This window comes from Arthrobacter sp. K41 (assembly GCF_059089645.1).
This window is the reverse complement of the sequence record NZ_JBNHEW010000002.1, coordinates 57368-113147: the sequence shown is the minus strand read 5'-3', so window position 1 is coordinate 113147 and position 55780 is coordinate 57368. Positions and strand designations below refer to the sequence as shown.

The 55780-nt window shown below is 62.7% G+C and carries 56 protein-coding genes and 2 pseudogenes (1 of these 58 only partly in view); 30 read left to right on the top strand and 28 right to left on the bottom strand.

Annotated elements, in window-relative coordinates; translation table 11 throughout:
* On the top strand, positions 1-417 hold the end of the coding sequence (locus tag AC5RTE_RS04800; protein ID WP_494040264.1) for a glycosyltransferase 87 family protein. It extends 807 nt beyond the left edge of the window; the window shows 417 of its 1224 coding nt (coding positions 808-1224); its start codon lies off the left edge, out of view; it ends in the stop codon at positions 415-417.
* 13 nt (positions 418-430) lie between these two features.
* Here the strand turns inward: AC5RTE_RS04800 and mptB are convergent, their stop codons facing one another.
* A complete protein-coding gene (gene mptB / locus AC5RTE_RS04795; protein ID WP_494040263.1) occupies positions 431-2053 on the bottom strand; it encodes a polyprenol phosphomannose-dependent alpha 1,6 mannosyltransferase MptB in 1623 nt (540 codons plus the stop codon).
* Positions 2054-2372: 319 nt separating this feature from the next.
* Here mptB and AC5RTE_RS04790 point away from each other — a divergent pair, with 319 nt between their 5' ends.
* Entirely contained in the window at positions 2373-3905 is a 1533-nt protein-coding gene (locus AC5RTE_RS04790; RefSeq protein WP_494040262.1) for a SulP family inorganic anion transporter, read from the top strand.
* A gap of 23 nt (positions 3906-3928) precedes the next feature.
* On the opposite strand, the gene AC5RTE_RS04785 is transcribed toward AC5RTE_RS04790, so the two are convergent.
* Entirely contained in the window at positions 3929-5080 is a 1152-nt protein-coding gene (locus tag AC5RTE_RS04785) for a GGDEF domain-containing protein (protein WP_494040261.1), read from the bottom strand.
* Positions 5081-5223: 143 nt separating this feature from the next.
* Here AC5RTE_RS04785 and AC5RTE_RS04780 point away from each other — a divergent pair, with 143 nt between their 5' ends.
* Positions 5224-5460, top strand: coding sequence for a zinc-ribbon domain-containing protein (locus tag AC5RTE_RS04780; RefSeq protein ID WP_494040260.1), 237 nt, complete (start codon positions 5224-5226; stop codon positions 5458-5460).
* 364 nt (positions 5461-5824) lie between these two features.
* Positions 5825-6964, top strand: a complete 1140-nt coding sequence (gene rsgA, locus AC5RTE_RS04775) for a ribosome small subunit-dependent GTPase A (protein WP_494040259.1) — start codon at positions 5825-5827, stop codon at positions 6962-6964.
* A gap of 34 nt (positions 6965-6998) precedes the next feature.
* Here the strand turns inward: rsgA and AC5RTE_RS04770 are convergent, their stop codons facing one another.
* Entirely contained in the window at positions 6999-7136 is a 138-nt protein-coding gene (locus AC5RTE_RS04770) for a methionine/alanine import family NSS transporter small subunit (RefSeq protein WP_494040258.1), read from the bottom strand.
* Positions 7133-8701, bottom strand: a complete 1569-nt coding sequence (locus tag AC5RTE_RS04765) for a sodium-dependent transporter (RefSeq protein WP_494040257.1) — start codon at positions 8699-8701, stop codon at positions 7133-7135. Before AC5RTE_RS04765 ends, AC5RTE_RS04770 begins: the two co-directional genes overlap by 4 nt.
* Positions 8702-8861: 160 nt before the next feature.
* On the opposite strand from AC5RTE_RS04765, the gene AC5RTE_RS04760 reads away from it, so the two are divergent.
* From AC5RTE_RS04760 to AC5RTE_RS04750, 3 genes are all read left to right on the top strand, one after another.
* Positions 8862-9566, top strand: a complete 705-nt coding sequence (locus AC5RTE_RS04760; protein WP_494040256.1) for an alpha/beta fold hydrolase — start codon at positions 8862-8864, stop codon at positions 9564-9566.
* A gap of 73 nt (positions 9567-9639) precedes the next feature.
* Entirely contained in the window at positions 9640-10071 is a 432-nt protein-coding gene (locus AC5RTE_RS04755; protein ID WP_494040255.1) for a LexA family protein, read from the top strand.
* A 9-nt stretch (positions 10072-10080) separates the two neighbouring features.
* A complete protein-coding gene (locus tag AC5RTE_RS04750) occupies positions 10081-11379 on the top strand; it encodes a Y-family DNA polymerase (RefSeq protein WP_494040254.1) in 1299 nt (432 codons plus the stop codon).
* Positions 11380-11454: 75 nt separating this feature from the next.
* Here AC5RTE_RS04750 and treS read toward each other — a convergent pair whose 3' ends face one another.
* Positions 11455-13653 carry a maltose alpha-D-glucosyltransferase gene (gene treS, locus AC5RTE_RS04745; RefSeq protein ID WP_494040774.1) on the bottom strand — a complete coding sequence of 733 codons (2199 nt, stop codon included), beginning with the start codon at positions 13651-13653 and terminating at the stop codon, positions 11455-11457.
* Between the two features lie 373 nt (positions 13654-14026).
* Between treS and AC5RTE_RS04740 the strand changes: the two genes are divergently transcribed.
* Positions 14027-15283 (top strand): D-arabinono-1,4-lactone oxidase, encoded by a 1257-nt coding sequence (locus tag AC5RTE_RS04740; RefSeq protein ID WP_494040253.1) that lies wholly within the window; start codon positions 14027-14029, stop codon positions 15281-15283.
* A 49-nt stretch (positions 15284-15332) separates the two neighbouring features.
* On the opposite strand, the gene AC5RTE_RS04735 is transcribed toward AC5RTE_RS04740, so the two are convergent.
* Positions 15333-16169, bottom strand: coding sequence for an alpha/beta fold hydrolase (locus tag AC5RTE_RS04735; RefSeq protein ID WP_494040252.1), 837 nt, complete (start codon positions 16167-16169; stop codon positions 15333-15335).
* Positions 16170-16203: 34 nt separating this feature from the next.
* Positions 16204-17865, bottom strand: a complete 1662-nt coding sequence (locus tag AC5RTE_RS04730; RefSeq protein ID WP_494040251.1) for a 5-oxoprolinase subunit B/C family protein — start codon at positions 17863-17865, stop codon at positions 16204-16206.
* Positions 17866-17918: 53 nt separating this feature from the next.
* Between AC5RTE_RS04730 and AC5RTE_RS04725 the strand changes: the two genes are divergently transcribed.
* From AC5RTE_RS04725 to AC5RTE_RS04715, 3 genes are all read left to right on the top strand, one after another.
* Positions 17919-18254, top strand: coding sequence for a hypothetical protein (locus AC5RTE_RS04725; protein ID WP_494040250.1), 336 nt, complete (start codon positions 17919-17921; stop codon positions 18252-18254).
* Positions 18255-18441: 187 nt separating this feature from the next.
* Entirely contained in the window at positions 18442-19443 is a 1002-nt protein-coding gene (locus AC5RTE_RS04720; protein WP_494040249.1) for a baeRF2 domain-containing protein, read from the top strand.
* A 33-nt stretch (positions 19444-19476) separates the two neighbouring features.
* On the top strand, positions 19477-19779 hold the full coding sequence (locus AC5RTE_RS04715) for a hypothetical protein (RefSeq protein ID WP_494040248.1): 303 nt from the start codon (positions 19477-19479) through the stop codon (positions 19777-19779).
* A gap of 49 nt (positions 19780-19828) precedes the next feature.
* On the opposite strand, the gene AC5RTE_RS04710 is transcribed toward AC5RTE_RS04715, so the two are convergent.
* Positions 19829-20359, bottom strand: coding sequence for a MarR family winged helix-turn-helix transcriptional regulator (locus AC5RTE_RS04710; RefSeq protein ID WP_494040247.1), 531 nt, complete (start codon positions 20357-20359; stop codon positions 19829-19831).
* Positions 20360-20629: 270 nt separating this feature from the next.
* Between AC5RTE_RS04710 and AC5RTE_RS04705 the strand changes: the two genes are divergently transcribed.
* Genes AC5RTE_RS04705 through AC5RTE_RS04695 form a run of 3 tightly spaced genes read left to right on the top strand, consistent with a single transcriptional unit; the run spans position 20630 to position 22583 of the window.
* Complete coding sequence (locus AC5RTE_RS04705) at positions 20630-21451, top strand: hypothetical protein (protein ID WP_494040246.1); 822 nt, start codon at positions 20630-20632, stop codon at positions 21449-21451.
* Entirely contained in the window at positions 21448-21879 is a 432-nt protein-coding gene (locus AC5RTE_RS04700) for a phage holin family protein (protein WP_494040245.1), read from the top strand. Before AC5RTE_RS04705 ends, AC5RTE_RS04700 begins: the two co-directional genes overlap by 4 nt.
* Positions 21876-22583 carry a DUF3618 domain-containing protein gene (locus AC5RTE_RS04695; protein ID WP_494040244.1) on the top strand — a complete coding sequence of 236 codons (708 nt, stop codon included), beginning with the start codon at positions 21876-21878 and terminating at the stop codon, positions 22581-22583. The genes AC5RTE_RS04700 and AC5RTE_RS04695 overlap by 4 nt, the downstream gene beginning before the upstream one ends.
* Positions 22584-22650: 67 nt before the next feature.
* Here AC5RTE_RS04695 and AC5RTE_RS04690 read toward each other — a convergent pair whose 3' ends face one another.
* Entirely contained in the window at positions 22651-23487 is an 837-nt protein-coding gene (locus tag AC5RTE_RS04690; RefSeq protein ID WP_494040243.1) for a LysR substrate-binding domain-containing protein, read from the bottom strand.
* Between AC5RTE_RS04690 and AC5RTE_RS04685 the strand changes: the two genes are divergently transcribed.
* On the top strand, positions 23450-23854 hold the full coding sequence (locus AC5RTE_RS04685) for a DUF5997 family protein (RefSeq protein WP_494040242.1): 405 nt from the start codon (positions 23450-23452) through the stop codon (positions 23852-23854). The genes AC5RTE_RS04690 and AC5RTE_RS04685 overlap by 38 nt on opposite strands.
* A 12-nt stretch (positions 23855-23866) precedes the next feature.
* On the opposite strand, the gene AC5RTE_RS04680 is transcribed toward AC5RTE_RS04685, so the two are convergent.
* Positions 23867-24247: a VOC family protein gene (locus AC5RTE_RS04680; protein ID WP_494040241.1), complete on the bottom strand. Its 381-nt coding sequence runs from the start codon at positions 24245-24247 to the stop codon at positions 23867-23869.
* A 153-nt stretch (positions 24248-24400) separates the two neighbouring features.
* Between AC5RTE_RS04680 and AC5RTE_RS04675 the strand changes: the two genes are divergently transcribed.
* Together AC5RTE_RS04675 and AC5RTE_RS04670 are read left to right on the top strand one after the other, a co-directional pair.
* Complete coding sequence (locus tag AC5RTE_RS04675; protein ID WP_494040240.1) at positions 24401-25000, top strand: hypothetical protein; 600 nt, start codon at positions 24401-24403, stop codon at positions 24998-25000.
* 73 nt (positions 25001-25073) lie between these two features.
* Complete coding sequence (locus tag AC5RTE_RS04670; protein ID WP_494040239.1) at positions 25074-25673, top strand: DUF6919 domain-containing protein; 600 nt, start codon at positions 25074-25076, stop codon at positions 25671-25673.
* On the opposite strand, the gene AC5RTE_RS04665 is transcribed toward AC5RTE_RS04670, so the two are convergent.
* The gene (locus AC5RTE_RS04665; RefSeq protein ID WP_494040238.1) at positions 25674-26156 is read right to left on the bottom strand and encodes a pyridoxamine 5'-phosphate oxidase family protein; all 483 of its coding nucleotides are present in this window, start codon (positions 26154-26156) and stop codon (positions 25674-25676) included.
* A gap of 108 nt (positions 26157-26264) precedes the next feature.
* Positions 26265-27650, bottom strand: coding sequence for a flavin monoamine oxidase family protein (locus tag AC5RTE_RS04660; protein WP_494040237.1), 1386 nt, complete (start codon positions 27648-27650; stop codon positions 26265-26267).
* A 138-nt stretch (positions 27651-27788) separates the two neighbouring features.
* Here AC5RTE_RS04660 and AC5RTE_RS04655 point away from each other — a divergent pair, with 138 nt between their 5' ends.
* Together AC5RTE_RS04655 and AC5RTE_RS04650 are read left to right on the top strand one after the other, a co-directional pair.
* Positions 27789-28469 carry a TetR/AcrR family transcriptional regulator gene (locus AC5RTE_RS04655; protein WP_494040236.1) on the top strand — a complete coding sequence of 227 codons (681 nt, stop codon included), beginning with the start codon at positions 27789-27791 and terminating at the stop codon, positions 28467-28469.
* A gap of 210 nt (positions 28470-28679) precedes the next feature.
* On the top strand, positions 28680-29891 hold the full coding sequence (locus AC5RTE_RS04650) for an NAD-dependent epimerase/dehydratase family protein (RefSeq protein WP_494040235.1): 1212 nt from the start codon (positions 28680-28682) through the stop codon (positions 29889-29891).
* Between the two features lie 73 nt (positions 29892-29964).
* Here AC5RTE_RS04650 and AC5RTE_RS04645 read toward each other — a convergent pair whose 3' ends face one another.
* Complete coding sequence (locus tag AC5RTE_RS04645; RefSeq protein ID WP_494040234.1) at positions 29965-31140, bottom strand: aminotransferase class V-fold PLP-dependent enzyme; 1176 nt, start codon at positions 31138-31140, stop codon at positions 29965-29967.
* Between the two features lie 473 nt (positions 31141-31613).
* Between AC5RTE_RS04645 and AC5RTE_RS04640 the strand changes: the two genes are divergently transcribed.
* Positions 31614-33533, top strand: coding sequence for a fibronectin type III domain-containing protein (locus AC5RTE_RS04640; RefSeq protein WP_494040233.1), 1920 nt, complete (start codon positions 31614-31616; stop codon positions 33531-33533).
* Between the two features lie 170 nt (positions 33534-33703).
* Here AC5RTE_RS04640 and AC5RTE_RS04635 read toward each other — a convergent pair whose 3' ends face one another.
* Entirely contained in the window at positions 33704-34528 is an 825-nt protein-coding gene (locus tag AC5RTE_RS04635; protein ID WP_494040232.1) for an alpha/beta fold hydrolase, read from the bottom strand.
* Between the two features lie 186 nt (positions 34529-34714).
* Here AC5RTE_RS04635 and AC5RTE_RS04630 point away from each other — a divergent pair.
* Both AC5RTE_RS04630 and AC5RTE_RS04625 read left to right on the top strand, forming a co-directional pair.
* Positions 34715-34819: pseudogene (locus AC5RTE_RS04630) on the top strand (IS30 family transposase); the annotation flags it as partial.
* Positions 34820-36046: 1227 nt separating this feature from the next.
* On the top strand, positions 36047-37465 hold the full coding sequence (locus AC5RTE_RS04625; RefSeq protein WP_494040231.1) for an amino acid permease: 1419 nt from the start codon (positions 36047-36049) through the stop codon (positions 37463-37465).
* A 768-nt stretch (positions 37466-38233) separates the two neighbouring features.
* On the opposite strand, the gene AC5RTE_RS04620 is transcribed toward AC5RTE_RS04625, so the two are convergent.
* From AC5RTE_RS04620 to AC5RTE_RS04600, 5 genes are all read right to left on the bottom strand, one after another.
* Positions 38234-39004 carry an alpha/beta fold hydrolase gene (locus AC5RTE_RS04620; RefSeq protein WP_494040230.1) on the bottom strand — a complete coding sequence of 257 codons (771 nt, stop codon included), beginning with the start codon at positions 39002-39004 and terminating at the stop codon, positions 38234-38236.
* A 96-nt stretch (positions 39005-39100) separates the two neighbouring features.
* On the bottom strand, positions 39101-40000 hold the full coding sequence (locus AC5RTE_RS04615) for a diacylglycerol/lipid kinase family protein (RefSeq protein WP_494040229.1): 900 nt from the start codon (positions 39998-40000) through the stop codon (positions 39101-39103).
* Positions 40001-40091: 91 nt separating this feature from the next.
* Positions 40092-40304 (bottom strand): hypothetical protein, encoded by a 213-nt coding sequence (locus tag AC5RTE_RS04610; RefSeq protein WP_494040228.1) that lies wholly within the window; start codon positions 40302-40304, stop codon positions 40092-40094.
* A 4-nt stretch (positions 40305-40308) separates the two neighbouring features.
* Complete coding sequence (locus tag AC5RTE_RS04605) at positions 40309-40560, bottom strand: hypothetical protein (protein ID WP_494040227.1); 252 nt, start codon at positions 40558-40560, stop codon at positions 40309-40311.
* A gap of 228 nt (positions 40561-40788) precedes the next feature.
* Positions 40789-41064, bottom strand: coding sequence for a hypothetical protein (locus AC5RTE_RS04600; protein ID WP_494040226.1), 276 nt, complete (start codon positions 41062-41064; stop codon positions 40789-40791).
* A gap of 179 nt (positions 41065-41243) precedes the next feature.
* Between AC5RTE_RS04600 and AC5RTE_RS04595 the strand changes: the two genes are divergently transcribed.
* Positions 41244-41942 (top strand): TetR/AcrR family transcriptional regulator C-terminal domain-containing protein, encoded by a 699-nt coding sequence (locus AC5RTE_RS04595; protein ID WP_494040225.1) that lies wholly within the window; start codon positions 41244-41246, stop codon positions 41940-41942.
* 756 nt (positions 41943-42698) lie between these two features.
* Positions 42699-42842 (top strand): annotated as a pseudogene (locus AC5RTE_RS04590) (IS110 family transposase); the annotation flags it as partial.
* A 144-nt stretch (positions 42843-42986) separates the two neighbouring features.
* Here AC5RTE_RS04590 and AC5RTE_RS04585 read toward each other — a convergent pair.
* From AC5RTE_RS04585 to AC5RTE_RS04570, 4 genes are all read right to left on the bottom strand, one after another.
* Complete coding sequence (locus AC5RTE_RS04585; RefSeq protein WP_494040224.1) at positions 42987-44048, bottom strand: serine hydrolase domain-containing protein; 1062 nt, start codon at positions 44046-44048, stop codon at positions 42987-42989.
* 1048 nt (positions 44049-45096) lie between these two features.
* Positions 45097-45579, bottom strand: coding sequence for a hypothetical protein (locus AC5RTE_RS04580; protein ID WP_494040223.1), 483 nt, complete (start codon positions 45577-45579; stop codon positions 45097-45099).
* A gap of 590 nt (positions 45580-46169) precedes the next feature.
* A complete protein-coding gene (locus AC5RTE_RS04575; RefSeq protein ID WP_494040222.1) occupies positions 46170-46625 on the bottom strand; it encodes a hypothetical protein in 456 nt (151 codons plus the stop codon).
* A gap of 124 nt (positions 46626-46749) precedes the next feature.
* Positions 46750-47286 carry a hypothetical protein gene (locus AC5RTE_RS04570; protein WP_494040221.1) on the bottom strand — a complete coding sequence of 179 codons (537 nt, stop codon included), beginning with the start codon at positions 47284-47286 and terminating at the stop codon, positions 46750-46752.
* Between the two features lie 492 nt (positions 47287-47778).
* On the opposite strand from AC5RTE_RS04570, the gene AC5RTE_RS04565 reads away from it, so the two are divergent.
* On the top strand, positions 47779-47991 hold the full coding sequence (locus AC5RTE_RS04565) for an AsnC family protein (protein ID WP_494040220.1): 213 nt from the start codon (positions 47779-47781) through the stop codon (positions 47989-47991).
* A gap of 128 nt (positions 47992-48119) precedes the next feature.
* Here the strand turns inward: AC5RTE_RS04565 and AC5RTE_RS04560 are convergent, their stop codons facing one another.
* Complete coding sequence (locus tag AC5RTE_RS04560) at positions 48120-48482, bottom strand: VOC family protein (RefSeq protein WP_494040219.1); 363 nt, start codon at positions 48480-48482, stop codon at positions 48120-48122.
* A 302-nt stretch (positions 48483-48784) separates the two neighbouring features.
* On the opposite strand from AC5RTE_RS04560, the gene AC5RTE_RS04555 reads away from it, so the two are divergent.
* A complete protein-coding gene (locus AC5RTE_RS04555) occupies positions 48785-49129 on the top strand; it encodes a TfoX/Sxy family protein (protein WP_494040218.1) in 345 nt (114 codons plus the stop codon).
* A gap of 14 nt (positions 49130-49143) precedes the next feature.
* On the opposite strand, the gene AC5RTE_RS04550 is transcribed toward AC5RTE_RS04555, so the two are convergent.
* The gene (locus tag AC5RTE_RS04550; protein ID WP_494040217.1) at positions 49144-49566 is read right to left on the bottom strand and encodes a DUF1801 domain-containing protein; all 423 of its coding nucleotides are present in this window, start codon (positions 49564-49566) and stop codon (positions 49144-49146) included.
* Between the two features lie 245 nt (positions 49567-49811).
* Between AC5RTE_RS04550 and AC5RTE_RS04545 the strand changes: the two genes are divergently transcribed.
* Positions 49812-50726, top strand: coding sequence for a CPBP family intramembrane glutamic endopeptidase (locus AC5RTE_RS04545; RefSeq protein ID WP_494040216.1), 915 nt, complete (start codon positions 49812-49814; stop codon positions 50724-50726).
* Between the two features lie 95 nt (positions 50727-50821).
* Here AC5RTE_RS04545 and mscL read toward each other — a convergent pair whose 3' ends face one another.
* Both mscL and AC5RTE_RS04535 read right to left on the bottom strand, forming a co-directional pair.
* On the bottom strand, positions 50822-51295 hold the full coding sequence (gene mscL / locus AC5RTE_RS04540; RefSeq protein ID WP_494040215.1) for a large conductance mechanosensitive channel protein MscL: 474 nt from the start codon (positions 51293-51295) through the stop codon (positions 50822-50824).
* Positions 51296-51635: 340 nt separating this feature from the next.
* The gene (locus tag AC5RTE_RS04535; RefSeq protein WP_494040214.1) at positions 51636-52232 is read right to left on the bottom strand and encodes a TetR/AcrR family transcriptional regulator; all 597 of its coding nucleotides are present in this window, start codon (positions 52230-52232) and stop codon (positions 51636-51638) included.
* Between the two features lie 281 nt (positions 52233-52513).
* On the opposite strand from AC5RTE_RS04535, the gene AC5RTE_RS04530 reads away from it, so the two are divergent.
* From AC5RTE_RS04530 to AC5RTE_RS04520, 3 genes are all read left to right on the top strand, one after another.
* The gene (locus AC5RTE_RS04530) at positions 52514-53080 is read left to right on the top strand and encodes a recombinase family protein (protein ID WP_494040213.1); all 567 of its coding nucleotides are present in this window, start codon (positions 52514-52516) and stop codon (positions 53078-53080) included.
* Between the two features lie 116 nt (positions 53081-53196).
* Positions 53197-54060, top strand: a complete 864-nt coding sequence (locus tag AC5RTE_RS04525) for an ATP-binding protein (protein ID WP_494040212.1) — start codon at positions 53197-53199, stop codon at positions 54058-54060.
* Positions 54061-54325: 265 nt separating this feature from the next.
* A complete protein-coding gene (locus AC5RTE_RS04520) occupies positions 54326-54628 on the top strand; it encodes a DUF4193 domain-containing protein (protein ID WP_494040211.1) in 303 nt (100 codons plus the stop codon).
* Positions 54629-54803: 175 nt separating this feature from the next.
* Here AC5RTE_RS04520 and AC5RTE_RS04515 read toward each other — a convergent pair whose 3' ends face one another.
* Positions 54804-55193: a hypothetical protein gene (locus AC5RTE_RS04515; protein WP_494040210.1), complete on the bottom strand. Its 390-nt coding sequence runs from the start codon at positions 55191-55193 to the stop codon at positions 54804-54806.
* Positions 55194-55780: the final 587 nt, after the last annotated feature.

The following is a 55780-nucleotide window of genomic DNA, read 5'->3' as shown; positions in this document are numbered from 1 at the left end:
CCGCTGCTGATCCTGGCCGCGGTGGGCGCTGCAGCCCTGCTGGTGCGCGCGCTGAACCGCGGCGCGGAGCGGGAGGAACTATTCCTCGAGGGTGCCCTGATGATGACCACCGCCTTTATCGTGTTCAACAAGGTGGGTTCGCCGCAGTTCATCATCTGGCTGGCCCCGGTGATCATCGCCGGCCTCACGCACGACTGGAACCGGTGGAAGGTCCCGGCAGCACTGCTGATGGGGATCGCCATCACCACGTTCGTGATCTATCCGCTGTTCTACACGCCGCTGATCCATGCCCATCCGGTAATGGCGGCGATCCTCACCACCCGCAATGTGCTCCTGGTGGTGCTGCTCTGGTGGTCCGTGAAGCGGACGGCAGAACTGGGCCGGAAAGCCCCTGCTGCGGTACCGGCCGGCGCCTAGTCCGACAACTGCCTCAGCGGCTGCCCAGCTGCTGGCGGCCGGGTTCTTCCGCGCGAAGGCGGCGGGCTTTCCGCCGGGCGAGCACCCAGTTCCAACCCTGCTTAGCCAGGTCCACAGGCTTGCCTTCAAAGAGCAGCTTCCGTGTATGCACATCGAGGAATAAAAGGTAGAACGTAAACGCCAGTGCGGTCACGAACGCCAGGGAGGACGCATCGATGGGCAGCTCCACAAAGGACCATACCGAGAGCTGATCCTGCGCCCCGAACACCACAAAGAACGTCACGCCCACGTACAGTGACCGGATCTGCCAGTCGTCCCGGATGCCGGTGACGGCCAGGAACGGCAGGAACCACAGGATGTACCAGGGCTGGATGATGGGCGAGAGCATCACGACGGCGGTGAACGCCAGCGCCATCCGGCGCACCGCGCGGGAGTAATCGCCGCGGAACATCAGCAGCAGGACCAGTCCGATGGCGGCATATTTCATGCCGGCCCGAAGCCAGGTGGCGAGCGTCCCGCCCGGGAGTCCCAGCGCGTTGGCAAGCATCTCCACCTGCTGGCCCAGGAAGCCGGACGGCGAATAGCCTGTGTAACCGGGCGTGGGGTCCATGATGGCCCAGGTCCAGCCGATGCGGAGGTTGTACGGGATGCCGCTGAGGGCCAGCGTGGCGAAACTGATGCCCGCCGTCGCACCCCAGATCAGGAACCTGCGTGGCCAGGACGCCGAGGGGCCCGCCCACATGACACCGATGAACGGCAGCAGGAGCACGGTGATGGGTTTGATGCCGATGGACGCGGTGACCAGGAGGATCCCGAGGATGTAACGGCGGGTAGCGGCGAAATAGACGCCGGCGACGGCGAGCCCCACCATGAGGGCGTCATTGTGGGCGCTGGCGATGAAGCTGATCAGGAACAGGGGGTTGGCCACGGAGACCCAAAGCGCCCGTGCTCCGTTGATGCCGTGCAGCTCGGCCAGTTTTGGCACGTAGATGACGCAGAGCAGCACCCCGGCCCCGGCCAGGAGGCGGAAGAGCAGCACGGAGATGTCGGGCTGGGCCCCGGTTACGCCTACCACTGCCCGCGCCAGCCACAGAAAGTATGGGCCGTACGGGGTCCTGTTCTCCGCCCAGGCAGGGTCTGCGCCCAGGGAGAACCAGTTGCTGAGGGTGGAGATGCCCACCTCGTAGGGGTTCTGGCCCTCCTGGACCAGACGGCCCTGGCCGGTGTACGCATAGACGTCGCGGGAAAAGACCGGCACGCAGAAAAGCAGCGGCAGGGACCAGGCGGAGATCGCGATGACAACGGACCGAAGTGAGGATTTTCCCCAATCAGCCAGCCGCTGCCCCAAGCGCAGCCATGAACGCATCAGCACCATGGCGCCCACTGTCAGCAGCACCGTGGAAATGGCAACACCCCAGCCTTCGGTGCGGAGGGCGATGACCACTGGCTGGCGGATCATGGGCGAGCCATTGGCGATCCAGCCGGTGCCGATGGAGCCGACGAACATCATGAGGGCACCGACGAACCCCTCAACGATTGCTACATAGGCGCGGCGTTTTGCGGGTTCGGCGGCAGCGGCTACCTGCCGGCCAAGCCGGCTTTCCGACGTTCCAAGGTGTGCACCGCCTGCCGTCATGATTGTTGGTCCCCTACTTCGTTACGGCGCTGGTTGCACCAGCGAAAAGCCGCCCTGCAACCCGGCTATTTTACCAGCAGGCCTTCCTGCCACTCCCGGATGACGGACCACCGGAAGGCACGGTTTCGCAACAGGCGCCGGTGTGGATTCACGTGGGGCTGCGGGTAATGTTGGAGAATCCGCCCGCGGCAGTTCGCCCGCACCCGGCCGGCCTTTTACTCCGGCGCAAGGAAGCGCCCTTCTTCCTGACCACGCACTTTCCTGCGAAGGCGCGCACCTTCCTGCTGCCGCCCCTTCGACGCCCGATTGGAGCCGGACCATGGCTGTTTCCACCGCCGAAAACAAGGCGCCGTCACCCCTGCAACTGCAGTCCGTGCGGGCCACCCTGCGTTCCCCACGCAGGCTGAAGACGGAAGCCCTGGCCGGGCTGGTGGTGGCACTGGCCCTCATTCCCGAGGCCATCGCCTTCTCCGTCATAGCGGGCGTGGATCCGCGGATTGGCCTCTTTGCCTCGTTCACCATGGCGGTGACCATCTCCTTCGTGGGCGGCCGGCCCGCCATGATCTCCGCCGCCACGGGGGCCGTTGCGCTGGTCATTGCTCCCCTGATGCGCAGCCACGGGCTGGACCACCTGATTGCGGCCGTCATCCTTGCCGGCGTCTTCCAGATCCTCCTGGCCCTGGCCGGTGTCACCCGCCTGATGCGGTTCATCCCGCGGTCCGTCATGGTGGGCTTCGTCAACGCCCTGGCCATCCTGGTTTTTATGGCCCAGCTCCCGGAACTGATCGGCGTTCCCTGGCTGGTCTACCCCCTCGTGGTTGCCGGTCTGGTGATAGTGGTGGGACTGCCGAGGATTACGACGGCGGTGCCCTCGCCTCTGGTTGCCATCGTGGTCCTCACCGTGGTTGCCGTCCTGGCAGGACTGGACGTGCCCACCGTCAATGACAAGGGCCAGTTGCCGGAGAGCCTGCCGAACTTCTTCCTTCCCAATGTTCCCCTGACCTGGGAGACCTTTGAGGTCCTGGCCCCGTTTTCGCTCTCCATGGCGCTGGTGGGCCTGCTCGAATCCCTGATGACCGCCAAGCTGGTGGACGACATCACTGACACCCGTTCCAATAAAACCCGGGAATCATGGGGGCAGGGCGTTGCCAACATCGTCACCGGCTTTCTCGGCGGCATGGGTGGCTGCGCGGTGATCGGCCAGACCATGATCAACGTCAAGGGATCCGGGGCGCGCAGCCGCGTCTCCACCTTCCTGGCCGGCGTCTTCCTGCTGCTCCTCGTGGTGGTGCTCGGTGACGTGGTTGGCCTCATCCCCATGGCAGCGCTCGTCGCCGTCATGATTTTCGTCTCCGCCATCACCTTCGAATGGCACTCCATTGCCCCCCGGACGCTGCGGCGGATGCCCAAGTCTGAAACCGCCGTCATGCTGATCACGGTGGGCGTAGTGGTGGCGACGCACAACCTGGCCATCGGCGTCGGCGTCGGAGTACTGGCGGCGATGGCCATGTTTGCCCGGCGGGTGGCCCACTTCGTCACCGTTGAGAGGACGGTCCTCGAGGTCAATGGTAAAAACGTTGCCACGTACACCGTGGACGGCGAGCTGTTTTTTGCCTCGTCCAACGATCTGTACATGCAGTTCGAGTACGCCCTGGACGCCGAGCCCGGGATCAGCCGCGTGGTGGTGGACCTGCACGCCTCGCACCTGTGGGACGCCTCCACCATCGCCGTGCTGGACGCCGTGACGGAGAAGTACCGCCGGCACGGCCGCGAGGTGGAGCTGCTGGGCCTGAACTCGGCCAGCGTCCAGATGCGGGAACGGCTGGCCGGAAAGCTCACCGCCGGCAGCTGAAACCCTGCAGCCGGCCGGCAGTGCTAAAGCATCCGGTCGCTGCGGGCCACACGGTTCCGGCCCAACGACTTCGCTGTGTACAAAGCAGCGTCCGCCGCGGCGATGAGGCTGTCCACATCGGTTGTGCCGGTGTCGTACGTGGAGATCCCGTAACTGACTGTCGGCATTTCCATTGCCTCCCCCGCCGGCGCTGCCGCCAGCCGCCTGCTGATTTCTTCAGCGATCATCTCTGCCCGCTCAACACTGGTACCGGGCAAAAGCAGGACAAATTCCTCCCCGCCGTACCGTCCTACTAAATCGGTGGAGCGGACGGTACCGGTGCAGGCCTCGGCGAAGGCCTGCAGGGCGCGGTCCCCTGCTGCGTGGCCGTAGGTATCATTCACGGATTTGAAGTGGTCCAGGTCGGCCAGGATCAGGGCGCCGGAGCCACGGGTGATGGCCCGGTCCGCCAACTGCTCCGCCGCCAGTTCAAGGAACGCCTTGCGGTTGAGCAGACCGGTGAGGTCGTCCCGGGAAGCCACCACCCGGAGGGCCCTGGTCTGCTGTTCGCTGCTGAGCGCGGCCATGCTGAATGAGACCACTACCAAGAGCACCATTGTCACCATAGTGGTGACGGCAGACCCGAAAACGGTGACGAACGTGGGTCCGTCCTGGCCCTCCAGCAGGAAGGCAACCCAGCGCAGGAAGTAGAAGACCGACATGCCGCCGGCAGCCACGGCCATCGGAATCCGCACGCGCGAATAACCCGGCTCCAGCCGCCAGAGCTCGTGGGAGGCCAAGCCGATGGTCAGGGTCATGGCTCCCAGGAACACCGGCCCGCCGGACCACGTGTTGGTGGCCGGGCTGTCCAGGGCCGAGGCGACCAGGGTGACCAGCGGTATGCCTGTGAAGGCCCACTTCGGCGGCGGTATGGTCCGCAAGGAACGTGCACCTGCCCAGACCGCAACGCCGCCGTGAACGAGCAGCACGTTGCCCAGCGGGTTTGCCCATACCTGATGCGGGGTACGGTCCAGCAGGAAGCACGCGGAGCCGGCGAGGAAGAATATCAGCGCCAGGCACCACCATCCGCTGTACGGCGAGCGTGTGATCCGGTAGGCGGAAAAGTAGAAAAGGAGGACCAGAACCAAGGCCATCAGGCCAAACGCGATTCTTAGAGTCGCGGTATCCAGAACCATGTAACCGTCGTCCCCCCGATGCCGAAGTCATGCCGATCCCCAGTATTGCACCGGTCAGGGTGCCTGTCAGGGTAACGGCATCGGCATGTGCAGGGCCTACAGTTGCCAGACAGCCCGCAGGACAACCCCGAAAGGCACACCACATGCTCCTTCTTTTTGGTTTCAAGACAATGCTTAAGGCCCTCCCCGGCAAGGCGGCCACCTGCCAGTACTGCCGCTCGTTCGTGCACCACCACCTTGAGGAGCGTGCCACCAAGTTCACGCTGTTCTTTATTCCGGTGTTCACCACGTCGCGGTCCTACCAGATCACGTGCACAAACTGCGGCTATGTTTCGAAGATCTCCGCGCGGGAAAAGCGGGCGCTGGAGCTGCAGCGCTGACCAACCGGGACGCCGGGCCGCAGGCGGCCGGGCACTGGTTTCCAGAGTTCCCGGTGCCAGCGGAATGTCCCAAAGCTCTGGTGGAAGCCGCCGCCTGCAATTACAGTAGGACCGGATCCGCACCCCGAAACGGGAGGTGCCGGACAGAGCCGGAAGCCATGGGGCCGCAAACCTCGGACCTGAACCGGCGCCATGCGGGAAGGGAGGTGTTTTTGATGACTGTCACAGCCGTGCGCCCATTGCGCTCCGCGACCATCATCCAAACGCTTCCCCTGTACCGCACCGGCCCCGCCTGACCTCGGCGGAGCGCGCAACACCCAGGCCTGGACCGGCAGTGGGCAGGGGCTTTCCCCGAGGTACCACAGTGAACATATCTTCAGGCACCGCCCTGGACAGCACCTGCACCCCAGTCAACGGCCCGCTCCTCTACGGCTACACCCCCGCCGTCGCCCGGCACTTTCAAAACCATCCCCTCCCGGACGCAACTGAAGCGGGCCGGGTGGTCCGCGTGGACCGCAACCTGCTGCTCGTGGCGGCCGGCACGGACCTGCTGCACCTGCCCTATCCGTTGACGGGGGAAACGGCAGTCACGGGTGACTGGGTCTGGATCGGACCCAACCGCGCCGGTGAACGCCAGATCCTGGGCGTCCTTCCACGCCGTTCGGAGCTCAGCCGCAAGCGGGCTTTCGAGGACTCCTCGGCGGCGCAGGTCCTGGCCGCGAACATGGACATGGTGGGGGTGGTGGTGCCGGTGGACCGGCCGCTCACGCACAACCGCCTGGAGCGCACCCTCGTCGCGGCGTGGGACTCAGGTGCCACTCCCCTGGTCATCATCACCAAGGCGGACCTCGCCCAGGTGGCGGACGACGTCGTCGGCAAAGTCATTTTGCAGGCGGCGGGCGTGGACGTGGTCACCACGTCGGCCGGGAACGGTGACGGCATCGACGCGGTGCTGGCGCACATTCCGGCAGGCGGCACCATCGTCCTGCTTGGCCCCTCCGGCGCCGGAAAATCCACGCTCATCAACGCCATGGTGGGCCGCGACGTCCAACACACCGGTGAGGTGCGCTCCGGCGACTTCAAGGGGAAGCACACCACCACGGCGCGGGAACTCGTGCCGCTGCCGAACGGAAGGGTCCTGATGGACACTCCAGGGGTGCGGGGCTTCGGATTGTTCGACGCCGAGGACGGCATTGGCGAGATGTTCGGCGACGTGGAAGTACTGGCGGGCCAGTGCAGGTTTGCGGACTGCGCCCACCAAAGCGAGCCCGGCTGCGCGGTGCAGCAAGCCCTTGCCGACGGCGGGCTGGATGAACGCCGCTGGCACAACTACCTGAAGCTGCAGCGCGAGCTGGCCGCCCTGGCCCGCCGCAGCGACGCCGCCGCCCAGCGCGCCCATCAGCGGGAGTGGCATCAAAAGGTGGTGACGGCGGGCAAGTCCCAACGGTGGGCGGAACGTGAGACGGCCGAGCGGAAGGACAGGTCGGGACGCAAACGCCGCTGAACAGCCGGCCGGTAAGGTGCCGTCCGCCGGGCAGTTACAGCTCCGGGGCATGCTCCCCGGGCAGCGCGCCCTCGTCTTCCGGGTGCCGCTTCAGGTTCAGCAGCGCCAGCGCCAGGCCGCCCCATACCGTGAGGATGGCGATGATCATCATTGTGATGGCGATGGGAGTCATCGTGACGTCTCCTCCTTCTCCTCGGCCACCATGGATTGGTACTCCGGGTCGTGGTGCGCTTTCGAACTCCGGCTCCAGGGAATGAAGGTCAGGACCAGCGCCAAGACCACCAGTCCACCGGCCATGCCCCAGCCGAACAAGCCCACGAACCACTCGGGATAACCCTCATAGGTGGCCGATATCTTGCTGATGAATTCGTTTGACACCATGTAGATCAACGCGAGCGGCACCACACCGGCCACCAGTCCCATCCACGTCCGGCGCATCTTGATGGTTGATACAGTGTTGAGGTGGGCTGACAGCAGCGGCAACTTTCGCAGGAACCATGCCAGTACCACCACGGTCACCAACGCGCCGAGTGTGATGCCGAAGCTGTTGACGAACGCATCGGAGGTGTCGAGGAGGTACAGGCCCGTTGCGGTGGGGAAAAGCGCCAGGGAAACGGCAGCTACGAGGCCGCTGACAACCACTGAAGCTTTGACCCGCCCCCACCCGAGCTTGTCCTGAACCGCTGCGACAATAACCTCCAGCACCGAAATGAGCGACGTAACTCCCGCGAACACCAAAGATCCGAAGAACAGCACGCCCATGGCAGCGCCGAAAGGAGCCTGGGAAACAATGGTTGGAAAGGCGACAAATGCCAGGCCGATGCCTTGGGTCACGACGTCGTTGACCCCCGCCCCGGCGGCCTGGGCCATGAACCCCAGGGCGGCGAACACGCCGATGCCTGCCAGAATCTCGAATCCCGAATTTGCGAAGGCAACCACCATGCCCGAACCCGTAAGGTCCGTCCTGCGCTTCAGGTAGGAGGAATAGGTGACCATGATGCCGTAGCCCACCGAAAGTGAAAAGAAGATGTGGCCGTACGCCGCAGCCCAGACGGACGGATCGGCCAGGGCAGACCAGTCCGGGGTGAAGAATGCGTTTAGTCCTTGTGCGGCGCCCGGGAGAAACAGTGATTGGACCACAAGCAGTACAAACATCACCACCAACAGCGGGAGCAGGATCGAGTTCGCACGTGAGATGCCCTTACGGATTCCGGCCACCATGATGATGATGACTGCCATCCAGATCAGCAGCAGCGGGAAGAACACGGACGGCACGTAGCTGAACCCGACTCCCGGCGCGTCGGCTACCTGAAGGAAGCTTCCGAAAAAGTAACCCTCGGCGTCGTCGCCCCATGCCTCCGTAAAGGAAAAAAAGGTGTACATCAGGGACCACGCGATGATCACCGCGTAATACGCCGCGATGACAAAGCACACCAGAACCTGCCACCATCCCAGCGGCTCGGCAACGCGGTGGAGCCGGCGATAGGCAAGGGGTGCTGAGCCGCGGAACTTATGGCCCACGGCATAGTCGAGGAACAGCAACGGGATGCCTGCGGTCAGCAAGGCCACAAGGTACGGGATGAGGAAGGCGCCGCCGCCGTTGTCGTAGGCAATATACGGAAACCGCCAAATGTTGCCTAGTCCCACTGCTGATCCGATGGCAGAGAGGATAAAGAGTCTCCGGGTTGAAAAGGTCTCGCGCTTCGCTGGTTCGGCGGAGGTTTCTGGCCGGTTCATGGAAAGCTCTCTCTCACGTGGAGGTGGATGTCCGGTTCAGTGGGCTATGCGGGGACTTTACTGCGGATGTCTCCCTCCGGGAAGCCCCTGCGCAAGTCCCGCCCGGAAGGGGGGAAACGGCGGCGGGACCTTGGTCCTGCCCGGGGAGTAGGGTTCCGTCATGGACATCATCCTGGTACCCGGTTTCTGGTTGGACGCCTCATCCTGGGAGGAGGTAACGCCGATCCTGGACGCTGCCGGCCACCGGACGCATCCGCTCACCCTTCCCGGCCTCGAATCCGTGGAAGCCAACCGGGCCGGGGTGGGGTTGCAGGACCATATCGACGCCGTGGTGTCCGCCATCGATGCCCTGGAGGGCAAGGTTGTCCTCGTGGGGCATTCCGGCGGCGGTGCCATCATCCACGGTGCCCTTGATGCGCGGCCGGACAAGGTGGCGCGCGCCATCTACGTGGACAGCGGCCCGCTTGGCGAAGGGGGCGTTATCAACGACGAACTGCCTGCCGACGGCGACGACGTGCCACTTCCGCCGTGGGACAGCTTCGAGGAGGCGGACCTCGTGGACCTTGATGACGGGCTGCGCGACGCCTTCCGTGCCCGTGCCATCCCCCAGCCCAAAGGCGTCGCCTGCGACCAGCAGCACCTGGGCGACGAGCGCCGGTACGGCGTTCCCGCCACTGTGATCGCCTGCGAGTTTCCTTCCTCAATGCTGCAGGAATGGATCGACGCGGGGCACCCCTTCGTTGCTGAACTGGCCCGGATGCGGGACGTTGAGTATGTGGACCTCCCCACCGGACATTGGCCCCAGTTCACAAAACCGGCGGAACTGGGCCGTGCCATCCTGGCGGCGGTGGAGCGGACCCGGTAACGACGCCGTCGTTATTGTCGCCCCGCCGCTGTACACTCGAAGCATCGAACATATATTCGAATAAGGGTGTGTTGTGGGCGTTATTGTCGGTCCCCGCGTGATAGATGCGGGCCTTTCTTTGCAGCTGGCATGGGTGTCCCCGGTGCCCGTGGCGGCGGGCTATCCCTCGCCCGCCCAGGATTACTTTGACGGCCGGATAGACCTGAACGAGCACCTGATCAAGGACATCACCAGCACCTTCGTGGTCCGGGTCACCGGCGACTCCATGGAGCGCGCAGGCATCAGCGACGGCGACGAACTCATCGTCAACAGGGCCCTTGAGCCCAAAGACGGCTGCGTGGTGATCGCCGTCCTTGACGGGGAACTGACGGTCAAGCGGCTCCGCGTCACGGCAACGGGCGTGGTGCTGCAGGCCGAGAACCCTAAATACCCGGACATCAAGGTTTCCGCGCTGAGTGAGCTGACCATCTGGGGCGTCGCAACCCGATGCCTGCACCATGTCTGAGGGGCATCAATGACCAGGCCAGCCATCATGCGGCAGATGCCGGAGATTGCGCACGTGGACGTGAACTGCTTTTACGCCAGCGCCGAGCGCGCCTTTGATCCCTCCCTCGAGGGAAAACCGCTGATCGTACTCTCCAACAATGACGGCTGCGCCGTCACCCGCTCCCCTGAAGCCAAGGCCCTCGGCATCGCGACCGGCGAGCCCTGGTTCAAGCTCGCCCCGCATGCGAAGGAATGGGGCCTGATTGCGAAGTCCAGCAATTACGAGCTCTATGGCGACATCAGCGCACGCGTCATGGAACTGCTGGGCCGGTACTCCGCCTGGCTGGAGGTTTACAGCATCGACGAAGCCTTCCTGGGGGTCAAAGGAACCCCGGAATACCTGCTGGAGCTTGGCCGGACCGTAAAGGCTGCCGTTGCCCGGAATATCGGTGTCCCCGTCTGTGTAGGCATCGCCCGCACCAAAACGCTGGCTAAGCTGGCTAACCAGTGGGCCAAGCACAACCCCGCGTTCGGCGGCGTCTGCCGTTGGGATTCAGTGCCCGCGGAGCAGCAGGAGGCACTGATGGCGAGGCTCTCCGTGGTGGAGATCTGGGGTGTGGCGGCGCGGATCACCAGGCGCCTGAACACCATGGGCATCCATTCCATCCTGGACCTCAAGCGCGCCGATCCCGTCCTGATCCGCGATCGTTTCTCGGTGGTGATGATGCGTACAGTGCTGGAACTGCAGGGGACACCGTGCATCCCCATGGAAGAAGCACGGGTGGGCCGTGACCAGCTGATTTTCTCCCGCTCGTTCTCAACTCCCATTACCAAAGCCCAGGATCTGCGGCAGGTGCTCAGCATCTACGCCCAGATGGCCAGCGGCCGGCTTGCCAAACACGGTCTGCAGGCGAAGATACTCACCGCGTTCGCCGGAACGTCCCAGTTCAATCCACAGGGTACGTCCTTTCCCTCGGTGTGCGTTCCGCTTCCCATGCCGACGGCCGATCCCGTCATCCTCACGAAGGCTGCCCACGCACTGCTGCCCGCCGTCATCGACGGCACCAAGTACGCGCGCGCCGGAATCATGGTCACGGACCTGCGGCCAAGCGGCAACCAAAAACCGCTCGAACCCTTCGAGAACCCGCACGAGGAAAGGCACATCGGGCCACTACTGGAGGACATCACCCGCCGGTACGGCCGGGGCTCCATCGGGCTGGGCCACGCCGGAATCCGCGGCGGCCCAGATTGGGCCATGAAGAGGGGCATGCGCTCCCCCAGGTACACCACCCACTGGGACGAGCTCCCACTCGTTAAGGCTGCCTAGCGGCGCATACGCCTTCGGTTGATGCTGATGCCTGGTGCGCGCCACCCGGGAACCACCCCGGGTGGCGCATAAACCCTAAGCTTCGTCCTCTGCGCTGACCGGATCCTCGATCAACAGGGCGGTGCCCTGGTACGCACCAAGTTCGATGAAGAAACTGTGCAGGTCATCCACCTGGCCCACCGTCTCCTCGGTGAAGAGGTCCTGCACCTGGGCGCCGGCCTCCAGGTGGGTGGAGTGGACGCTGCCGGTGATGCTTTCGCCGGAGAAGTTCAGGACGGTCACCTGAATCTGCCCGGATGCCAGGCGGTGCACCATCACCAGCAGACCGCGGTGTGAAACGTCCGGAACATCCAGGAGCAGGCTGGTGGCAATCCCCCACTCCTCACGCACTTTGAGGATCTTTTGGAGCCGCCGGGCGAAGGACTGGTCGTCCTTAAGCTGCTCCGGAAGCGGGCCGTACAGGCTGCGGGCCCGCGGCATTCCCGACGCCGAGACGGTGGCTTCGGCGTTGGTGCCCATCAGGTCGTGCGCACCCCGGTTGATCCACCGAGTATCGCCTTGGGCCGTAAGTTCTGCGACCTGCGCCCGGTCAAGCGTAGTCATGCCCACCATGTCCCAGCCGGAGAGCGCGAAGACCCCAGGCTGGAGCGCGTTATACATGGCCAGGAGCAGGTGGGCTTCCCGCACCGTCTCAATCTGCTCGTCGGTAAGCGCGGAAATGTCCTTGATGCCCAGGGCCGCTGTGATGACGCTGACGGTTGTGCAGGCGATGCCGTTGGTGGTGAACACGGCGTTGTACGGGCCGTTCTCCCCCGTGAGCGCGTTCCGCAGCGTCTCCTGGACATGTTCGGTCAGCTCCGTGCCGGTCAACTCGGAACCACCCAGCTCAAAGACGTCATCCTTGTGCCGGGTAGCAAAGTGCACCAGCTCGTAGGTCAGTTCGTCGTGGTTCTGCAGCGCGTGCACCAAAGACGCCTGGTCCACGCCGATCTCCATCGCCAGCTTCAGGGTCAGGCGCAGGAATTCGGTGTCCTGCGTGACCAGGGCGTAGTGGTAACCGGGCCGGGTGATGAAGTCGTAGGACAGATCCGGGCCGGTTTCCGAGGTCGCCTTGATGTCGTCGATGGTGAGGTTCAGCTCCTGGAACGTGAACCCTCCCACCTTGCGCACCATGCTGCCGATGAGCTGGTTGGCTGCCTCGGAGAGCGGGTGTCCTTCAGACCAGCCGGGCTGTTCCTCGGCGCTCTTCTCCACGCCAAGGAAGCCGTTGGCATCCAGCCGCAGCGCACCGGTGCCCAGGTCCAGCAGCGAGTGCAGCGCGTCGCCCACCACCAGGCGCATGCCGGAGAACGTTGGATCCAGCCAGTTGATGGAGGGCTGCCCCGCCTTGAAGTAGTGCAGGTATACCCACCGGCGCTTCTGCCCGGTGGTATCCACGATGGCCCGGGTGGCGCTCCAGTTGGTTTCCTTCACGCCGGGCTCGTAGAAGATGACACGCTGCAGCTTCCCGATGATGTACCCGGCCTTCTGCAGGGCCTGCTCAGCGTCAGGGCTGATGTTCACCGAGTCCTCGCCGGGCGGAACGTCCGGCAGCAGGTGCCAGTCCGATTCGGGAATGTCGATCATGTGGTAAATCCCGGGATAGTCCCGGTAGTTCATCTCGGCGAGGCGGAAGTCTGCGCCCTTGCCGGTGTGTCCCGGAACGATGTCATCGATGATGGTGCCGTCATGTTCGCCGGCCACCTCGCACATCCGGCGGAACTCGTCCTCCGAGCCGAACAGCGGGTCGATGGCCATGCTGATGCGGTCGAAGTGGCCGTCTACGCTGGGCGTCTCTGCCCACCCCTGCAGCCCGCCGGCCTTTTTCACCGGCCCGGTGTGGATGGCGCGGATGCCGATCTCACGGAAGGTCTTCCACAGTTCCGGGTCGCCGAGCGCCCCCAGGAAGGATTGTCCCGGCGTCGTCATGAAGGACAGCGGATAGGCTGTGAACCAGACCGAGGCGCGTTCGACGGCGGACCGGGGGTTGGGGTGCGCGAAGGAGTGCTGCCACATGCTCGCCTGCCCTGACAGCTGCCGCGCCATGACGTTGGCGTCGCCAAGCATGGCCTGGTTCCGCAGCCACTCCACATACGTCTTGTTGAGACCGTCGAGTTCCAGCGACGGCGCATTGGCAAAGTACTGCCGGCGGCGGGCCACAGGCCGCAGCGCCTTGGGACGTGCAGGGTAGAACTTCTCATCGAAGGTGATTTCCGGCGCCTCGTGGGCCTCCATGAGCTCTGCAGCTTCGGCCGCCTCCAATTCAGTCACACCGCCGGCCTCCTCCGCTGGCTCCACTGCATCCCCCTCAGAGACACTGGCGGTAGCTTTTCCCAGTTCAGACACTGAGTTCCTCCCTCAACTCGACTTCATTCCACTCTGCCATGATTCAACCCCCGGCCGAACGGCGGCGGGCGATGAATTTCGGTGAGCGGCGGCTTAGGGAGTCCGTACCCGGGAAGGCCCATGGACATGCACCGGACGCAACGGAACCGTCAAACGTGTTGCACGGGCCTGCGCACAGCCGGCGGCGAGCGTCTTGACTTGCCGGTTGTGAGCGCTGACAGTTGAGGAGGCCGTCACCCATCCCCACCGGAAGTTGATTTAGTTGAAGAACTGGGCAGGAAACCTCGAATACTCCTCCGCCGCCGTTGAACGGCCGGAGTCTGTGGCGGAGCTGGCACGTATTGTGCAGCGGGCGGGCCGGGTCAAGGCTTTGGGATCACGCCACTCCTTCAACCGCGTGGGCGACACTGACGGCGTGCACGTGCTGCTTGATGCCCTGCCCCGTGACATCAGGCTGAATCCCGGGAACAACACCGTGAAGGTCAGTGGAGGCGTCAGCTACGGCACCCTGTGCCGCACCCTTGAGCAGTCGGGGTTCGCCATTCACAACCTGGCATCACTGCCTCATATCTCCGTGGCAGGTGCCGTGCAGACGGGAACCCACGGCTCGGGAGTAAACAATCCGTCGCTGGCCGAAGCGGTGCAGTCCCTGGATCTGGTCCGGCCCTCGGGCGAATCGGTCACGCTTTCGCGCGGGGACGGCGACGAGTTCCTGGCCAGTGTGGTGGGACTGGGCGCGTTGGGAATTGTTACCGGGCTCGAATTGGCCGTGCAACCCAGTTTTTGCATGCGCCAGCGGGTCCTGGAGAACCTGCCGTGGAACCGGGCGCTGGCGGACTTCCCGGAACTCATGTCCAGCGCGTACAGCGTGAGCCTTTTTACGGACTACGCCGGTGACACGATCAGCCAGGTGTGGCTCAAGGCGCTGGACTCGCAGCCCGCGTTGGAAGAACTGTACGGCGCCACTGCCGCCCGGCGGGCCAGGCACCCGCTGCCTGACATGTCAGCCGAGAACTGCACCATCCAGCTTGATGAGCCGGGGCAGTGGCTGGACCGGTTGCCGCACTTCCGGCACGAGTTCACCCCGAGCAAGGGCGAGGAACTCCAGAGCGAATTCATCCTGCCGCTGAAGCACGCGCCGGCAGCCCTGCATGCGGTCCGCACCCTTGCGGACCGGCTCGCACCGCTGCTGTTTGTCTCGGAAGTCCGAACCGGAGCCGCGGACGAATTCTGGTTGAGCCCCTTCTACCAGCAGCAAAGCGTTGCCCTGCACTTCACCTGGAAGCCCCTGCAGGCCGAGGTGGAAGCTGTCCTCCCGGAACTCGAGAACCTGCTCAAGCCCTTTGGCGCCCGTCCGCACTGGGGCAAGCTCTTCTCCCCCGACGGCCACGACTGGGAGACGCTGTACCCCCGCTTCGCCGACTTCCGCACGATCGCCGCCGGGCATGATCCCGAGGGCAAGTTCCGCAACGGCCTGCTCGATTCGATCCTCAGCGTCCCGGCTGCTAGCGCCCGCTGACAAAGGGTCCGACGGCGGGCGTCCACCCGCCGTCGGACCCTTTGGTTAATTACCGGTCCTGCCAGCCCGCAGGCAGCGGCCCGTCCAGGAACGTGGTGACTACGTCCAGTACCAAAGCCGTCCTGGAGAGCCCGAAAAAATGTGTCGTACCGGGAAAAACCGCCAGCTGGGACGCCGGCACGCCCTCAAAGTCGCCGTTCACATCTCCCCCGCGCAGCTGCAGGAACCGCACAGCGTGCTCGAGCTTAACCATGTCGCAATCACCAACCGTGATCAGGGTCGGAGCGGTGATGCCGCGGATCTCGTCGTCACTCCATCCGCTGGCGCCGGCATCGTAGCCACCGAGCTTGTCCAACAGCCCCTGCAGGTGCTCGCGGTCCGGATGGGGAGAAACGGCCAGGTAGCGTTGTTCCATCGGGGTGCCGGCGATCATGTCGACCGTCATCGAGGACACTTCTCCGGCGTTTTCCCCCCTGTCGCCCTCGGGCCGGAAGGACACGGACGATGCGATAAGTTTGCGGACGCGTTCCGGGTGGTTAACCGCCAGGTGCAGCGCCACCGCTCCCCCGACGCTGAAGCCGAAGACGTCCACCTGCGGGACGTCCAGGTAATCCAGGAGTCCGAGGACATCGGAGGCCAGGTCGCGGGTGTTCAGTGGACGGTCGATGTCGTTGGTCCGGCCGTGACCCTGAAAGTCCGTGGCGATAACCCTGCGGCCTTCGGATAAGCCCGGCAGCAACGCACCGAATTGCTGCTCGATGTCGAACAGCCCGCCGTGCAGGAGCAGCAGCGGCGTGCCGCCGGCCCCGTGCAGCTCGTAGTACAACTGCAGTCCGTTGACCGGGGCAAACCCTGTATCGGGCGCTGCCGTCACTTGCTCAGACATCTGGTCCTCCGTCCGTTGTCGGGCCATCCCAGCCTCAGGTTTCCACCCGGCGGAACCGGATGCGGGCACCGATGGGGACCTGCCCCGCGAGATCCAGCTGGTGGTCCACCACCACGCCAATGACGGGGTATCCCCCGCTGACAGGGTGATCGGCAAGGAACAGGACCGGCATGCCCTCCGGCGGAACCTGGAGGGCGCCGGACACGGTACCTTCGCTGGGCAGCTCTCCCTCCCGGCTCCGTTGAAGCGCATTGCCCGCCAGCCGCATCCCCACCCTGTTGGACCGCGGAGTGACCTCCCACTCCTGGCTATAGAACGATTCCACCTCGGCGGCGTCGAACCAGTCCTCCCGCGGCCCGGGCACCACATCGAGCACGGTCACACCCTGACCCGGGAAATCGGGTTGCAGCTCCGGACTGCTGACGGCCTGGGACACGGTGGCGTTGCCGGCAGGGACGACGTCTCCCGCCCTCAGCGGCGCGGGACCGAGGCCGGACAATGTGTCGGTGGAACGGCTACCAAGGACTTGCTCCACCTCGATGCCGCCACGGACGGCAAGGTAGCTTCGGAATCCCCGTTCCGGTGGGCCGATCACCAGTTCTTCACCGTCAAGCAACGCAAAAGGTTCCGCGACGGTTATATTCCTTTGCACGTACGAATTCTCTTCCTGGGAGTTCTCATTGGCCCGGCGCCCAGTGACAGAGATTTGCCCGGGCGCTCCTGTAACAGCCATGATCAGGTCGCCGACAGCCTGCACCGCCAACCCCCCCGCCACGGTTTCCACCACCGCGGCCGACGGCAGGTTACCCACCAAGCGGTTGGCGCGGCGCAAGGAGGAACGGTCCAGGGCGCCGGCAGCACCAACCCCCAAGCCGGCACGCCCGGGGCGGCCGAGGTCCTGGACAAGGCTTTGCAGCCCCGGTGACAGAATCCGCAGCCCTGAGGTCGTGGCCTTCCCGGCAGCGTCCCCGCCCCAGGCAGCAGCGGTGGGGGCAGCAGCCCAAGCCGCCACCTCAATCAGGTCCCGGACGGGCCGGAACTGGACCCGGTCCCCCGGAGCGGCAAGCGCGGGCTGTTCCCGGCCCAGGTCCCACATGCGGGCAGATGTTCGGCCGATCAGCTGCCAGCCGCCGGGTGACTGCCGCGGATACACCGCGGAATAGATTCCGGCCAGCGCCACCGAGCCCGCCGGGACAGCCGTCCGGGGCGAGGGTTGCCGCGGGACCTCAAGCACCTGGTTTTCGCCCACCATGTACCCGAAACCGGGAGCGAAACCACCAAAGGCCACTGTCCATACCTGTCCGCTGTGCGCGGCAACAACCCCGTCCGGTCCCAGCCCGGTCAGCGTGCCCACCTCGGCGAGGTCTTCACCGTCGTACACAGTATCGATGTCCACCAGCCTGCCCTCCGCCCGGGCCTCCACCGCCAGATCCAAGGCCAGCAGGAGCGCCGGCATAGCCCGGGCCATGCATGCAGATTCCGCCGTCACCAGCACTGTTTCGGCGGCTGCCAGGACATCCACCTGGCCTGGCAGCGGCTGCTTCAGCAGTAATGCCTGCAGGGCCAGCACCGCCGGAAGTCCGGAAAGCTCGGCGAGTACCGCGGCCGTGCCCACGGCCCGCACGGACAGCACCTTCAGTCCCGTGGACTGGGCGGGGAAAGCCGGTGGACCGGAAGCAGACGGCGATGGCTCCATAGGAACCTCATAGTACGCGGAACGCCGGCGATGGCGATTGCTAGGCTGGAGGCATGATCCGCCGCCTTGCCGCCCTGTCCGCCGTCCCCTTCTTGCTGCTGCTTGCCGGCTGCGGTGCCGTAGAGGAAGCCGCCGGCAATGCTGCCAGCGACGCCGCCTCAAAGGTGGCTACGGCTGCCGCCGACGAGGTAAACCGGCAGGTTTGCGCGGTGATCCAGGACGGTGTTGTCAGCGTGGAGGACAAGAGGGTGCTCGGCGGCCTGGTGTCAGCTGCCCGTACGGCCGGTGTCCCGGCAGAAATTACGACGCCGCTGGGCCAGATTGCGGAGGCCGGGGACCAGGTGCCGGCGGAGTCCGTCCAGGCCCTGAAGGATGCCTGCGCAGCCTAACCGCGGATCCCTCCACACCCCCTTTTAGCCGCCGCGTCCTGGTGCTACGGTGAATTGACGAACTAGTAAGCCTGTGATACTAATCACGTGCGAAGGAGATCGTCATGGCTGAACAAGCTGACCCGCACCCCAACATCCTTAAACCCGCTGCAGCTCCGCGCTTCACCCGTAAAGGGGAGGCGGCACGATGACCGGCAGCATGAAGGAGTACGCGGACCTGTACAGGATGGCAGGCCCCTGGTGCACTGCATACGTGGACGCGGGAACCGGCACCGTTGACACCCTCGAGGCGGCCGACGTCCGGCCCGGCAACACCAGGGCCGCGCTGGAAGCTGCGGGTGCAACCGAAGCGGACCTCGACGCCATTGCGCAGGCCCTGCAGCCCCTTATCAAGCACCGGCCCGAGGAATTTCCCCATGTAGTGGCCGAAGTGAGCCGCGAACACGGGGAGATCCGGCTGCACTACGCCGGTGCCGGCGCTCCTGCCAGCACCCAGGAGGTGCAGGGCGAAAGCGAACACGTCAGCAAGTTCCAGGGCGGGGGCTGGGCCCACCTCCGCTTCCAGCACCACACCGAGGATGTCTGGCGCCGCAATGCCGACCAGGTGGCTGAAGAGATCGACCGGGTGGTGGGCAGCAGCGGTGCCCGGCTGATAGTCCTCGCAGGAGATATCCACGCCCGCAGGCTGGTGCAGGAGCAACTTTTCAAGGCGAGCCAGGCCCTGGTGTCAATGGTGGATTCGCACACGCATACAGCGGGTGCCGACCAAACCCTCCTCGAGGACCAGGTCAACCAGCGGGTGGCAGAACAGTGGGCCGCCGAACAGCAGGACATCATGGAGCGGCTGGCCATGCAGGAGGGCCAGGCGAATCCTGAGTCCGCCACCGGAATCGGCGCAGTGGTGCACGCACTGCAGCAGGCACAGGTGGACGTGTTGATTCTGGACGACGCCGCCCTCTCGGAACGGACCTTGCTGGCACTTGACGCAGAGCCGTGGATTGCCACTGCCGAGGAAGAATCGCTGAACGCCAATGTCCTGGGCAGCGTCCCCGCACCGGCAGCCCTGCTCCGGGCCGCTGCGCTCACCGACGCCCGGATTCTGCTGGTCCCCGGCCCCGTCCTGCCGGACGGCGTGAACGTGGCCGCCCTGCTCCGGTGGCCCACCGGCCCAACGGTGCCGTCATCCTGAACGCAAATAACGCAAGCGCGAGGAAGGTGAATCATGGCAACTTCTAATGAAAACCAGGACCCTGTCCCCGGTGGTGTCATCATCCCTCAAGAGGACGCACTGCCGAACCCCACCCGGACGGGCCACGGCAAGATGCCGGAAGACATAGACGACGACGTATACGAAGCAGCAGCGGACCAGGAGCGCGTTGCGGCCGGTCTTGCCGACTACGCACCCAGGGATGTCCCGCCGGCTACCGATCCGCTGCCGCCCGAAGCATCAGCTGCCGCAGACCTTGCCCAGCGGGGGCTGTTGGACAACAACGATGCCACTGGGAACCAGGAGAACAACAAATAGAGAAGAGCGAGGAGGGCGGGGCCGAACAGCTCCGCCCTCCTCGTTGCTGTCACTGACGCGGCTGGTCCAGGCCGCGCACGCCGGCGGCCCGTCCGCCGTGGGGGCGGCGCATGTTCCTGTGCTCGGGGGCAACGAAGGGAACCACTTCCGGATCCCGGCCAGCCGGCAGCGCGCGGATAAATTTCGACAGCTCCTCCTGCAGGACCGCCCAGGAGATATCCGGATCATCCGGGTAGGCATCAATCTCCGCCTGTCGCGCCGCCTCAAGTGCTGCCTTGCCGGCCTGGGTGAGTTCGACCTTAAATTGCCTGCGGTCCGCCGCATGGCGGTTCCTGCTGATATGCCCGGACGCCTCCAGCCGGGTGAGCACCCGGCCCAGGGTTTGGCTCTGCACCCGGACCACTTCTGCCAGCTGCTCCTGGTTCAGTGGCCCGGCGGCCAGCCCTTCCAGCGCTATGACAGCCGCCCGGGTCAAACCTAGGGGCGCCAGAGCATCATCCTGACGCCGCTGAACCAGACGCGCCGCCAGCGTGATAAGGCGGTAGCTGTTCCGGGCATCCGGATCAAGATTGCTGGTCATCGGCCGCGGCCTTCCTGTAGGTGGCGAAGTGCGGGTGCCATCACCCCTTCATGCGTCGCTACCTACCTACAATAAGCATGCTTAGCATCCGGTTCGCAAGTAGGCTTACTATCGCCTCCATCAGGAAGGCCATATGCCGGGCCCAAAAACACACCCCTTGCAAACCAAATGGAAAGTGTGCTTAGTATCTAAGTAGTAACCCTGCTTACTAACGACAGCCAGCATCGCTGGTTCTTGATCGCAAGCTGAGCCTTTCTGAAAGAGAGCATGATGACAGAGAACCAATGGCCCCAGACCCCCAACCCTGCTGTTTCCGATCCGTACGGCGCATCAGAGGTTGGCGCTGAAGACACCTTCGCCACCACAGGCACTCAGGATTCCGGCACCAGCTCCAAGAAGCAGGCCGCCAAGGAAGAGGCGTCGAATGTGGCCGGCCAGGCAGCATCGGCGGCGCAGGGTGTGGCGCAGACCGCGAAGGAAGAAGTGGCCAACGTCGCTTCCGAGGCGAAGTCCAGTGCGCAGGATCTGCTGTCGCAGGCCAAGTCCGGGCTTTCCAGCCAGGCCGGCACCCAGCAGCAGAAGGCTGCCGAGGGGATCCGCACCATTTCCAGCCAGCTGCAGAGCATGGCTGATGCCCCGGATCAGCCGGGCATTGCCAGTGACCTGATCCGCCAGGCCGCGGACCGTACCTCCTCTATTGCTTCCTGGGTTGAGAACAAGGATGCGGCCTCGCTGTTGAGCGAGGTCCAGACCTTCGCCCGCAACAAGCCCGGCACTTTCCTGCTGCTGGCCGCAGGCGCCGGCATCCTCGCAGGCCGCCTCACCCGTGGGCTCACCGCCGGAGCTGCCGGTTCGCAGAGCGGGTCCGCGCAGTCCCTCCCGGCCCAACGGCCGGTCGGGGTTCCGCAGGCAGCGCCGCTCCGGCAGGAGACTGTGTTCGCCGCAGGAACCAGCACAGACCTCTACGACGAGCCCGTTGTAGGTGCCGGAGCGCCGGTCTCTACAGCCTCCCTGCCCTCGGGCACCGCAGAGGACACGCCCCTTCGGTTCGAGGATGACCCCTACCAGACGAGGGAAGGACGCCACCTGTGAGTAGCCAAATTCCGGAGCCTGCTCCGAGTGAGGCGCATGTGAAGGCGGACAACGCGTCCCTGGGTGAGTTGCTCGGTGATGTCACCCGGGACCTGTCCACCCTGATGCGCCAGGAAGTCGCCCTCGCCAAGGCCGAGCTGAAGCAGTCCGCCACGAAGGCAGGCAAGGGCGGCGGGATGCTCGCCGGCGCCGGCGTGGCCGGGCACTTCGTCCTGGTGTTCCTGTCCCTGGGGCTGATGTTCGCCCTGGGCGCGCTGATGCCGCTGGGCTGGGCCGCTGTGATCGTCGCCGTGATCTGGGGCATCATCGCCGCGGTCCTGGCCTCGATCGGCCGCAAGGAACTCAAACAGATCCAGGGCCTGCCCCAGACGGGCGAAACACTTTCTGAAATTCCCCCAACCCTAAAACCAGGTGAGGTAAACCGATGAGCGATAACCCGGATGCAATCCGTCAGGAAATCGAAGAAACCCGTGCGCGCCTCGGCACCAACGTCGACGCGGTCGCGGACAAGGTCACCCCGGCCAACGTTGTCCAGCGCCAGACCGACAAAGTCAAAGACACCGTGAAGGACGCAGTCAGCGGGGCTAAGGAGAAAATCATGGGAGCAGCAGACACCGCCACCTCCACCGTCCAGGACAAGGTCACCTCGGCCACCTCCACCGTCCAGGACAAGGTCTCCTCCGGGACCGGGCACACCGGGAACGCCCTGCACAGCACCGGCGATACCCTCCACGGGGCCAAGGACAACGTCAGCGCCAAACTCTCCGACGCCGGAACCGCGATCTCCCACGCACCGGCACAGGTCAAAGCCCAGGCCCAGGGCAACCCGCTGGCCGCCGGGCTGATCGCGTTCGGCGCCGGGATGCTCATCTCCTCCCTGATCCCGGCCAGCCAGAAAGAACGCGAAGCGGCCCAGCAGCTCAAAACCGCTGCCGAACCCCTGGCCGGAAAGGTCACCGACGCCGCCAAAGACGTCGTCCAGGACCTGAAGGAACCCGCCCAGGAAGCCATCCAAAGCGTCAAGGCCACCGCCACTGACGCCGCCCAAAACGTCAAAAACGAAGGCCAAAGCGCCGTCACCGACGTCAAAGACCGCGCCACCGACGCCAAAACCAACGTCCAAAACACCTAAGAACGTTTAGGTACCAGAAAGGCCGGCTCCGTATGGAGCCGGCCTTTCTGCGTCTCCTGGGCAGGTGCTAACGTTTGCCCTTCTTCCGGGAACCTTTGCCCCGGCCCTTGTCCGGGTTGGGCGCGTAGCGCTGGGCCACCTTCGGAGCTTTCTTGGTACCGCTGCCACGCCGGTCCGGCTTCGGCTCCTTCTTCGCCTTAACAGGTTGGGCGGAGGGCTGCCGGGAACTCTGGGCAGTACGCCCGCGGACAATTCCAATAAATTCCTCGATGACCTCATCCGTGGAATCAACAGGCCAGGCAACAGCTATCCCGGTGGCGGGTGCGCCCGTAAGCCGCCTCGCTACAGTGTCCTTGACGTTGAAATGCCGGGCCACTGACATGGGTAGACTTACCAGGCCGGCGCCGGTGGCCACCACCTGCAGCGCAGCCTCCGGGCCACCCAGCGCGGCAACATCGAGGAATGCCTCCTGGTCCAGGTCCTCCAATGCCACTTCCTCGAACACCGAAATCTCGTGTCCCTTGGGCGCAACCACCACAGGTTGCTCCTCATACAGCGGAATCACGTTCAGGCCTTCGCGCTCCACCGGGAGGCGGACGAAGCTGAGGTCCGCTGAACCGTCACGCAGCACCTCAACCTGCGCGCCGTCGTCGGACATAAATGCCTGCAAGGGAACGTCCTGCACCCGTTCTTCCCACCGGCGGATCCACTTGCCGGGGGTCACTCCCGCAACGTAGGCGATGCGGAGCACGCGGGGGGCGTCCGGTTCAGCCGGGTGGGCAGAGCCTGCAGGACCGGCGTCTGTCTGGGGAGTGTTGTCGGTGGGCACGTCTTCACAGTACCGTCCGCCCGGATACCCTTGAAGCATGACCTCTGCAAACTCCCAGTCCATGAAGCCGGCCACCGTTGCCAAGAAACTTGGCATCTACCTGCCCGCAACACCGCAGGAGTTCCAGGATTCAACCATCACCCGCGCCGAGTTCGCCGAGCTTCAGGCCAACCCGCCGGAGTGGCTGGCCGAGCTGCGCCGCAATGGCCCGCACCCCCGGCCCGTGGTGGCCCAGAAGCTGAACGTGTCCATCAGCGGCCTGGCCCGCAGCGGCGTGGAGGAAGCGTTGACGACGGCGGAAATCACCTCGCTGCTCCAGGCTCCCCCCGCGTGGCTGGTCAGCGAGCGCGCCACACACGCAGCAGTCCGGGCCGAAGCACAGCGCGTGAAGGAAGAATCCGCGAAGAAGGACGCCAAGCGGGCCCGCGCCCAGGCCGAGTAATTCAGCGGAAACTCAGTCCTGGTGCAGCTGGATGAAGTTGCCGCAGCCGTCGTCGAACACTGCGCTGATTCCGGAGGGGTCTTCGGCCGGTCCGCTCTTGAAGCTGACTCCCGACTTCACCAGCCGCTCGTACTCCGCCTGAACGTCCGGGACGCCAAAAACAATTGCAGGCAGGCCGGCTTTGTGCAGCCCGTTCGTGTAGTCCGCGGCTATCGGGTTGTCGCTGGGTTCCAGGAGCAGGCCCACTGATCCTGCGTCCGCGCCGGGGTCCTTGATGATGAACAGGTTGTACTCGGGCATGGCCATCAGCGTCTCAAAGCCGAGAGTCTCCGTATAGAAGGCATGGGCGGCCGCAGGGTCCTGGACGTGGATGCTGCACATTTTGAGTCTCATGGTCCCAAGGTACGGCCCGGCGGGCAGGCCGGATAGCCCCTTTGCTTCCCCTGCTTGGGACTTCCGTGGCCATTGACCGTGGCGTGGCGAGGCGCTGGAATGGAAGGACCAGCCCGGCGTTTCCCGCCGGGCCTGTGGACGTGGAGGTGCAACGTGGCGGCGGTCGCAGAATCCCTGTTCCAAGGGGCGTGGATCCTTCTGTTATGCGGATCTGTGCTGGTCACGAGTGTCGCGGCCACCGTTTTCCTGGTACGACGGCGGGCTTTGGCCGCGCCGGAGGCAGAACCTGGGCGTTCGGACCAGTTGTTTTGGGACCTCTTCCTCGGCTCGGCTGTTGCCCTGCCCGCGCTGCTCATTCCCGCCCTCACGTCCGCCTGGGCGGGACTCTTCCTCGCCGGCGCGGCCGTGGCCGCCGGCGCCGCCGCCTACCGGGGAAGCCCAAGGCTGGCGGCCTGGCTGTCCGTTCGCCGGCAGCGCCGGGAGTACCTGCCCCTGCACACAGCCGCGCAGGCTGAACACGGCGTGCTGCTGGAACGCTGGCGCCGGTACGAGCTGGATCCTGCGTACTGTATTGACTACCCCGGGATGACCGATGTTCGGCTGCCGGAGACGGCCGCCGTCATTAAAGCCATGCGGGAGGCGGAGCAGCTCCGGGCCGCGGGACAGCAGGGGTACCCTCCCGCCGTCGAACGCCTTGGCCGTGCCCTCGCGGAGGCTGAACGCGCGGCAGGAATCCCGGCAGCCGGCCCCTAAGTTATCCTCCGGCGCGTTAACTGCTGTGTCGCGGCCGCTGGAGTCCGGCGGCGGAGCCCCGTAGCATCCGAGGATGGAGCCTGGAGAAACAGAAGACCGCGACCGGTTCGGCAGGCGGCTGGAGGACCGGGGAGCCTGGCGGCAGGCCACCACCCTCGCGGCCGCGGGCGAACTGACCGCGCGCTGGCTCGAAGGGCGCAGTGAATTTCAGCCAGCCACCTTCACGGCCAGCTTCGACGCCGAGACCGCGACGATCGCCGTCGCGCTTGCGGAACTGAACCGGAACGGCCTGTTCACCAAGGAATCGCAACCTGGACTCCGTTCCGCCGGCCCTGCCCAGCGCCAGTACGTGACGGGTTTCTGCAGTGCGGAGGTGGCCGCCCAACTTCTGGCCCTCTCCACCCGGTCAGAACTCGTCACCGTGGTCCACTCCCCCGGCGAGTCCAGCAACGCCGCCATCCCCGTGACGGTGGATGGCGGCGAGGTGGTGACAGTCCTTGGGTCCAGCGAGAACCCCGTCACGGAGGAACAGATTCAGGACTGGGCCGACGAAACCAACGAAACCCTGGCGCTGCTGCTGGCCGATTCCTGGTACGTCGAGATCCTGGACCCGTTCTGGGGCCGGGATGACGTGCTGCTGCCCGCCGTCCTCGGCGCCCTGAACGGCTCGTAGCTACAGTTCGACGGTGCCGCTTTCGCCCACGCTCATCCGGCTGTGGGTGACCTTGGACTTGACCCACTGCAAGACCGTCGCGGCTGTGCCGCCCGGGCTGGTCCAGTACTCGGCGGAGTCGGAATCGATGCGCAGCAGGCATACCTCAGGGGTGTCGGGACCGTCCGGGAACCATGCTTCAACCGCCTGGTTCCACAGCTCGCGGATCTTTTCCCGGTCCGTAACCACCTCGGCGGTCCCTGCCACCGACACCCATTCGGTGTTTTTTCCGAAGGAGACGTTCACACGCGGGTCAGCCCGGACGTGGGCAACTTGTGAAGTGCCAAGGCCCGTGAAGAACCACATGTCGCCGTCGTCCTTGACATCCTGGACGGCCAGCGGGCGGCTGACGAGCGCGCCTTCTTCGTTGACGGTGGTCAGCATTCCGATGTGGGAATCGTTAATGATGTCCGTGACCTTGCTGATGCTCTCGGCGTCAGTCATATTTCACCTCGTTCGTCTGCGTGCGGGGACGCTCCCCAATGCAATCCAGCCTAATAGTAAGCATGCTTAGAATCCACCCCGCCGGACTTTTCCTGCGTCCCACAGCGCTTAGGCGGGCACACCTACCCTGGCTGCTTCGAGGATGCGGAAAGCCGTGTGTCGGCCCATCCGAATGGCACCGTCGACGTGCTGGTAGCCTTCGGCGGCCAGGTCGGAGGAGGACCAGTAGATAGGACCCACCGGGGCATGCTGGTCTTTGCCGTAGCGGTGGAGTCCGCCGAGGTCGTAGCTGGCGGCGTAGGCTCCGCGGGTCCACTCCTCCGAGCCCCAGTCCGACTCGTAGTAGACCACAGGTTCCAGGGCTTCTGCACCGAGGAACCCGGCGATTGACTTCAGGACGGCGCTCTTGCGTTCCTCGGCGCCGAGCTCGAAGACAGCGTCGGCCTTTTCGTCCGAAATGAAGCCCACCAGGGTGCCGCGGGTGTCGCCGTAGTTGGTGTTGTCGTAGACCTCCTGGACAAGGGACCCGGCGCCGAAGCAGGTGCCGGACAGCCCGGAGTTCCGCCAGAACGGGCGGCTGTAGACCGCGTGGACCTTGATGACCAGGCCAAGTGACTGGTGCTGGTGCATCTGGTGCTGGCGGCGCGGCAGCGGCGGGTTGAACGACACACGCGAATAGAGGTTGGGCGGCACGGCCATAATCACAAAGCGGGCGTTGACGGTGGCCCTATCGGAGATGACGCTGACGCGGTGCCCGCCGTCGGCGTCAGGTTCCCAGTTGATGGTGCGCACCGGGGAGTTGAGGACGACGTCGTCAGCCAGTTCCTGCCCGAGCAGCAGGGAGATCTGCTGCATGCCGCCCACTACCCGGCGGTCGAGGATGAAGTCCTCGTCCGTGAGGTGGGTAAAGGAACCGGCGGAGGCGGCCATTAGCACTGCCTGCAGGGCGGAGAACGCGTGGGCGGGCTTGGTGAGCATGCCGCCGGCGATGAACAGGCCGATGTTGTTGCAGGCTTCTTCGTTGGCGGAGTGCTGCCGGAGCCAGTGATGGAAGGAGATGGTGTCCAGTTCCCGTGCCTTGGGGTGGGCCCAGGGTTCGGTGGGGCCGATTTCTGCGGCAAGTCCGTCCAGCAGTGCGGTGAGCTTGTCCATTTCGGCTTGAGTCTCCGCGTCCACCGGGAATGAGTCGCCGGAGTAACGGACGGGGACGCCGTCGTTGCCGATATACATCGAATCGCCTTGGCGGTACCTCGGGTAGGTCTTCAGGCCCAGTTCCTGGAGGAGGTCCAGGAGAACGGTCTGGTCCGGGGAAACCCACTGGCCGCCAAGCTCCAGCATGGCGCCGTCCACGGTGTCGGTCCAGGTCCGGCCGCCGACGCGGCCCCTTGCTTCGAGGACGGCGACGGTCAGTCCCGCCCTTTTTAGTTCCCGGGCTGCGGTGAGTCCGGAAGGCCCGGCTCCGACGACAACGACGTCGCGGTTCAGGTTCAGCATGATGTCCTCTCTGCGCTCCCTTCCGTATCGGGAGCTAATAAATGAACGGCATTCATTTACTAGAACTATAGCTTCTGGGGGCCGGGACCGGAAGTGTCGGGTGGAATAATGCTGGAGACCACCAGAGAAAGGCCAAGAATGCCGGCAGTACCAGCCGTACAGGGACGCGCCGCCGGAAAAGCCGGCGCAAAAAGGCGTGCGGGGCGGCCCTCGGCAGCGCTGCTGGATAAGGCGGGCATCACCGCGGCCGCACTGGAGCTGATCAACCGTAAGGGCTATGACGGACTGACCATGGCGGGCCTGGCCAAGGAACTCGATGTGGCGCCGTCGGCCCTCTACAACCATGTAGCCTCGAAACGGGACGTCCTGCTCTTGGTGGAGGACCACCTCACCTCCCTGGTGGACGTTTCCGATTTTGGCGCCGCGCCGTGGGAGGACGCCGTCCGGCGCTGGGCATGGAGCTACCGCAATGTCTTCGCTGAACACACCCCATTGATTCCGGTAATCGCCGTCCTTCCGGTGACAGACGCGCCGCAGACACTGGCAATGTACGAGACCGTGAGCAAAGGCTTCCTCGACGCCGGGTTCCCCGAGTCCCGGATCGTCTCGTCCATCGTGGCGCTTGAGTCCTTCATCTTCGGTTCCGCGTATGACGTCACGGCGCCGGAGGACATCTTTGACTCGGGGTCGATGGCGGAGTCAACTCCGAACTTCACAGCGGCGGTGCGGAGTGCTTCCGGGGGCCCACGTTCGGCGGACGTGGCGTTCGAACTGGGACTGGAAGCGCTGATCTCCGGACTGGGCGCGCTGCGGGGGTGATTCGAATGGATACGCCCTCTCCCGGTAATTTCCAAGGTTGAGGGCTATCACTGGCAGCGTCCAGGCGCAACGGCGAAGCTGTCCACGTTTATCAGTCAGGCTACTTTTGGTCACCATTGACTTCTGCTAATGACTCCTCTAAATTCGCTGATTACAGCATCTGTATATATGGCATAAATGCAGAAGCTCCGTCTTAGATGGGGTTGAACAGTGAATGAGCTGAACAGCAATACCTGCATGATTCTTGGCGGCGACGGATATCTGGGCTGGACGCTTGGACTGGCCATGGCGAGCCGTACCGGCCGGCACGTTGTCTTGGTGGATAACCTCATAAAACGCCGTTGGGAAAAAGAAGCGGGGGCCAAGGTCCTAGTGCCCCTCAAAAGCCCCCAGGCCCGGATCGCCGAGTATGAGCGGATTTTCGATAAACGGAACCTGTCGTTTGAGAAGGTCGAACTTCTGGATTCCGACGCTGTAGAGAACGTGATTGCCAAGTATCGGCCGGCCGTTGTCATCAACGCGGCCCAACAGCCCTCCGCGCCCTTCTCCATGAGTAGCGCCAAGAATGCCGCCGCTACATTTTCGAACAATATAGTCGGCCACCTCAACGTGATTTGGGCAATAGCGCACGTCAGTAAAGCCACCAAGTACATTAAACTGGGTTCCGGCGGTTGCTACATGGCAACTGACACCGACTATGTCCCCCTTGGTAAGCAGGACTTTACCTTTGAGCATGAGGGCAAGCAGCACAAGGTCCTGCAGGGCTTCATTCCGATGCAGGCAACGGACTTCTACCACCAGTCAAAAATTGCCGACCTGTTGATTGATGACCTCTGCTCCCAGATGTGGGACCTGAAGGTCATCACCGTCCAGCAAGCGACAATTTTTGGGGCGACGATTCCGGAAAATCACCCGAAGGAGTCCAGTGGCCTGGCGGCCCGGTTCAACTACGATGCCGTTTTCGGCACTGTCTTCAACCGATTCGTCTGCCAGATGGCCATAGGCCACCCTCTCACGGTCTATGGCGACGGCAGCCAGAAAACCGGTCTGATCAGCCTGGCTGATACAACCGAGAAGTTCCTCGAATTGGCCGATCTCGACGTTAGTCCCGGCGAGCACACTATTGTGCATAATTACACGCACCGCCTCAGCATTGAGGAAATTGCGCGAAAGCTTGCAGATATCGATCCATTAACCAAGATCGATTACTTGGTTAACCCCCGTCAGGAGCCCGCCGGCAAGCGTAAAACCCAGGTGGAATTGCATGAGGTCATTAAGGCCGCTCAAACCAACAAGGAAGCGCGGCTGCAGGCGGAAATGACAAACATGCTCGAGTTCACGCGCCGCTACAAGGACAACATCGATAGGTCCATCATTCTGCCTGAGGTTCAGTGGTCGGCAACGGAGACAAATACCCACTAGCCGGAGTCGCGTTCAGAGGGCGTTTCAGGTGTACCTGGCGGGCGGAATTGGTTTTATTGCGGCTTCTCCAGCCCTAACGGCAACCGTTGAGGAATTCACGGGTACTCCGGGCAAGGACTCCGACGTCCTCGAGCGTCGACTCATGGATGAATGACAACCGGGCCACGTCCTGAACGGCTTTGACGTAGATGCCGCGATTCATCAGGAACTTGAATAAGGAGTCCGGATCAGGGGTGGGTATCGAGACAATGTTGCTCTGGCGCGTGCCATGGTCGATGAAATCAATCATGTTCTCGTGAAGAATAGCTTTGATCCCCATAAGAATCTCAAGGTTTTTCTGCTCGATGCAGTCCATGCCAACGGTATTGATCTCCCGGAGCGCCGCGTGGAGCGCCGCTAATCCCGTGATGTTCTGCGTACCGTCCTGAAAGCGGGCCGCCGTATTTTTCAGCACATACGAATCCTCATCGAAATGCTCGGTGCTGCGGATGCCCACCTTGCCGTCCCGCAGGGCGGGCATGAGGCTCCTGTTGACGTACATGAAGCCGATGCCCATGCCGGCGCGCAGATACTTTTGGCCGCCGCACACCACTATGTCCACTGGCGTCGTGGCTAAATCCAACGTACGCGCACCGATGTGCTGGACAGCGTCGATGACCAGGAAGATGCCCATTTCACGGCACACTCCTGACAGCAACGTCAGGTCCGGCATAAACCCGTCGTACCGTTGGGCCGAGGACATGCTTATGGCCTTGGTCTGCGGGCCGATGCTTTCGAGCAACCGCAGAAAGGCCCCTTCACTGTCGCAGCCGGTTATGACCTTGACCGTGACGCCGTCTTGCCGCTTGCGCAGCCAGGGAAGAAGGTTGGCAGGATATTCGTTTCCGAGCACCAACACCTCGTCCCCCCGCATCAGGGGGAGCGCCTCGCTCGCCATAATGATGCCCTCGCTCGTATTTTTCAAATACGTGATTTCATCGGGCACGCAGTTGAGTAGGCGGGCAGCTTCAGTAGCCACGTCGTCTGCCAGTGAGTCGTAACGGTAAAGCACCTCCGGCGGCCCGTACTGGTAAAAATCGGCCATGCAAGTGCGCGCGGCTTCGTAAGCGGTCCGGCTCATCGGCGCGACGGTCGCATAATTGAAGATGATTTTTTCGGACAGGGGCGTCATCTCGCTGCGGACCGGGACCTGGAGCGCGTCCACCTCTACTACCGGCGGCGTGATGGCGTGGGCTGTAGTGTACGGCATGACTGCCTCCCGGACTGGCACTTTGGCGAAAATGCGATAAGTGGCGCCAAACTACCAATTCCTCACGGGCACCGTCACGAGTAGTGGGTACTCGAAAACTTGCCACTGCAGGACGCAGTTTTACGTGCTACTCGAAACCAATGCGGGCTGCAAAACAGCGGCAGCATCCACGAACGGTGTCCTGGGTCGCCCTGCCTGCCCCAACTTTCCATAAGGTATCCCCCGACCGCTGGTGTTGATGAATTTCTGCACCCCCGGATCAGGCATTCGACAAGGTTTTTGCAACCTGGGATTCCAGCGTTTCTCCAACTCGGGTTCATAAGAGTGGTTGTTACCTCGCAGGCGTCCGATCTGCGGCTGAACTATTTCGGGGCCTGAGCGCTCCGCTTAGGAAAGGGACTCGAATGAGCTTTCTAAGGCACGTTTCTCCCGGTACGCCTGGTAACTCGTCCTCACGCAGACGTATCACGGGCTTGCTTGCAGGAACCACCACGCTGGCACTGGTGGGAGTTGGTACGTCCGCTGTAATGGCGGCGAACCCTCCCGTTGGCCCCGGCAACATTGAAATTTTTACCAAGCGCGACATGGTCGCCATAGAGGGATACGCTGCCCAGGCGGGACAGGACGCAACCATCCGCGTAACCCGGGGCGGAACCCTCATCGGGGTCGCACGCGGCGTGGTCGATGCCACGGGCTTCCTTGAGGTCAATCACCCGGGAGGTTCCTGCTGGGATGTGGTCACCCCCAACATCACCGGAGGTGACGAGGTCACCGTGGAGTTTGAGGACGGCAGCAGCGACGGAGCGCTGGCAGGCACGGCCGTTATCACCTCAGTTGATGCTGTCGACGGCACGCACACTCCGGACACCGCCGGTGACGTCGAGGGCAAAATTGTGGTCAAGGGCAAATACGGCGCAGACGTCGACATCGCCCGCATGGCCGTGGAAATCGTCAACCCTGACATGAGGGACATGGGCATTGGCGAGCGGGCAATTGGCTGGCCGGACGATGGGGTACCTGCCGGCTACAGGGTCGAAGGTAACGCGGCGAACGGCGAGTTCACCGTGACGTATGGGTTCTTCTCGGCAGCCGAGCGGGACGAAGCTCTTGCCGGTGACCCGTCCGTGGCCAGCTGGCAGGCAGAACCGGTTGGTGTTGAAGCCCAGCTAGGCCTGACCATCTCCGAGTTCAAGGAAATTGACGGCCCGGGCTTCGGCGGATGCCCCGCGGGGCCCTCCGGGCAGGCACCCAACCAGCCAACTGAGGCGTTCGCCAGCACGGCAGGAAAGAACAGCGTCACCGCCACCTGGTCACCCGCCACTGTTCCCGCGGACGCTCCGGCCATCACCGGCTACGAGGTAATCGCCGAGGACACGGTTCTGGGCCAGGAAGTAAGCATCAAGGTCGGAGCCGAAGCAACAAGCGCAACCATCCGCGGCCTGGTGGACGGCCAGGCGTACCCGGTCAAAGTAGTTGCATTGAACGGACAGGCAAGCATCCCTGCGGGGGCCGGCACGGTTACCGTGACGTCCGCTGAGCTGCCTCCCCAGGCCACCGCACCCACAGCTCCGGGCAGCGTGGCCGTAAAAGACGGTTCCCTGCTTGGTTCAGCGGATGTCACCTGGACTGCGGCCGCTGCCAACGGTGCGGCTGTAACCGGGTACACCGTTGAGGCGCTGTCCGGAGGTGTGGCAGTCGCTGCGGCTGAGGCAGGAAGCGGCGCCACTTCAGCCAGGCTCGAAGGGCTGACCCCTGGAGCGGAGTACAGCTTCATCGTCACTGCTAACAGCAGTGCGGGTAAAACCACAGCCGAACCGGTGGTCTTCTCCGTCAAGGCAGGGGCACTGACTGCCCCGGCCGCCCCGAACGTCGTGCGGGTGACCACGGGCAACGGCAGCGCGACTGTGGAATGGCAGGGTGCAGCCGCAGGCAATACGCCGGTGACCGGTTACGTCCTGACGGCCACTCCGGCTGGAGGAACACCGGTTGAGGTAAAGACAGACGCGGCAGCGCGCAGCGCAGTGCTGAACGGGCTGGCCAATGGCACCACGTACACCCTCAAGCTGGTCGCTGCCAGCGCAGCAGGCGATAGCGCTCCGGCAACCTTCGGGACCGGCGCTTCGGCCACCGTCACTCCCGCGGACCAGCTCACTGCCACGGCTGAGTTCCGCGCTGACAAGCGGGAATGGCGCGTTGCCGGAAGCGCCAGCATCACCACCGGCAATACGATCACGGCCACCAACGCCAGCGGTGTGGTGATCGGCACTGCAACGGTCGCCGCGGACGGCACCTGGACCATCCGCGGCCGTAACTCGAACGCGGGATTTACGTCGACCGTCAAGGTGACGTCTTCCGCGGGCGGATCCGTCACGGGATCCGCCAGTTCAAGGTAGGCGACTCCGCCAAGTAGGACCGCATTGTTAAACTGCTCCCCGAAAGCCGGACTGAAATTCAGTTCAGGCTTACGGGGAGCAGTTCCATGTTAGAAGGCCGCCCGGCCGGCTCGCCAAAATCAGCGAATCCCGGCCGAACCTGGCTGCCGCAGCGTCTGCCGGCGGCTCTGTTACGAGCGGGTGTGGAGGTAGTGCAGGATCGCACGGGCTGTTTCCTCCGGCGCGCTGACATGCGGACAGTGCCCGGTGGCCTGAAGTTGCACTAGGGTGCTGTGTTCCAGGTTCTGGTGCAGGTAAGCGCCCACTTCCGGCGGGGCAAGCCGATCATTGGAGCACTGCAGAATCAGGGAGCGGGTGTGTAAATTTTTCAGTTCAGGGCGGGTGTCGGAAAAGAACGTTACTCCGGCGAAGTGCCGTGCGATGGCCGGATTCGTCCGGCAGAAGCTCACGCGCAGGTCCTCCGCAAATTCCGGTTCCTTCGGGTTGCCCATAACCAGGGGCGCCAAGGCAGCTGCCCAGGCGAAATAGTTGCTGTCCAGAGATGCCAGCAGGCCCTCGATGTCTTCCCGCGAAAACCCGCCGATGTAGCCGTCGTATGGGTCATCCGTGTGACGGGGTGAAGGAGCAAGGAGGACCAGATGGGAGAAACGGTTGGGTTCCTGCACCGCGGCGATGACGGCGATCATCGTACTGACACTGTGGCCCACCAGGATGACGTCCTCAAGGTCAAGCGCGGCGCAAATCTCCAGCAGGTCCGACGCGTACCCATTCAGGGAACCGTACTTCTCCCAGTCGTAGGCGCTGATGTCGGAGTGTCCTGCACCAACATGATCAAAAAGCACCAGCCGGTAATCATCAACGAAATAGGGCAGCAGCTTCCGCCACATGGCCTGGTCACAGCCGAAACCGTGGGCAAACATCATCACAGGCCCATCATCCCGGCCGAGTATGGTGACATTGTTTCGGCCGATTACCGCAGCAGCTGCTTCGATCACGTTCTCCCTGACCCTCGCGTACGGTGGCGTCCTGTTCCAGACTATCGACGGGAAATCGAGAATCCTAGGGCTCCTTCCACTATGACCTCTAAGGTGGGTCGATTCAGACCGTTGCGTCCGGCATGGATTCTGCGACTCCTGCAGCAGGAACCATGATGGGGATCAGGATGTTGTTGCTCGCCTTGGGCGATCTACTTCTGCGACCCACATTCACCTTGTCAGGCGGCAGCAACGAAAACACCAATGGCTTCCTGCGCATGTACTTCCCGAGAAGCACCGACCTGTCCTTCCACGGACCCGAAATCTTCGGGAATGTCGCCGCAACGCGACCGCCGGCCACTCAAACGACACGGACACGGCTACCGAACGCCCACAGAAGTCCTCGCCGAGCTAATCTCGACCCCAACAAAACAAACCGGTGTCGCAGACACCACCCGAATCCGCTCACCCTTCGAGACGCGAAGCAAGATTAGATCCTCACTGGCCCAGCCGTAGGGCGTAACCATCGTGGATGTGAAAAAGCCGGCGACCCCCGACTGGATCGTGAACCCAGATGACGTCGCCGTCCGATGTACGGGCATCGACTTTGCCAACGTACTCTGTGCGTCCATTACCAACTACCTGCACAGTGTCTCCGACCTGTACAGCGTCCCAACCGGAGCCTTTTTTGGAACTCATCTTCGAAGTCACAATTCTCCTACGTAATTTCTGGCTCAGGAATAAGCGCTGCATCGATCTAATCGGAACGAGGATGGCGGTTCAACGGATAAACCCACTTGTCCAAGACCTTGAAGCTGTGCATCTGTACAGCCCACAGGGGTAAGTGATCGGGATTAAGTTCCAACCTGCGCGCCGAGAAGTGGGTGGCTGCACTTAGAGAGCACGAAGTGCTTAGCGGACGTAGCTGGCGTCCATAGCAGGCCTTCAGCAGCGCTTATGCACCAGGAGACCAGCATCACCAAGTCTTACGCTCAGCTGAGGATTCCATCACTATTCATAAGGACTTCGCGTGCCCCGGTTGCAATCCTCTCTACAGCAAAGGTCCCGTACTTCGCGTGTGTTAGCTTGATCACCGTTCTTTCCGGCCCGCGGTCGGAAAGCCTAAATCGACCGCAGCTACCTTTTCGGAGGCACCATGGGACCTAGCTCCCACACGCAAACCAATGAACTCATCATTGCTCCCGGCACCCCTGAAACCTTCCTGCGCTCCGGTTCAAGGCCGCTACTAAGCTCGGGACTCACTGCACAGGCAGCCACCGGGAATGTTTCGGCTATCCTGATCGACCCCGCAGCCACAGATGCCTGCACCGGTCGGGCCGTGGGCTGCGCCTGGAACCCGAGCACGTTCGCACCACTTCCCGCTGGTGGTGTTGCATGACGCCAATGAGCGGAACATCCACAGAAATCAGATCCCATGAAGTGACACAACACGGATTGCCCGTTGCGACAGGGGCCGCTGGAAGCTCCGGTGAAGCAGCGAACGAACTAAAGCGCGGGCTGAGCAGCCGTCACCTGCAGATGATAGCGATAGGCGGCGCAATTGGAACCGGACTGTTCGTAGCCTCGGGTGGCACCATTTCCCAGGCGGGTCCTGGCGGAGCGTTGGCCGCCTACGCGCTGGTCGGGTTGATGGTTTTCCTGTTGATGCAGTCACTGGGCGAGATGTCGGCCAAAATTCCGGTCGCTGGATCCTTCCAGTCCTTTGCCACCCGTTTTGTCTCACCCTCCTTTGGGTTCGCGATCGGTTGGAACTACTGGTTCAACTGGGCCATTACAGTGGCTGCCGAGCTGGTCGCAGCCGGAATCATCATGGACTTCTGGTTCCCCGGGGTCCCTGGATGGGTGTGGGCCGGGATCTTCCTGCTTGTATTGACCGGGCTCAATGCCCTCTCCGCGAAGTCGTTTGGCGAGTCAGAGTTCTGGCTCTCACTTATCAAGGTCACTGCAGTGGTGCTCTTCCTGATCGCCGGCGTGCTAATGATCTTCGGCATCCTCGGAGATAATTCCCCGGGACTGAGCAACTGGGAAAACCGCGATGACGTGTTCCACGGGGGTTGGCTCTCGATCATCTCGGTCTTCATGATTGCCGGATTCTCCTTCCAAGGCACCGAGCTCGTGGGTGTGGCTGCAGGCGAAGCCAAGGACCCACGCCGCGAAGTGCCGAAGGCTATCCGCACTGTCTTTTGGCGCATCATGCTCTTCTACATCGGCGCCATCTTCATCATCGGATGCCTGATCCCATTCAACGATCCCAGCCTGCTGGCCTCCGGCGAGGCCGACATCGCAGGATCACCATTTACCCTGGTCTTCTCCCGGGCAGGGATTGCCTTCGCTGCGGCCTTGATGAACGCGGTGATACTCACCGCCATCCTCTCCGCAGGCAACTCCGGACTCTATGCCTCCACCCGGATGCTGTACGCCATGGCCCACGACGGCATGGCCCCCAGGATCTTCGGCCGCACCAATGCCCGTGGCGTGCCAATCCCGGCGTTGCTGGCTACCGCATGCGTGGGACTTCTCGGGTTCCTCTCCGCAATCATCGGTCAGGGCGCGGCCTACTCCTGGCTACTCAACATGTCAGGCCTGTGCGGTTTCATCGTGTGGGCGGGAATCGCCATCTCCCACTACCGCTTCAGGCGCGGCTTCCTGGCCCAGGGAAACAAAGTCAGCGACCTGCCGTACAAAGCATCCCTATTTCCCATCGGGCCACTGTTGGCATTCACCCTGTTGATCCTGGTCATTGCAGGACAAAACTACGAAGCAGTGCTCGCCGGAAGGGGCATGGAGGTGCTTTCCTCTTACATCGGGGTGCCAGTCTTCATCGTCCTATGGCTAACTCACCGCTACATCACCAAATCCAGAGTAGTGCAACTGCTCCACATGGATTTGACGGCACCCGAGGACCTCGAGGTCGAAGCTACCGCCGGCACACGATGACGACGCTGCCGCGGGTACCTCACTACTCCAAGGCGCCAACACAATAAGGCACATTGCAGAGACAGATACTCCCAACCGGCCCGGACACTGCCTGACAGCGTCCGGGCCGGTTCTTCACATGACTAGCGCGAACGGGATGGGCCAGCAACAATACCGCAGCTGAAGAGCCGCGAGCCGTGCAGGCCTAAGAATGGCCAGGCCGCTCATCTGCCAGAAACTACCGGGATTCCCCGCAGTGACTTCTGCATCCGCGCTTCCACGCCGATAATGGATATTCCGTCAACCTGCCTCGGGCGGACAGCCCCGGACCTGCTGATCACGTGGCCGGAGCTGGCGGCGAACACTGACCTGTCCATAGCTGGGGTCAATTCGGGTTATCCACGGCTGGAAGCAGGAGCCGTTGGGGTAGCTCCCTGGCAGCAGTAGCGGTGGATAACCTATGAAAATTGTCCCCGGCTGTGGGCGGGCGCACCGGACTTCTCGGCAAACCGTGGGTTAATTCCGGTTGCCCGGAGGACCAGGCAAGGAAGCGTATGTCAGTTTTGGGTGTGCCCAATTCTGACGCAGCGAAACGGGTGCAAGGTGGCAGCAGTGTCAATAGCGACTGCGCCGCTGGCGGAGAACGTTGATACTGCCAGCAGGACCACCCGCACTTTAGCTGACTTCCGCTCTGCTAAAAAAGTTTCCTAACAGGCCAAGCTCCGCGTCTGCTTCACGGGCTGTCGAAACTGACCCTGCGTGTTCCTCGATGGCCTCTGGTCGTAACTGTTAGAGCTGCTGGCGGGTTAGAGCCAGTATGCTTGCGGCTGTGGCGGCGGCGCCGCCATGTTGGACGATGTGGGGTTTGCCCGGTATTTCCAGGAAGCGCCCGTCGGGGGCGGTAGCTGTCAGTTTTTCGCACCAGAGCCTTGGCGCTACGGGATCACGTGATCCGCGGATGACCAGGGTGGGTTGGTTTGCCAGGGCCAGTCGGGCGTTGAGGTCGTAGGTCATCATGACGGGGAGTTCGGTGAGGTACCAGCGCGGGCCGGAGCGGGCGTAGTCGGTGAAGACTGTGGCGTTGCCGGCGGGGCTTTCGAGCAGCGAGTCAAGACCCAGGGACAGGCTTTGCTGGAAGACTGTTCGCCGGGTTGGTTCCACCACAGGTCCCAGGAGCACGAGGTGCGAGACCAGATCGGGGCGTTGAACTGCCAGTTCGGTCGCGATCTGGGTACCCATCGAGTGCCCGATCACCACCACGCGGGAGGCGCCCATTTTTTCCAGTGTCGCCGCGGTGTGGGCTGCGTAGTCGGCAATCGAAAGCTGCCGGGCCGGTGTCGGTGTTCCGCCGAAGCCGGGCAGGTCGATGGCATGGGCTTTCCCGTGCCTGGCCAGAAGGGCCTGGAGCCGCCGGTAGTAGCGGTGGGACATGCCGATGCCGTGCAGCAGCACAAAGACGTGGCCCGTGGAATCCAGCGGGCCAGCCAGGGTGTGCACGTGGGAGGTCAAGGAGCTGGTGGTGACAATCCTGGGCGTGAGGCGCGGGCCCTTCCCGGGCATGAGCAGACGGTAACGCGTTGTTTCAGTGTCTGGTTGTTGGTCGATTGCGGCGTGCACCGGGTGTCCTATTCCTAAAGGGGTGGTTCAATCGGTTCTTTAGCCCAAGGTGGCGAGGGCAGCCGGGGCCGATTCGATGATGACCCGTGTGTGCGCTTCAACGGATTTCACTTCTCCGTCGATTTGATACGGGATGGGTTTAAGGGTGGTGAAGGCGTAGCTGCTGACGCTGGGCTGGTCTCCCAGGCCTTGGGTGGCAGCGCGCAGTGCCGTCAGCAGGATCCGGAACTTTGACCTGTGGGGGAAGATCACGACTTCGAATTTGCCGTCCGATATCTGGTCATCGGCTTCACTGAGAGTGGCGTACTTCGCCATCTCGGCGATGTTGGCGAAGACAAGGCTGTCGAACTTCCGGCGCTTGCCCTCCGTCGGGCGGATTTCGAACGGCTTGAACTTGGAAAAGGTGCGCATGACGGAGAACATTTCCTTCAACGCGCCCTTGCTGCCCTTTTCCAGATCGATCGCCATGACCGGGGTGAGGCCGAAGCCGATGTAGGAGTGGGCGTACTCAGCGGGCGCGTCTGCTGTTGCGCCCTTGCTGATACGCAGGAGGTCAATATTTCGCACCGCACCTGCGGCGATGGCGTGCTCCAGGGGCTGCGTAGCAATGATGCGGCTGTGGTCGTTGGCGTTGCCCGCAGCCAAGACGGCGCATACCGCGTGCGGGTTGCCGGCTTGCATCACGCCGTTGACAACTTCGTTATAGCCCCCGTCCCCGCTGACCGAAACGACCAGCACGTCCCGGCCGGCGCGGGCAGCGGCCCTTGCCAACTCGACGGCGTGGCCGGCATGAGCTGTGGGTTGAAGTTTGATGTCCGCAGCATAGGGGAGAAGCTCTCCGAGCTCTATCCGCAGTTGCTCGGCGAGTGCAGGTGCGTCGCCGGTGCTGTTGGGGTTGAAAATGATTACGATCGATTCGAAGGTCCGTGCAGGGGTCATGATGCGCTCCGCGGTTATTATGCGCTGTTGGTTGATGAGTGGCGCCCCCCGCGCCTGGTCCAGTCCTGATTTGGCTTCGGCTGTGTGGTGCCTAGCTGTTTCCGGTGTGGACGAGGCTGTCGGGATCCTGCTGTAGGGCGGGTGCGTCGGCGAGGCCGCGTGGGGTGAGGTCGAGGTCCTCGACGGCGGCGGGGGTATCTGGCCCGTCAGCGGGAGTGGCTTCGGGTGCAGTGGCGTCCGGGACGCTGTCCCGGTAGCTGGCATAGATCCCGGGGGATGTATCGTCGTCTCGTTTGGTCAGCATGGGGTTAGACGACAGCCCGGTAGCTGTTCAGGATGTAGTCCGCTGCCGCTGGGCCCGTCATGCGCAGGCACTGCCCGGGACTGACTCGGTGCTTCATCGCGGCCCAGAAGGTGTGCTCCGGCCGGGGGGAGTGGCGGGAGACGTGGCACCAGCTGGTGTATAGGCCGTAGAAGGAGTCTCCGTCAAGAGTGGATGTGGAATCCTGGTCGCGGTAGGTGGCTTCCTGGAGGAACTGGTCGAACTGTGAATGCGCCATGAACGGCTCTTTTCAAACACGGTGCAAAATTTTCCGCCGTTCGGCTACAGCGGCCTCAAACCCGGTGCCCTTGCACGGGACACCAAGCGGTATTGCCCAAAGTATCGGGTCCTTCACCCCAGGCAGGCCAAACAAAAAAGGTAAGACAGGACAGTCCTGGCGCAACACCGTTGTGGTGCCGCGCCAGGATCAGTCAGTTCCCGGCCCGGGGGCCGGAAGAGCGCCTGTTTAGGCGTGGTTGTTGCTGACCCGATTGCCGGCCTTCGCCAGGCCGCGGGCCACCATCAGGCCGACCGTGAGGAAGGTGATGTACTGCATTGCGTCATTGGCATTGAACACGTCAACACCGTTTTCGCTGGCGTCGTCCCCAACAACTGTGGCCGTGATAATAGTGGCTATGACCGCCGCAACGTAGACAGCGAACTCAAGGGTCCGGGTCGAAATCTTGATGTCGTTAGCGTTGCGGACAGTGCTGGAGTGCTCGTTCTGGGTGTGCGTAGTCAATGGTTCTCCTGAGACGGTGATGTGAGCGGCCGTGGCGGCCATGCAAACCGTGATCCCTTTACTGAAACCATGTCGACAACTTCTCTACAATGTAGACTTTACATGTAGACTGCTTAATAAGCAAGCTTAGGTATCGTCCCGACGGGTGGACCTGACTCCACAAACAGGACGGATACGACATGGCCTCCCCCAAAGAATCGAATAATCCGGCAGGTGTCCGCAAAGTGCGCCTGAGCAGGGAACTCGTGCTCTCCACGGCGCTGACGCTTGTGGACAAAGATGGCCTGGAAGCATTGTCGATGCGTCGCTTGGGCCAGGAGCTGCAATGCGATCCCATGAGCCTTTACCGCTACGCGGCCAACCGGGCAGCCCTGCTGGACGGGGTCTCCGAAATGGTTTTTGACGAACTGGCCATCTTTCCCGATGACCCGGACTGGCAGGCCCAGTTGCGCAAGATCGCCCATGATCTCCGGCTCCTGGCCCTGCGGCACCCCAACGTGGTGCCGTTGCTGGTCACCCGGCCCCTTTCCACACCCCTTGGCCTGCGGCCCTTGGGGACGTTGCGGCCACTGGAGCAGATTCTGGCGCTGCTGATAGAGGCCGGCTTCACCCCGGCAACAGCCCTTCACGTCTACCGCGCCTACTACGGGTTCCTCTACGGGCACATCCTGAACGAACTGCAGGAATACATCGTGGATCCGGACGAAAGCGAAGCCATCCTCCGCCTTGGCCTGCACCGCCTGCCGGCCAAAGACTTTCCCCACCTCCGCGCACTGGGCCCGGTCCTGGCCGAGTACGACGGCGCCGCAGAACTCGACCAAGGACTCAGCGTCCTGCTCTCCGGACTCAGCAACCAGCTGACCACCCACCATTCCTGAGCCAAGGCGGTACCAGGTTCAGGGTGTCCCGCATTATCCGGCCCGGCCGGTCCAAGGTTCTGGTAACAGTGTGCGGCCACATTTCCCCAAAGAACCAGAGGTGAGGGAATGGCCTCAAGTGACCAAGTCTTGGGCAGGCGCATCGTGGGATAAGTCCTCAATTGCCCAGGCAAGAATCCTCAGCTCGAACGGGTCTCGTTCCGTGGGGCCGCGCAGGTAGGCATCGAACTCGAAGATGTCTGCAGATCCACCGTGGGCCCAGTACTTTAACCACAGATCCTTCACTCAGCCCGGGTCCTTTTGCCAATGTTCGTGCCACGCCTCGTGGATCTTCCGTCGGATACCTCCTTCACCATTGGGTTGCCGCTCACGGCGCTCCTACACTGTGCGCGTCAACCTTGGCACGACACACCTAGCTAGCCAGAGCTGTCCAGAGTGAGTGCCCCCAATCTGCGATCAGAACGCATGAGAAAGCCGCTTCCCCGCCCTTTCACAGGCACTCCCCCGGCGTTTTACAAACGCCTGTGAGGATTGGGGTGGCTGGTCTGGGATTGGCTGGCAGAGTAAGTGCAGGCCGTTCCACCCTGGCGGTCGTGACTCACTAAACGCTTGGCCCCGGCTCTTTCTGGGTGTCCTGTTATCGACATGTCCGTCTGCTGGGTGGGGCGGCCGGCACCTGCCCGGCCCACCTCGGTGACTTGATCAGAAGATTGTCCGCTCCGCACGGGGCGTGGCTCGTCACAGTGGACGGCATTCGATCCAGAAACCATCGCATACGTAGCCAAGCGGAAGGCAGAAGCTCTAACCAAGAAGGAGATCCGTCGGTGCGTGAAACGCTACCTCGCCCGACGGATCTACCGCACGCTCAATGCCAACTGCCATAAGCCATCGCTACGTTGACAACCATAGAAGAGTCGATAACGCCTATTTTGTAAAGCTACGATCCGAGCGCAGCCTCGAGCTTCGCTCGTTTATGCTAAGGCTTTTAGCATGAGGGTTACCACAAAACGACACGATCGCCGGGCTGCCTGCGGAGTTAGAAATCTAGGCTTTCCGATTTCGTCGGTAATTACCCCGGCTGGGCGGGTTGAGGAGGAGTCTGAAGCCGTGCCGGTCCAGCGGTGAGGCCGTCGCTGAGAGCAGTACGACGGCGGTACCGGCCTCCCGGTCCAGCCCTACCCATGAGCGGAAACCCCCGGTAGCGCCGTTGTGCCAAGTGACCGTCCGACCTTTGACGTCAAGGCTGATCCAAGCGATGCCTATTCGTGCGGCAGGGCCGGCAAATTGTACCACCGGGTCCAGAGCTGCGCTCCCTGGCGCGTTCCCCTGCAGAAGTGCCAGGGCTAAGATGCCCATGTCCTGAATGCTGGCGCGCCAGCCTCCAGCCGGAGCCAGGGCTTCTCCAGTCCATGGCTCCATGGTGCGTCCGGCCCGGCTCTTGCCCGGCAGTGCCGTCTGCCGGAGTTCGTCAGGGAAAGAAGGCGCATACAGTGAATGCAGCCCCAGGGGCCCGGCGATCCGCTGGGTCATGAGGTCCCGGTACGTTGTTCGGGCTCCAGCGGCGATGGCGTGGCCGAGTAGTTCGAAGCCGAGATTTGAGTAGCGGGGCTTGGGGGACAGTAACCGCGTTTGCCGGGCCTGGGCTAGCAGTTCCTCAAGCGTCTCGCCGTACGGGTTGGTCCCGCGGCGCCATAGGGCTACCGACTGACGGAAGGTGGCCTGGGATGAGGGCAGACGCGGTAATCCGGAAGCGTGCCGGGTTATGGATTCCAGCGAAACCATGGCCGGTTCGGAGCCCTCAAGGGGCAGCAGGTCGCCTAGAGTGGTTCCGCCGTCGAGCTCCCCACGTTGGAGGGCATCGGCATAGAGGAGCCCGGTGATGCCCTTCGAGACCGACCCGATTTCGTAGTCCGCTTCCAGCGGGGCGCCTACGCTTGCCGTTGCCAGCACACCGTCCTGCACTAAAGCAACAGCAGACGCGCCCGTCCGCGGCCAGGATTTGGAGCGCCTCAGACTCCACCCCAAAGCCTCCCGGGCTGCCTCGTCGCCATAAAAACGAGCATCGTGTCGATTGTTCAGCGCCTCGCTTTTACGGTCCCCACCCATGTTGACCAGTATGACAGGCCAGGTCGGTCGCCTCTGCAGCTTCAGGACTCGGCGCTGCAGCAGTGTCCCTGGCGCAGGTAGGTATTGCCGCAACGCAGAATGCCAGCACCAGAACAGGCCGCCAGAGCCTCACCTTGTTCCATGCCATCAACTATGCCGGCAGCATCAAAATTGTCCTGCTCGCCGTCTTCGTTATCACAGCCACACTTCAGCCTTCAACTCCACCCGCCCAACTGCACAATAGCTCCGGGTTCTCGCGCTCCTGCGGGGGACAGCCCCTTTCCAAGCACTCCCCCGCCCGTTTTAAAGAGCCGATAACCGATGTTAAGTAAAGCTGTTGTTCAAGGCAACCAACAGTTGACTTTTACATCCGCGATTAACGCTCTTTAAGCAGACCCGTCCTCGGGCTGCTTAACTTCTTTTCCTTGACGATAGGCACCACGAAGACGTCAACGTCTCGCGTAGCCAGGGCACGGTCCTGCCGTCCAAGATTCACTTGAGTGGCGACAGGCCTGAAGAGGATTGCTCCGTGGATCAGCTGCTCGCGCTGGCTCGGGCGAAGCTTCTACGGGTACGACTTTTGCGCTGGCTGGGCAGTTGTGACTTCGAATCGGGCAGAAATCCCTCGAACTGACGGCAGGAGACAGCCCTTTACAGGCACTCCCCCGGCGTTTTTCAAACGCCGATAATTATGTTATGTCAAGTAACACGGCTGATGTAAGAATACTAATACTTAGAAGAGGCTGACCTTCTCGGTACCAGCATCCGAAGAGATGGCATAGTCAGCACCACGCCGCCGCTTGCCGTCTTCGTCACTGCCGGCCGTCCTGGCCGTTGTCGTCGTGATCGTCATTATCACCGACGACGACGACGTCGGCGGGCGCAGCCGCTGAGGCTCGGGGTGCTTAAATCGGATCTTTTCTACGACAGATATTGCTAACTGTCGTAGAAAGGATCCATGCAGCGAAGCCGGGCGGCACCGAAGACTTTGGCCAGAGCGAAGGACAGGTTCCAGGCAGCCGCCGGGCGACCATGTCCTGGTCGAACATCAGAGCGGATCCTGTCGGGACGAGTCGGGCCGGTCGGGACGTTCCTGTCCCAGCTCCAGGAGATTGATGTCCACTACGCCGGAAGTGCCCGGCTTCGGGGAGCCGCGCAGCTTGCGCAGCTGCTTCGCGCGGTATTCGTCTCGGGCCAGTATGAATGCGTAGAAGGTGAAGCCCCCGGTCAGAGCCGTGAGGAACAGCGCACCCCAGAACGGACCTTCGCCCTGTCCCAGCGGGGCCAGCAAGATCAGCACCGAAAGGGCAGTCAAGAATGCGGCAACAACTGCGAGAATTCCCATGCCCCACCAGGTGCTGATCTGAACCTGGCCACGTCCGGGAGTAAACCCGATCTCATCTGCGGGGTAGCTGTGCAGCTCGCCGATGCTGGTCTTGCGTAGAGCGCGCTTCTCTCCGGCTGCTACGGCACTCTTGTGCTCGGCGTACACGGCATCGTTTCGCCGCTCACGCTCACGGTCGTAAACCATAGTGGGTCCTATCTATAAAACGGATCTGGGCAAGCAGGGCAGCGTCGTCCAGTCCCTTGTTTCGGAAAATCCCGATCCTCAGCATGTTCCTAGGCTGCCGTGAGGACGTGGACGAATGATTACCTGCGTTTCCTCGGTGCCGTCGTAGCGGAAATTGTAGTTCACATCCAAGCTCGTGTCCGTGCCCGAGGGCTAGTACAGCTAGTGGTCACTGCTTGAACCTGGATCCATTTGAATGTCGCTGATCTAACCTTCCGCGGCTTCGGCGTCGATGCCGTAGCGCTGCACGCCGTCCCGGATGCGCTGAAGTCAGACCTCGTGCGGAAGGCGGCCTTCTGCACGGTCCCGGAGCTCATATCCAGTCGTGCGGTCTTGCTCGCTCGGATCTGCTCCGCGCCGGCGGCGTCGAAGGTGGAGAAAGCGCCAGACGACAGCGTCTTAGTCTCCGTTCCGGCTGAGGAGCAGGGCCAAGGCCAGCAACCCCGCAGCTCATCCGCGGCTGTACTGTTTCTGGCGCCGGCGTTCCGGCGCTGCCATGATGTTCATTCGATCCCCGTCGGGCGGTGCCCTGTGTTTTGTGCTGGATGGTTTTAGAGCCGGAGCGTGACGCCCTCGGCAGTGCAGGTGCCTGCACTGGCGAAGACGGCGTCCCGGACGGCGTCCTTGGATACCTGCTCAGGCTGGCCCCCGTTTTCGGCCGCCGCCGAGTGATTCATAGCCAGAACGCTCAGCGCCGCGAACAGACCGTTCAGATCTCCTGGGACGGTGGTTTTTGCGTCCTGCGCCTTCAGGTAGATGTCCTCATAGGCGTTCGGATCGGCGCCGGGAAGGGCTTTGTACTCTGCGTAGAGCGCGTTGTAGGTCTCGCAGGCCTCTTTTGCGCTGCCTGCCGCAACTGCTGTTGATGATTCTGACGGTGATGCCTGCGTGGTGATGGCTGTCTCCGCAGGTATGGAGCTGGGGCCGTTGGGTTCTATAGCAGTTGAGCTGCATGCCGTCAGGCCCGCGACTGCTGCGATGGCCGCTGCGGCGAGGATTCTCTTCACGTTGGGGCTCCTGAAGTATCTCGTAAGGGGGTTTTTGGCTCAGCCCAGCGGGAAGATCCCGATGAACCAGAACGCGGCAGGGGTATGTCTTCAAAATCCCCACGATCAAGGTGCAAGTCAGCCCTCAACGCCGAGAAGCCCCTTCCGGCATTTCCTTACGGAGCCTCACGGAATACGGGAAGTACTCCAGGGGCATCTGGATACGCGGATCCGGGTGCTTCAGAAACCATTCGTAGGCGCGGTCATCGTCGGCCTCCCACCACGGCTTCGGGAGGCCCTTGAGTTTTCGGGCCTTGCGCCCCCGCCATTCTTCCGTGATGTTGAAGTATCCCTGGACGACTGCAAGGCCAAGGAGAAGCCCGAAGAACACCATGACCAGCCCCATGATCGGCATCTTGAAGATCGCGAGGATCCCGAGGAGCAGGCAGAACAGCGAGACCGGCGCCACCAGAACCGTCAAGAGAAGGCTGGAGTAGAAGGAACGGATCAAGTTATGGTCGCCGCCGCCCGAACTGGCACCGAGACCCCATTCTTCCTTGGTGTAAGCATGAACAGTTTTACCGCCCGCAGCATACCCGTAGTAGTACGGGCGGTTGATGAACCGCTGGTACTTCTCGTCGTTCTTCTTCTCCCCCATGGCATCAACTTTATCGGGTGGCATGGTCCCGCCAGCTGCTGAACCGCAGAGGCATCATCAAGTTGAAAGTAACTATGCTTCCCACTAGTTTGAGTCAGCTTCTCTAGCCAGCGCCCGGTTCACGGCGGTTATGTCTAGGAAGGCGCGGGGTCAAAAGGCGCATCGGAACCGCTTGTGTCGGCCACCCAGGCTGCGTGCCCGGCGCCGTCAGAATGCGACGGTTGGCAAGATGTCCATGATCTCTTCGTAGCCTGTGAATCCTCTGGAGTCTTGCTACGGTCTGTCGTTGCTGCCGGCCTCCTGCCGACAGTTCACCTTTTTATCCTAAGCACGCCGCGCTGCAGGACGGCGATTAGTTACCGGTCACCCCGGCTTGATTGTCCCTCCTGCGCCAAAAGCTGAACGGTCACGAAACATTCAATCTGACGCCTCTGTCAACAAGCGTTGACGCGCTCCATCCCGTCAACGCTTGTTGACGGGATGGAGGTGGATCGCATGAAATAATTGGTTGCGTCCATGGACGGCAAAGGTCCGGCTGAAGCGTTGCAGGCCGTTGCTGAGCTGCAGAAGGAAGTCGGGCGCAATGAAGCTTCCCTGGTGAGGAGGGCCCGGCAGGCGGGGCTTTCCTGGGAAGCCATAGCACTGTGTCTGGGCGTGAGCAAGCAGGCTGTCCATCGTAAGTACCGGAAAGCGATAAGCGCTGCCCCGCAGTTCCCTAGCCAATTCTAGTATCAGATGGCCTGCCCCTTGCCTAGGTTCAATTCTCGACGTCTGACCAGCGCTGTGGCAGCGGCGCTGTTGGTCTTTGGCTGGTCAAGACAGCGACCTCCTGTCAGGGTCAGCTTCGTGGCGCAGGTTTATCCTTTCCTGTTAGGTGGGGGTTCGTGCAGGCCGAAGGTTGAGCCTTGATCGTCCTTGCAGAGTTTGAACCGCCCGTATTCGGCGGCGTTCGTGTCGCCGAGGTCGGTGTCGTCAACGGGTCCGCCGAGGTCACGGACCCGCGCCAGGGCGGCGTCCAGATCGTCCACCTTGAAGAACAGGTAGGGGGAGGCGTCGGAGTCACCTCCGTGGATGCCTCCTGGAATCCCGGCGGTGCTGATCGAGTAGCCGTCTTCTCCCGGTCCGGGCACCAGTTCCCAGTCAAAGAGTGTCCCGTAGAAGCGCCTGCCACGGGCGGCGTCCTGAACGCCAATCTCGAAGAACACTGGTTCACCGGACATCGGTCGTTACCTCTCCTGTTGCATGGTGCACCACACCCTAACCCGTTGCCACCGCACCATCAATGGGGCGGCAGAACACTGCCGCCCCCCAAAGGGTGAGCACGCAGTGTGGAGTTGGCCCGAGTAGCGTTGCCGCGGCGACGGCCTCACCGGACGCCTCGACCGGTGCCGCCGGCGTCGAGTAGCCGTAGGATGCGGGCAGGCATCTTGGGTATTTCACTGCTATCGAGGGAGCTGTCCGTGGCCGGATCAGCGTCTGATCTGCACTACCTCGGGCACGCCCGCAGGATGGAGGGCGGGCAATGACGGCGACCGAATCCGGCCCGCGGGAGGCCCTTGCTCAGCGGGTCCGTGAGCTTCTGGCCGGGTATCGAAATGTGCGTGAGGTGCGTATGTTCGGTGGGTTGTCCTTCATGGTGGAAGACCGGATGACGCTCTCCGCCGGCCGTCACGGTGACCTGCTCGTGCGCACCAATCCCGCCGAGTATGACGAGCTGCTCCGGCGTCGCGGGACGCCAGCGTACATGGGCAAGGACCGTCCGATGGGTCCCGGGTGGATCAGTGTCCCCCAGGACCAGATCCGCGGGCCTGCCGCCCTGGCGTACTGGGTGAAGGTCGAAATCGACGCACGCAGTGCGCCCGGCTGAGGGATGGACCCGGGTCAGTGCGCCTTTGACAGGGTCTCCGCCAGTGAGCGTTCCAGCAGCTCGCGCAGCACGCTGCGGTCCACGCCGGTCAAGCGCGTAAGGTAGAGGCAGGCTTGGCTGGCGCGGTGCGGGCCGAGCCGTTCCATCAGGTCGGGCCAGCGCTTTGAGAAATCGTTAGCCAGGTAGACCGTATGTTTTGCAGGTCCCGGCGCGAACGCGAGCACCGGAGCGCGGCCGCGGTGGCCGCTTTCGTAGCGGTACTCATACTCGCCAAGGCCAATAATCCGGCCTGCCCACACCACAGGCTGCTCGCCGCTAATCCCGGCCAGGAGTGCGAGCAGTTCCTCTGCCTCGGCCCGGCGGGGACCCGTGGCCCGGTCAAGTACTTCCTCAACCGGCTGACCGGACGGTGACATTGCCGGCGGCTTCGCTGCCATAGATCCCCCTCGCTTAGGTACTGAGACTGCCTAGGGCCACAGTAATGCCCGGGGCGGTTTCGGTGGCAACCCGCATATCAGCGTGCAACGCTATCGGCCCGCCGAGGGCTGTGGCCTCTCATTCATGGTCGTACCGCCCCGTCATCGCTCGTGTTTTCGGTCCAGGTTTCAGCAAGTCGGGAATTCAGGGCAATACGTCTTGGACATGGTTTCGCTGATCCTGTGTCAGCTTCAGAATTGTTCTTATGAGCAACTCGGCGGGTGTCCGGTGGGCTTGGCCGCTCTTCCTGGTTCTTGCCTACGGCATCACCTGGGCGGTACAAATTCCCGCGTACCTCCACCTGGTCCCGCGAAGCATATCTCCCACGAACGAGGCGAACTTCCTCCTGCTCGGCACCGGCGGAACTGACCCGGGCGTCCTCCTGGCAGTGGTCTTGTTGTGCTTCTCGTTTGGCCCGTCCATGGCGGGCGTTATCGTCATTGCGCTGGTGGACGGGCGTCCAGGGCTGCGGAGTCTTTTCTCCCGCCTGCTCAGGGCACGGGTTCCGGGAAAGTGGATCTTGTTCGTGTTCCTGTTCCCCATCGTTCTTAGCCTGGCCGCAGTGGCCCTGGGCTGGGTGACAGGCGGCATGGCATCGTTGGAGTACAGCTTCCTGGTCCCTGTGATGCTTGCAGTTCCCTTCCTGTTGTTCCTCATCGTCTGCACCGGGCTGGCCGAAGAACTCGGATGGCGCGGCTTCGCACTGCCCTATCTGCAAAGGACGCGGACAGCCGAACGGGCCAGCTGGATCCTTGGTGTGGCCTGGGGATCATGGCATCTGCCCTCGGTGGTGCTGCTGCCGCTGATGACAGATGCGGCGGGGTTACTGCAGGCGGCATTCTCGCTGGTCGGCCTGACCGTCGGCGTTGTCGGGTACACCATCGTGCTGACGCGGCTGTACAACAACACCGGCAGCCTGTTCTGGATCGTCATCCTCCACGGCTACGCCAACCTGTGGCAGTCCTACCTCGTGCTGTCCTCCGGCAGCTTTACCGCGCAGGTCATATACGGCGTCCTGCCCTGGCTCCTGGCGATCTGGCTACTGAAAAAGTACGACGTCCAAACACTCACCCACCGCACACCGCCCCAGGCGGCACTACGGCGGGCCGGTCCGGCATAACCCCACTGGAGTCTCGTTCACAGAAAACAGCGCCCAACGGCCTGAGGCCATTACACGGTCCGATATGTCTCCTCTGGGTCTAATTTAAGGCCGGGTTAGGCAATGCCGTCGTTGGGATTCTGCCAGCCTTCACGCTTTTTCAGCAGCTCGATGTCTTCTTCCTCCAGTTGCCCCGGGTCGATGTCGGCGGTGCAGTATTTGCATTTGATGGCGTCGATGGCCACGAATTCTTTGCAGTAGGGGCATTCCTGTTGGCCCTGGGCGCGGAAGTTGCCCATGCCAAAGCGTTTGAGGAGTTTGACGATCCCGAACAGCACCAGAGCCAGCAGCAGGAACCGGATCAGCACGGTGATGAAGCTGCCGTATCTTATTTCGGCGTCGTTCGCCGTGAAGCTCATCTGGCTGAAGTCCGGCGCGCCGAAGATCGCAGCGACGAACTGCAGCAGGATGTCGTTGGCGAGGCTGTCCACGAGTGCGGCGAAGGCCGTGCCGATGATGAAGCCCAGGGCAAGATCAAACATGTTGCCGCCCATGGCAAAGGCTTTGAATTCTTTCCACGAATTCGACATGGCACGATGCTAAACCCGATAGCCGCGGAATCCGAGTGTTCGCCGCCTCCGGGCGCTGGGCCGATGGCTACAACTGCAGCTAAACCGATGAGGAAACTACTACCCATGCAGTCACTCTAAGGGCACGTACCGGTGATCCCCCGAAGCCCCGCAAGCGAATCAAGCCGATCATTCGGCGGTCTAAGGCCGCTTGCGTTTCTGCCGCACAAAACTGGGTCGTGAAGGAGCAGATAGTAACGTCGAAAAGCCACCGTCGGTTCACTGCGGAACGGTCGGAGAAAAGGCGACGCGGTCAAGAGCTATCCACGTTGGCATGCCCCGGGTGACACCTCAGTCATTTCTAAGTCTCCTTGGGAAAGCGTGAAATACCCCGCCACGCCAGGCGGTAAACAAGCTCGCTGGCCGCGTCCATGCCAAGGGCAGCGCTGCCTTGTTCAGCGTTGTCCTCTACCCAATAACGTGCGCTTGATTGAGCCAGACCCATCAAAGCCCTACCCAGCAGTTCCGCTTCGACAAGCGGCAATTGAGCGTCCTCGCTGATGATTTGGGCAATTGCGCCGGCGAATCCACTTCTGAATGCCTCCCGCCTCACGCGGACGTCAGGATCATTACTCAGGCCGGATTCGAAGGCGAGGCGATAAGCACCATCGTCACGGGCAATGTAGCCAAAATAAGCCCGGATAGCATCATGCACCCGTTCTTTATTGAGCTTCGTGGAACGGACGGACTCCTGCAATACATCGCCGAGTGCCTTGAGGCTAATGTCCAGCAGCTCGAGGTACAGCCCACGCTTGGATGGGAAGTACTCGTACAGAACCGGCTTGCTCACATAGGCCGCTTGGGCAATATCGTCCATGTTGGCACCCTGGTAACCACTGGCTACAAAAACTTCCTGGGCTGCCTGCAGAAGCTGCAGTCGCCGCTCATCGCGTGCCACTGTATTCGGTGTCTGCTCAGCCGCTTGCGGGACTGTCTCACGCTTCACCCGTCTCTGGTCAACCACCAGGTACCCGCCTTCCTCCTGGACGCTCCACTGTACCCGCAGCGACTCGAGACCCGTCCCGCCTTGGAAACCGGGAGATGGAGTACGAGCGGGGCTCTCTGGAGTAGCGCGTCAACTGAGTACACCCCAATCGGACAATTGATCGGTTAGGGTCTTGACTTCTTTGCAGGACGGTTCTAGAACTCAACCTCACAGACGGAAGTTTGGAGGCACCGATGACTGGACAGCGGATCGGGTACGTGCGCGTGAGCACTTTGGACCAGAACGAGAAACGTCAGCTTGAGGGCCATGTTTTGGACCGGGTCTTCACGGACAAGGCCTCAGGGAGGGACACGGCCAGGCCACAGCTCACGGAACTGCTACGGTTCGCCCGCGACGGGGACACTGTGGTTGTGCACAGCATGGACCGGCTTGCGCGAAACCTCGATGACTTGCGTGTTCTCGTCCAGGCCCTGACACGCAAGGGCGTGCGGGTGGAGTTCGTCAAGGAAAGCTTGGTCTTCACGGGAGAGGACTCCCCCATGGCCAACCTCATGCTCTCCGTCATGGGGGCCTTCGCCGAATTTGAGCGTTCCCTTATCCGGGAACGCCAAAAGGAAGGGATCGCCCTGGCCAAGCAGCGCGGCGTTTACAAAGGCCGGAAAAAGACCCTAACGCCGGAACGGGCGGCTGAACTGGTCCAGCGTGCCGGCAGCGGTGTACCGAAAGCCTTACTCGCCCGTGACTACGGAATCAGCCGCGAAACCGTCTACCAGTATCTGCGCCACGCCAAACTGGAATGAGCGCCGCCCCCTGTAACCTCCAGTACACAGACAGAGTGGTCAGCCCTTTGAATCGACAAGAGTGTAGACTCACAAGCGCTCACAAGACTCACAAGGACTCACAGAAGTTGTTTTGGATGAGGAATCCTTTCCGCCCCACGGCAGGCGCCACTCCCCCGGAACTCATAGGACGCGAGGGCACCCTCGACGAGTTCGAGTACGGCCTGCAGCTCGGTTCCGGGGCACCTGGATTGCTGACCATCATCACCGGCGCCAGAGGCATCGGCAAGACCGCCCTGCTGAGCGCAGCTCAGGACAAAGCGCGGGAGCAAGGATGGATCGTGATTTCCGAAACCGCCACGGCCGGCTTCGTTGGGAGGATCGGCGAGACCATGCGGCTTCACGTGGAGGAACTCGGCTCCGGCCCCAGCGGCCGCAGGATTACCGCCCTCGGCGTGGCAGGCTTCACCGTGACCACGCAGCTGCCGCCCGAGCGCCAGGTCGATTGGCGACGGCTGGGCGGCCAGCTCCTGAACCTACTCGCCGAGAAAAGGACCGGGCTGCTCTTTACCGTCGATGAGATCCACGCGGCCGACCGCGCAGAGCTGTCCCAGCTTGCCGCGGACGTCCAGCATTTCATCCGGGACGGCCTTCCGATAGGTCTCATCTTCGCCGGACTTCCAGCAGCGGTCTCGGACCTGCTCAACGAGGGAGTCGCGACCTTCCTGCGCCGGGCAGCGCTTCAGGCAAGCCATGTGGCGGTCTTGCTAGTGGCCTTGTCCAAGTCCGGCCTGCTCCATCATTTCTATCAGGCAAGGGTACTTGGCATAACGGCTATCGGCCGACAGGCGGCAGTGGCAGCAACAACCCCGGGGCTTTCATCGCTAAGGGAGGCAGTGGCGGAGGAGTGGCGTCCGGTTCATTTTGGGACCGCCCTTGGTCTTACACGTGCGGAGCGGCGGCGGCGAGCCCGTGGGTTGCCAGTTCCCAGCAGTTTCTAAGGTTGCAGGGGTCATAATGAACTGAAGCTTCGGTCAACCGCTATTTGACCGGAGCTTCGCCAAATTCTGGCGCAGGTGTTGTGAATCCTGAAGCACCAGTTACGTCCTGAGTATTTATTGGTCTGCGGAGGGCGAAGTGTTGGCCGCACGCCTCATGCGCTCCAACATTCCTTGTGTCTGTTTCGAGGAACAACCGCGTAACCGCGTACGTTACAGTCTCGTCCGAAATGAGCACGAGAGAGACAGAGAAGGAAGAAGCACCTACGTGGCAGCCGACTATGACGAAGTCCGTTCAGACGTCAAGGAATCCCAGAAGCGTTCCCTGGAGGACTTGCAGTCCGCGAACGCCCCAGATGCCCGCAGCGTCGTCACCGAGCTGGACGAGGCCGATGCCCTCGACGAAGGGCTGACACCTGGTGGTGAAATCATCTCCGACGAGCTCGTCGTGCAGGTGATTCCACAGGCCGCGGACGAGTTCACCTGCTATTCCTGTTTCCTCGTTCGGCACCGGTCGCAGCTGGCGCGGGAAAACAATGACCATTCCTACTGCATCGAATGCGAAGGTTGACGTAAATCACTCAGGACGCCCGGGGGACCCAGCGGCTGCTCACGCAAAACGCCCGGCTGGAACTTCCAGCCGGGCGTCTTGCGTAATTTACTACCTAGCACCTAAGGGACAGGTGACACCCGCGACCCCGAGAAAGCGCTTTGGTCGCGGGGGCTGCGGCCCTTCTTTTCTGTGACTAGCGGCAGCGCCATCCGAGCATGCCTTGGTTAGCCCATGGGCGATAGTTGGCGGTGAATGCTACGCAGTTTCCGCGGTTGACCCATCCCTTCGCGATCAGGATATGGCCGGCCAGTCCGGCGGCGATGGGGACAGTGAGCGGCCCAGCGTTGAATTTGGGCACTCGTCCCTTGCTCAGGGCTACTGTTTCGTTCCAGTCGAGGTACACCGTGCATTGCCCGTTGCCGCAGTAGGACGATGCGGCCTGGGAAGGCGCAGCGGTCGCAAGACCAACGCCGGCCATCAGGCCCAAGGTGACCAAGAGAGCTGCCACCTTGCGGACAAAGGACTTGACCATGCTCTTTCCGCGTGCGGGTCCACCTGGCTGCTGAGTATGTGTCGTTTCCATGGTTGCCTCCATTTTCGGTCCTGACTCGATCTCCCGAGTGAATGAAGCCTACATCAGTCACTTCACTGCTGTGAATAGATTTTCACTGCAAACTAGAAAATCAGGTTGTCTTGCATAACCTACTGTTGAAGCATAAACTGATTCAACTACCTCTACGAGCTTGCGAGATTTATGGACTTCCTGCGTGTGCTGCCCCCGCCTCCTGCTGCTTCAGGTGGGCGAAGAACGGAAGTCACTGCGATAAAGCTGGCGCGGCATGTGGCAGTTCTTTTCGGCGTGGATGTGCCTGATAATCCCACTGGAGCGGTTTGGGTTTGTGATTTCAACAAGGTCGCGGTCGGGGACATTGGACGGGGTGGACCTAAAGACACCCGGAGAGACGCTGGACATCTGCCAAAAAGAGGTTGGTATCTTGTGGGCCGATCTCTGGTGGCCGGCCCTTCCGGTAAAGAAGGGGATGCTGCCACAGTTTCAGCTACTCCTGTGGAAAAACTTGACGAAATCCCCGCTGCTACCCTCAACCGATTCGCACCCGACACGAAAGCCGCAGCTATCCTGGCTGGCGCAGACACGCTTTTTACGCAGGT

Coding starts and splice junctions, on each gene's coding strand:
- AC5RTE_RS04610 (WP_494040228.1), bottom strand. CDS start 40,304: ATGCTGACCAAACGAGACGACGATACATCCCCCGGGATCTATGCCAGC.
- AC5RTE_RS04570 (WP_494040221.1), bottom strand. CDS start 47,286: ATGCCACCCGATAAAGTTGATGCCATGGGGGAGAAGAAGAACGACGAG.
- AC5RTE_RS04760 (WP_494040256.1), top strand. CDS start 8,862: ATGGACATCATCCTGGTACCCGGTTTCTGGTTGGACGCCTCATCCTGG.
- treS (WP_494040774.1), bottom strand. CDS start 13,653: ATGGAGGCCCACGAGGCGCCGGAAATCACCTTCGATGAGAAGTTCTAC.
- AC5RTE_RS04565 (WP_494040220.1), top strand. CDS start 47,779: ATGGACGGCAAAGGTCCGGCTGAAGCGTTGCAGGCCGTTGCTGAGCTG.
- AC5RTE_RS04680 (WP_494040241.1), bottom strand. CDS start 24,247: ATGAGACTCAAAATGTGCAGCATCCACGTCCAGGACCCTGCGGCCGCC.
- AC5RTE_RS04770 (WP_494040258.1), bottom strand. CDS start 7,136: ATGACTCCCATCGCCATCACAATGATGATCATCGCCATCCTCACGGTA.
- AC5RTE_RS04560 (WP_494040219.1), bottom strand. CDS start 48,482: ATGTCCGGTGAACCAGTGTTCTTCGAGATTGGCGTTCAGGACGCCGCC.
- AC5RTE_RS04605 (WP_494040227.1), bottom strand. CDS start 40,560: ATGGCGCATTCACAGTTCGACCAGTTCCTCCAGGAAGCCACCTACCGC.
- AC5RTE_RS04715 (WP_494040248.1), top strand. CDS start 19,477: ATGGCAACTTCTAATGAAAACCAGGACCCTGTCCCCGGTGGTGTCATC.
- mptB (WP_494040263.1), bottom strand. CDS start 2,053: ATGACGGCAGGCGGTGCACACCTTGGAACGTCGGAAAGCCGGCTTGGC.
- AC5RTE_RS04595 (WP_494040225.1), top strand. CDS start 41,244: ATGGCCTCCCCCAAAGAATCGAATAATCCGGCAGGTGTCCGCAAAGTG.
- AC5RTE_RS04765 (WP_494040257.1), bottom strand. CDS start 8,701: ATGAACCGGCCAGAAACCTCCGCCGAACCAGCGAAGCGCGAGACCTTT.
- mscL (WP_494040215.1), bottom strand. CDS start 51,295: ATGTCGAATTCGTGGAAAGAATTCAAAGCCTTTGCCATGGGCGGCAAC.
- AC5RTE_RS04780 (WP_494040260.1), top strand. CDS start 5,224: ATGCTCCTTCTTTTTGGTTTCAAGACAATGCTTAAGGCCCTCCCCGGC.
- AC5RTE_RS04580 (WP_494040223.1), bottom strand. CDS start 45,579: ATGGTTTACGACCGTGAGCGTGAGCGGCGAAACGATGCCGTGTACGCC.
- AC5RTE_RS04515 (WP_494040210.1), bottom strand. CDS start 55,193: ATGGAAACGACACATACTCAGCAGCCAGGTGGACCCGCACGCGGAAAG.
- AC5RTE_RS04785 (WP_494040261.1), bottom strand. CDS start 5,080: ATGGTTCTGGATACCGCGACTCTAAGAATCGCGTTTGGCCTGATGGCC.
- AC5RTE_RS04735 (WP_494040252.1), bottom strand. CDS start 16,169: ATGTCTGAGCAAGTGACGGCAGCGCCCGATACAGGGTTTGCCCCGGTC.
- AC5RTE_RS04665 (WP_494040238.1), bottom strand. CDS start 26,156: ATGACTGACGCCGAGAGCATCAGCAAGGTCACGGACATCATTAACGAT.
- AC5RTE_RS04585 (WP_494040224.1), bottom strand. CDS start 44,048: ATGGGTGGGGACCGTAAAAGCGAGGCGCTGAACAATCGACACGATGCT.
- AC5RTE_RS04530 (WP_494040213.1), top strand. CDS start 52,514: ATGACTGGACAGCGGATCGGGTACGTGCGCGTGAGCACTTTGGACCAG.
- AC5RTE_RS04705 (WP_494040246.1), top strand. CDS start 20,630: ATGACAGAGAACCAATGGCCCCAGACCCCCAACCCTGCTGTTTCCGAT.
- AC5RTE_RS04710 (WP_494040247.1), bottom strand. CDS start 20,359: ATGACCAGCAATCTTGATCCGGATGCCCGGAACAGCTACCGCCTTATC.
- AC5RTE_RS04545 (WP_494040216.1), top strand. CDS start 49,812: ATGAGCAACTCGGCGGGTGTCCGGTGGGCTTGGCCGCTCTTCCTGGTT.
- AC5RTE_RS04720 (WP_494040249.1), top strand. CDS start 18,442: ATGACCGGCAGCATGAAGGAGTACGCGGACCTGTACAGGATGGCAGGC.
- AC5RTE_RS04695 (WP_494040244.1), top strand. CDS start 21,876: ATGAGCGATAACCCGGATGCAATCCGTCAGGAAATCGAAGAAACCCGT.
- AC5RTE_RS04620 (WP_494040230.1), bottom strand. CDS start 39,004: ATGCCCGGGAAGGGCCCGCGCCTCACGCCCAGGATTGTCACCACCAGC.
- AC5RTE_RS04645 (WP_494040234.1), bottom strand. CDS start 31,140: ATGCCGTACACTACAGCCCACGCCATCACGCCGCCGGTAGTAGAGGTG.
- AC5RTE_RS04625 (WP_494040231.1), top strand. CDS start 36,047: ATGATAGCGATAGGCGGCGCAATTGGAACCGGACTGTTCGTAGCCTCG.
- AC5RTE_RS04555 (WP_494040218.1), top strand. CDS start 48,785: ATGACGGCGACCGAATCCGGCCCGCGGGAGGCCCTTGCTCAGCGGGTC.
- AC5RTE_RS04730 (WP_494040251.1), bottom strand. CDS start 17,865: ATGGAGCCATCGCCGTCTGCTTCCGGTCCACCGGCTTTCCCCGCCCAG.
- AC5RTE_RS04790 (WP_494040262.1), top strand. CDS start 2,373: ATGGCTGTTTCCACCGCCGAAAACAAGGCGCCGTCACCCCTGCAACTG.
- AC5RTE_RS04615 (WP_494040229.1), bottom strand. CDS start 40,000: ATGACCCCTGCACGGACCTTCGAATCGATCGTAATCATTTTCAACCCC.
- AC5RTE_RS04525 (WP_494040212.1), top strand. CDS start 53,197: ATGAGGAATCCTTTCCGCCCCACGGCAGGCGCCACTCCCCCGGAACTC.
- AC5RTE_RS04655 (WP_494040236.1), top strand. CDS start 27,789: ATGCCGGCAGTACCAGCCGTACAGGGACGCGCCGCCGGAAAAGCCGGC.
- AC5RTE_RS04550 (WP_494040217.1), bottom strand. CDS start 49,566: ATGGCAGCGAAGCCGCCGGCAATGTCACCGTCCGGTCAGCCGGTTGAG.
- AC5RTE_RS04660 (WP_494040237.1), bottom strand. CDS start 27,650: ATGCTGAACCTGAACCGCGACGTCGTTGTCGTCGGAGCCGGGCCTTCC.
- AC5RTE_RS04685 (WP_494040242.1), top strand. CDS start 23,450: ATGACCTCTGCAAACTCCCAGTCCATGAAGCCGGCCACCGTTGCCAAG.
- AC5RTE_RS04750 (WP_494040254.1), top strand. CDS start 10,081: ATGACCAGGCCAGCCATCATGCGGCAGATGCCGGAGATTGCGCACGTG.
- AC5RTE_RS04725 (WP_494040250.1), top strand. CDS start 17,919: ATGATCCGCCGCCTTGCCGCCCTGTCCGCCGTCCCCTTCTTGCTGCTG.
- AC5RTE_RS04670 (WP_494040239.1), top strand. CDS start 25,074: ATGGAGCCTGGAGAAACAGAAGACCGCGACCGGTTCGGCAGGCGGCTG.